We start from the raw sequence: 55,307 nt of genomic DNA, 5'->3' as shown, positions 1-55,307 counted from the left end.
CAGGCCGGAGGATGGCGTGCTGCGCCTTCTCCTCGCCGATGGGACCTCGCTTCTGGCGCGCCGCGTGGTGCTGGCCACCGGGCGCGCGGGGGCGGGCGGGCTGGCCCTGCCGGAGGTGGTGGACCGCTCGCTCTGGCCCAACCTCGCGGCCCATGCCAACGCCCCCATCGATTTCGAGCGCCTGCGCGGCAAGCGTGTGGCGGTGATCGGCGGCGGCGCTTCGGCCTGGGACAATGCGGCGACGGCGCTGGAAGGCGGGGCGAAGGAGGCGACGCTCTATATCCGCCGCCCGCATCTGCCGCAGATCAACAAGGGGCGTGGCTCGGCCGGGCCGGGATTCCAGCTGGGCTGGGGCGATCTGGACGATGCCTCGCGCTGGCTGCTCGTCACCTACATGTACGACAACCAGTCCCCGCCGCCGCACGAGACGGTGCATCGTGCCCTGCGCCTGCCGGGCTTCCGCATCCATCTCGACACGCCGACCCTGGCGACGCGGCGCGAGGGTGGGGAGGTGGTGCTGACCCTCGGCGGCGCGGAGCCGCGCGAGGTGCGTGCCGACTTCCTGATCGCCGGCACCGGCTTCCGCGTGGATCTCGACCACGTGCCCGAACTGGCGGAACTGGCGCCGCACATCGCCCGCTGGGGCGATTGCTACACCCCGCCCGAGGATCTGCGGCGGCCGGAGATGGAGGCCTTTCCCTATCTCGGCCGTGCCTTCGAGCTGACGCCGAAGGGCGGGGCCGCCCCGCCGGACCTCGCGCGCATCCATCTGCTGAGCTACGGCGCCCATGCCAGCCATGGCGGCATTGCCAGCGACATTCCCGGCGTGGTGGCGGCGTCCGAGCGGCTCGCCAACGGCATCGCCGCGCATTTCTTCCGCGAGGAGCAGGAGGCGGTGCGCGCCGAGCTTGCCGCCTTCGACGAGCCGGAACTGGAATCCACGCCCTTCTTCATCCCGCGCGGCTGAGGCATCCTCCGCCCCGCACAGAGCCTAAGGACCGGGAACGCATGCAGGATGTGGTGGACGAGATCGCGGGCATCAGCGAGGGCAGCACGCTCCACGCGCTGAGGGAGATTCGCCCCGATGTGCGTGCCGCGACTTCGGGCAGCGAGGAGGCGATCTTCCGCGGCCCCTCCGGCCTTTCCGAGGGCGAGCGCCATGCGGTCGCCGCCCATGTCGCGCGGCTGCACGGCGATGTGCGGCTGGAGGCGCGCCACGCCGCCCTGGCCGAGGACTCGCCGCGCCTCGGCGCCATGCGCCAATTCGCCGAGCTGCTGACGCTGCGGACCGATCGAGCGAACCCGCAGGCGATCCGTACCCTCCAGGCCGCGGGGCTCCAGCCGCGCGACATCGTCATGCTGGCGCAGCTCATTGCCTTCATTGCCTATGCCACGCGCATGGTGACGGCGCTGGAACTGCTGGACGGCAAGCCGGGCGCCGGCGGGACGGAGGTGCGGCTGGAGCCGCAATCGCCCGGCACGGCGGATTTCGGCTTCACCTCGGAAACGCTGGACTGGAAGAGCTGGGTGCCGGTGCTGGACGTGGCGCAGGCCACGCCGGAGCAGCTGGCGGTCCTCGATGCCAGCCACGCCAGCGCCCGCATCCAGCCCTACTACCTGCTGCTGGTGCAGGAGCCGGCGGTGCTGCGCGAGCGGTCCAAACTGTTCAACACCATCATGTACGGCCCGCGCGGCGCCTCCCGCGCCGAGCGCGAACTGGCGAGCGTGGCGGAAAGCCGGGTGAATGGCTGCCCCTACTGCGCCTCCGTCCATGCCCAGCGCTGGACCCAGCTCAAGGGCGACCCGGAGGTGATGGAGCGCATCCTGAAGGTGGGCGTCTCGACCGACATGCCGCCCCGGATGCGCGCCATCGTGGATTTCGCCGTCCGGCTTTCCGCCACCCCGGCTGCCGCGACGCAGGAGGACATCGCGGCGCTGCGCGAACAGGGCCTGGCCGATGCCGAGATCCTGGACATCGCGGCCGCCGTGGCGATGTTCGCCTGGGCCAACCGGCTGATGCAGACCCTGGGCGAGCCGGCCCGGAAGGCCACGGGAAGCGCCGCCGCTTGACCCGGTGGGCGGTGCCCGTCAGGTTCCGCCCATCGCCATGCTCCTGCTCATCGACAATTACGACAGCTTCACCTGGAACCTCGTGCACTTCCTGGGCGACCTGGGGGCCGAGGTGGAGGTGGTCCGCAACGACGCGCTGACGCCCGCCGAGGCGCTGGCACGCCGCCCCACCGGGGTGATCCTGTCGCCCGGCCCCTGCACGCCGAACGAGGCCGGGATCTGCCTGGACCTCATCGCCGCCTGCGCCGAGGCGCACATGCCGCTGCTGGGGGTCTGCCTGGGCCACCAGGCCATCGGCCAGGCCTTCGGCGGCGAGGTGATCCGCGCCCCCGTGCCGGTGCATGGCAAGGTCTGGGACGTGGTGCATGAAGGGCAGGGGGTCTTTGCCGGCCTGCCCAGCCCATTCCGGGCGACGCGCTATCACTCCCTGGTGGTGCGGCGGGAGACCCTGCCCAATTCCCTCATCGCCACGGCGGAAACCGAGGACGGGCTGGTGATGGGCCTGTCACATGCCGAGTTGCCCATCCACGGCGTGCAGTTCCACCCCGAAAGCATCGCGAGCGAGCACGGGCACCGCATCCTCGGCAATTTCCTGGCTGGAACGAAGGCGCCGGCATGATCGGGCTGAAGCCCGTCCTGGCCCGCCTCGCCGATGGCGAGACGCTGGCGGAGACGGAGGCCGAGGCCGCCTTCTCCGTCATCATGGCGGGCGAGGCGACCCCGGCGCAGATCGCGGGGCTGCTGATGGCCATGCGCGTTCGCGGCGAGACGGTGGCGGAGATGACCGGTGCCGTCCGCGCCATGCGCGCCCGCATGACCGCCGTGGAGGCGCCGGACGGCGCCATCGACATCGTCGGCACCGGGGGCGACTCCTCAGGCAGCCTGAACATCTCGACCGCCGCCGCGCTCGTCGTGGCCGGATGTGGCGTGCCGGTCGCCAAGCACGGCAACCGGGCGCTCTCCTCCAAATCCGGCGCGGCGGACGCGCTCTCGGCGCTGGGCGTCAACCTGGACGTGCCGATGGACCGCCTGCCGGCGGTGATCGCCGAGGCGGGGCTGGCCTTCCTGATGGCGCCGCGCCACCACGCCGCGCTGCGCCATGCCGGCGGCGCCCGCGTGGAACTGGGCACCCGCACCATCTTCAACCTTCTCGGCCCCTTGGCGAACCCGGCCCACGTGGCGCGGCAGCTGACCGGCGCCTTTCATCCGCGCTGGCTCCGCCCCATGGCCGAGACGCTGGCGCGGCTGGGCACGGAGCGTGCCTGGCTGGTGCACGGCCAGGGCCTGGACGAGCTGGCCTTGTCCGGCCCGTCCGAGGTGGTGGAACTGCATGACGGCGCGCTGCGCCACTTCACCGTCTCACCGGAGGAGGCGGGGCTCCACCCCGCCCCACCCGAGGCGGTCCGCGGCGGTGACCCGGCGGAGAATGCCGCCGCCCTGCTGGCCCTGCTGGAGGGTGCCCCTGGCCCCTATCGCGACGTGGTCCGCCTCAATGCCGGGGCGGCCCTGATCGTCGCCGGACGCTGTGCCACTCTTCGCGAGGGTGCGGCGTTGGCGGCGGAGAGCATCGACACCGGTCGCGCGCGCGAGGCGCTGGAGAGGCTCCGCCGCGCCACCCATATCCAAGAACCCGAACATGCCTGACACCACCGTCCCGGACGCCCTCGCGACCATCATCGGCGCCAAGCACATCGAGGTGCGGGAGGGGCTGCGCGCCACCTCTCTCACCGAGATGGAGCGCCTGGCCAAGGCGGCCGCGCCGCCGCGCAACTTCCAGGGCGCGCTCTGCGCCACGGTCGCGCGGGGCCGCACCGGGCTGATCGCCGAGATGAAGCGCCGCTCCCCCTCTGGCGGGGAGATCCGCCCGGGCTTCGACCCGGCGGAGCTGGCGCGCATCTATGAAGCTGCGGGCGCCACCTGCCTTTCCGTGCTGACCGACGAGAAGTGGTTCGGCGGCCATCCGGACGACCTCAAGGCCGCCCGCGCCGCCTGTGCCCTGCCGGCGCTGCGCAAGGATTTCCTTGTGCATCCCTGGCAGGTCTTCGAATCCCGCGCCATGGGCGCCGACGCCGTGCTGCTCATCATGGCGGCGCTCAGCGACGAGCAGGCGGTGGAGCTGGAGGAGGTCGCGCGCTCCCTCGACATGGCGGTGCTGGCCGAAGTGCATGACGAGCGGGAGTTGGAACGTGCCCTGGGGCTGCAGACGCGGCTGATCGGCGTGAACAACCGCAACCTCAAGACGCTCACCACCGACCTCGCCACTTCCGAGACTCTGGTGCCACGCATCCCGGCCGACCGCATCCCGGTGGCGGAGAGCGGCATCCGCACCGCCGCCGATGTCCGCCGCATGGCCCAGGCCGGGGCCTTCTGCATCCTGGTCGGCGAGCATCTGCTGCGCCAGCCCGACCTCGGCGCCGCCACCACCGCCCTGCTGGCCGCATGAGCGGCCTGACCCACTTCGACGGCGAGGGTCGCGCCGTCATGGTGGATGTGGGCGGCAAGGACGTCACGCAGCGCCGCGCCGTGGCCGAGGCCCGCGTGGTGATGCAGCCGGAGACGCTGGCGCTGATCCGCTCGGGCGGCGCGAAGAAGGGCGACGTGCTGGGCGTGGCGCGCCTCGCGGGCATCATGGGGGCGAAGCGCACCGCTGAACTCATTCCCCTCTGCCACCCGCTTGCGCTGGACAAGGTGACGCTGGACCTCGCGCCCGAGGGCGAGGACGCGATCCGCATCGAGGCGACGGTGGCCTGCACCGGCCGCACCGGCGTGGAAATGGAAGCGCTGACCGCCGCCTCCGTCGCCGCGCTCACCGTCTACGACATGTGCAAGGCGGTGGACCGCTCCATGCGGATCGAGGGGCTGCGTCTCCTCGAGAAGGAAGGCGGGCGCTCGGGGCGCTGGACCGCCGCATGATCCCGGTCGAGGAGGCGCGGCGACGCATCCTCGCGGGCTTCGCTCCCACGGGGGCGGAAACGGTCCCGGTTGGGCAGGGCAGGGGACGCGTCCTCCACGCGAAGCTGACCGCCCGCCGCACCCAGCCCCCGGCCGATGTCTCCGCCATGGATGGCTACGCGCTGCGCGCCGCGGAGGCGCCGCTGGGCGCCGTGCTGCGCGTGGCGGGGGAAAGCGCCGCCGGCCATCCCTTCGGCGGCTCCTTCGCGGCGGGCGAGGCGGTCCGCATCTCCACCGGCGCCTTCGTGCCGGAAGGGGCGGACGCGATCCTGCTGCAGGAGGACGCGACGCGCGAGGGCGACCGCATCACGGTGAACGAGGCGCCGCACCCCGGTCGCTGGATCCGGCGCGAGGGCCTCGACTTCGCCGAGGGGCAGGCGCTGCTGGAGGCGGGGCGGCGGCTTTCCGCGCGCGATCTCGGGCTGGCGGCGGCATGCGGCCATGCCTGGCTTTCCGTGCATCGCCGCCCGCGCGTCGCCATCTTGGCGACGGGCGACGAGATCGCCCTGCCGGGCGACCCGGTGCCGCCGGGGGGCATCGTCTCCTCCAATTCCTTCATGCTGGCGGCGCTGCTAGAGGCGAACGGGGCGGAAGCGCTGGTGCTCCCCGTCGCGCCGGACGACCCGGCGGCGATCCTGGCGGTGGCGCAGGGCGCCCGGGGCTGCGACCTGCTGCTGACCACGGGCGGGGCCAGCGTCGGCGACCATGATCAGACCGCCGCAGCTCTGGGGCGCCAGGGCTTCAAGCTGGATTTCTGGAAGATCGCCATGCGGCCGGGCAAGCCGCTGATCTTCGGTGACTGGCGCGGCCTGCCGGTGATCGGCTTCCCGGGCAATCCCGTCTCCACCTTGGTCTGCGCCGTGGTGTTCCTGCTGCCCGCCCTGGCGAAGCTGTCCGGCACCACGGCCCCCGGCCTGCCCGTGGTCAGCGCCCGCTGCACCACCGCCCTTCCGGAGAATGACCGCCGCGCCGACTATCTCCGCGCCACGCTGCACCGTGACGTGGGCGAACTGCGCGTCACCCCTGCCCCGGTGCAGGACAGCTCCATGCTCCGCACCCTGGCGGAGAGCGACGCGCTGATCCTGCGCGCCCCCTTCGCCCCCGCGCTGGAGGCGGGGGCGGTGGTGGAAGTGGTGGACCTCGCCGGCCTCGGCGTCTGACGCCTTCCCCCTGGGCCCGCGGAGAGGTATTCCGGGCGGCCATGAATGACATGCCCGAGGGCGCGTCCGCCCGCTACGACTTCGCCGCCGCCGAGCCCCGCTGGCAGGCGGCCTGGGAGGAGTCGCGCTGCTTCTCCGTCCCCGACGTGCCGCCTTCCGACGCGCGCAAGTACTACGTGCTAGAGATGTTCCCCTACCCCTCGGGCAAGATCCATATGGGGCATGTCCGGAACTACACGCTGGGCGACGTGGTGGCGCGCTACAAGCGCGCCCGCGGACACCTGGTGATGCACCCGATGGGCTGGGACGCCTTCGGCCTGCCTGCGGAGAACGCGGCGCGGGAGCGCGGCATCCATCCGGGCCAGTGGACCTACAACAACATCGCCAACATGCGCGACGAGTTGAAGCGCATGGGCCTGTCCATCGAGTGGGACCGCGAATTCGCCACCTGCGACCCCGAGTATTACGGCCAGCAGCAGCGCCTCTTCCTCGACTTCCTTCGCGCCGGCCTCGTTGAGCGCAAGGAATCCTGGGTCAACTGGGACCCGGTGGACGGCACGGTGCTGGCGAATGAGCAGGTGATCGACGGGCGCGGCTGGCGCTCCGGCGCGCCGGTCGAGAAGAAACTCCTGAGCCAGTGGTTCCTGTCCATTACCAAGTTCGCGCCTGACTTGCTGGAGGCGCTGGGCGGCCTCGACCGCTGGCCCGAGCGGGTGAAGCTGATGCAGGCCAACTGGATCGGCCGCTCCGAGGGCGCACGGGTGCGCTTCGCCATGGCCGAGGCGGTGGACGGCGTGTCCGAGGTCGAGGTCTTCACCACCCGCCCCGACACGCTGTTCGGCATGTCCTTCCTGGCCGTCGCCGCCGAGCATCCGCTCGCCGCCGCGGCCGCCGCACGCGACCCCAAGGCCGCCGAGTTTATCGCCGAGTGCCGCGCGCTGGGCACCAGCGAGGCGGTGATCGAGCAGGCGGAGAAGCGAGGCTTCGACACCGGCTTCCGCGTGAAGCACCCCTTCACCGGCGAGGAATACCCGGTCTGGATAGCCAATTTCGTGCTGATGGAATACGGCACAGGTGCGATCTTCGGCTGCCCCTGCGGCGACCAGCGCGACCTCGACTTCGCGCGGAAATACGGCCTGCCCGTGCCGGTCGTGGTGATGCCCAAGGGCGAGGAGGCGGCCGGCTTCCACGTCGACGACACGGCCTTCACCGGCGACGGCGTCATCATCAACAGCCGCTTCATGGACGGGATGGACGTCCCCGCCGCCAAGCGCCGCGCCATCGAGGAGCTGGAGCGCCTCGGCGCCGGCGAGGGCGTGGTGAATTGGCGGCTGCGCGACTGGGGCGTGAGCCGCCAGCGCTACTGGGGCTGCCCCATCCCCGTCATCCATTGCGACGATTGCGGCGTGGTGCCCGTGCCGCAGGACCAGCTTCCGGTGCGCCTGCCGGAGGACGTGGACTTCTCCCGCCCCGGTAACCCACTCGACCACCATCCGACGTGGAAGCACGTCCGCTGCCCGTCCTGCGGCACGAAGGCGCGGCGGGAGACGGACACCTTCGACACCTTCGTCGACTCGTCCTGGTATTTCGCGCGCTTCTGCTCGCCGCGCGCCGAGCAGCCGGTGACCAAGGCGGCGGTGGATGCCTGGCTGCCGGTGGACCAGTATATCGGTGGCATCGAGCACGCGATCCTGCACCTGCTCTACAGCCGCTTCTTCACCCGCGCGATGAAGGCCGCCGGCCATGTCTCGCTGGACGAGCCCTTCGCCGGGCTCTTCACCCAGGGCATGGTTCAGCACGAGAGCTACAAGGGCTCGGACGGGCGCTGGCTCTACCCGGAGGAGGTGGAGAAGCGCGCCGACGGCACCGCCATCGTGAAGGGCACGAATGAGCCCGTGACGGTCGGCCGCGTCGAGGCGATGTCGAAGAGCAAGCGCAACACGGTGGACCCGGGCGCGATCATCGCGCGCTACGGCGCCGACACGGCGCGCTGGTTCATCCTCTCGGACAACCCGCCCGAGCGCGACATGGAATGGAGCGAGAGCGGCGTGCAGGGCGCCTTCCGCTTCACCCAGCGCGTCTGGCGCCTCGCGCAGAACCTCGTCGAGGCCGACAAGCCGGATGAGGCGGCGGGGCGCAAGCTGCGCCAGGCGACACACCGCGCCATCGCGGCCGTCACCGAGGCGTGGGAGGGCTTCGCCTTCAACGTCGCCGTCGCGCGGCTGCACGAACTGGCCAATGCCATCGCCGAGGCGCCGAGCGCGCCGCTGGCCGCGCGGGAGGAGGCGCTGGAGATGCTGCTGCGCCTCGCCGCCCCCGCCATGCCGCATCTCGCGGAGGAGGTGATGGCGCGGCTGCGTCCCGGTGCCGGACTCGTGGCGCGGATGCCCTGGCCCGAGGCCGACCCGGCGCTGCTGAAGGCCGAGACGGTGACGCTGGCGGTGCAGGTGCTCGGCAAGCTGCGCGCCACGATCGAGGTGCCGGTGGAGGCGACGGACGAGGAGGTCTTCGCCCGCGCCGAGGCGGAGGAGAACGTGCAGCGCGCGCTGGATGGCAAGCCCATCCGCAAGCGGATCCACGTGAAGGGAAGGGTGGTGAACCTTGTTGCCTAGGCGCGCCCTGCTGGCGCTGGGCGGGGCCGGGCTGCTCGCCGGCTGCGGCTTCCGCCCTCTCTACGGCCCGGATGGGGAGCGGCGGCTCCCCACCTCCGATCCAGGCGTTGCGGCGGAACTGGCGACGGTGCGCGTCGCCCTCATGCCCGAGCGCTTCGGGCAGGTGATGCGCCGCCACCTGCAGCGCCGCCTGGAAGGCAGCCGGCCCGGCACGCCCAGCCGCTACATCCTCTACGTCGCCACCACGAGCGAGGTGGAGCCGGAGGGCTTCCGCCAGGACGGCACCGCCACGCGCGTCCGCACCGTGATGACGGCCAACTGGTCCATCACCACCGACGCCATCCCGCCCACCCTGGTGGACCAGGGGCGCGAGCGGACACTGGACGCCTTCAACATCCCCGACCTCCAGTTCTTCGCCGCCGAGGCCTCGCGCGAGGCGATGGACCGCCGCCTCGTGGAGGAGCTGGGCGACCGCGTGGTCGAGGCCGTCGCCCTGTCCCTGCGCCGGCGCCGGCAGGCCACGCCCGGCTGATGGCCGGGAAGCTGGACCCAAGGCGCCTCGCCGCCTTCCTCCAAGCCCCGCCCGAGGATTGCCGCCTCGTCCTCCTCGTCGGCGACGATGAGGGGCTGATCGCGGAGCGCGCCGCCACGCTGGTGCGTGCCGTCGCGGGCGACGACCCGCTCTGCCGTGCCGAGGCGGGCAAGGAGGAGATGCGCGACGCGGGCGCCCTGGCCGCCGCCGCCGCCGCCATGCCGCTCATGGGCGGGCGCGTCGCGGTCCGGGTGCGCGACGCCCGGGACGCCTGGGCCGATGCGGCCCGCCAGGCCCTCGCCGGGCCAGGGCCAGGCCTGGTGGTGATGGAGGGCGCAGGGCTCACTGCGCGTTCCAAGCTCCGCACAATCGTGGCCGACCATCCGCGCGGCATGGTGATCGAGTGCTATGCCGAGCGCGGTCGCGACCTCGCCAACAGCATCGCCCGCATCCTGGGAGAGCTGGGCGCGGCGGCGGAGCCGGAGGCGCTGGACTGGCTGACCGAGCGCGCCGGCGAGGATCGCCTGGCGCTGCGCCGTGCCCTGGAAGTCCTGGCGCTCCATGCCGAGCCGGGCGCCCGCATCACCGTGGAGGATGCGATGGCGGTGCTGGGCGAGGGATCGCTGCTCGACCTCGACGAGGCGCTGCTGGCCGCCACGATGGGCGAGGCAGGAGCAGCGGACCGCGCCATCGCCCGCGCCATGGCGGAGGGCGCGAACCCCATCCAAGTGATCCGCGCCGCGCTGCGCCACGTGCAGCGCCTCCATCAGGCCGCGCTGGCCGTGGCGGGAGGCGCCAGCCCGGGCGACGCCATCGGCGCGCTGCGCCCGCCCGTGTTCTGGAAGGCGAAGCCGGGCATGGAAAGGGCGCTGCGCAAATGGAACGCCGCGCGCCTCGAAGCGCTGGGCGCCGCGCTGCTGCGCGCCGAGCGGCAGTGCAAGACGACGGCGCTGCCGGCGGAGACGGTTGCGCGTCAGGCCGTGCTGGGGATTACGCGCGCGGCGCGATAGTCCTGCGCGCCGGCCAAGTCGCCAGCAGCAGGCTGCTCATCATCAGCGCGAACCCCGCCGCGTGGATCGGGCCGAAGCTCTCGCCCAGGAAGATCACCGCCGTCACCGCCGCGCTCGCAGGCAGGAAGGCGGTGAAGGATCCGGCCACGCCGGCGGGCACGTGCCGCAGCCCGCCGAACCACAGCAAGAGGCACAGGACGGAGGCGGTGACCGAGTGGAAGGCGAGCAGACCCAGCAGCCATGGGTCGCGCAGCGCCGACACCGCGCCCATCCCCGGCAGGGCGAAGGGCAGCAGAACCGCCGCCGAAAAGAACTGCATCCAGAGCGACGCGGTGAGCACCGGCACGCGTCCGGCGACGCGCTTGGCCAGCAGCACGTAGATCGCCTCGCCCGTCACGCCGAGGAACACCAGCAGATTGCCCAGCGCCGAGCCGGCGGAGCCGCCGAAGCCCAGCCGCGCGAGGGTGATGGCGGCCATTCCCAGCCCCGCCAGCCCTGCCGCCAGCCATTGCCGCGGCGCCAGGCTTTCCCTGAGCCACAAAAAGGAACCGATAGCGACTACGGCGGGCAGCGTCGCCAGGACGAGTCCGCCTTCCAGCGCCGTCGTCAGGCGCAGCCCGGCCAGCAGCCCGGCATTGTAGAGGGCGGTGCCGAACACGGCCTGGAAGAACAGGTTGCGCTTCACCTCGCGCGAGACCGGCGCGGGTGGGTCGAGCCAGCACACCAGCGGCAGCAGCAGCGCCACGGCGAGGCAGCAGCGCAGGAAGGCGATCATCGCGATGGGCAACTGCTCGGCCAGCAGCTTGGCCACACCCACATTCGCCCCCACCAGCATCATGGAGAGCGCAAGCTGCGCGTAGGACAGGATCACCGCGGCGTGAAGCGCACCGCGTAGAGCGCCCCTTCCGCCGTGCGCCCCGCGCAGCCCAGATCGGTCCAGGCGCCGGTGCGCGAAAGCCGCGCCTGGCATTCCCCGGTCACGCGCCATTCGCGCGCCACGCCGTCCGTCACCACCCGCACGTAGTCGAGGAGCAGTGCATAGCTGTCGGTGCTGGGATGGCGGTCGCGCGTCCCGACGAAGTTGACCGCGGAGCGCGGGCCGAAGGGGATGAATACGAAGGCTCGCCCGTCCTCCAGCACGGAATACACCGCGCCGGGCGGGGCGCAGGGCACCTCGCGCTCGCCCAGGCGCAGCAGCGTGGCGCAGCGTCCGGGAATTTCCAGGACGAGGCGCGGCGTCACTGCCTGCGCGGCGGCGATGCCGGGCAGGAGCATCAGCAGCGCCGCGAGCCGTCTCATGTCTCGCCCTCGCAGCGATAGGGGGACAAGGTGGCGAGGTCCGCCATGCGCTCGTGAATCGCCGGGCGCTCGGCCTCCAGGAATTGCGCGACGGCGCGGCGCAGCCTGGGATGGGCGATCAGGTGCGCGGAATGCGTCTCCACCGGCAGGTAGCCGCGCTGGATCTTGTGCTCGCCCTGCGCGCCAGCCTCCACGCGCGGAAGGCCGTGCTCGATGGCGAAGTCGATGGCGCGCAAGTAGCAAAGCTCGAAATGCAGGAAGGGCACTTCCTCGACGCAGCCCCAGTTGCGGCCATGCAGCGCGTCCGGCCCCAGCAGGTTCAGCGCCCCGGCGACGGGCGTGCCGTCGCGCTCCGCCCACATCATCACCACCTTGTCGCCCATGCGCTCGCCCAGCAGGCGCCAGAATCGCTCCGTCAGATAGGCACCGCCCCAGCGCCCATCCACGGTGTTGCGGTAGAAGCGGTTGAAGGCGCGCCAGTGCGACGGCGTCATCTCCGTTCCCCGCAGGGTGCGGATCGTCAGCCCGCTTTCCTCCACCGCGCGCCGCTCCCGCCGCAACGCCTTGCGCTTGCGTGACGACAGCGCGCCGAGGAAATCGTCGAAACTCGCATAGCCACGATTGTGCCAGTGGAACTGCGTGCCGAGGCGCGGAAGCCAGCCGCAGGCAGCCAGCGCCTCCGCCTCCTCTGCCGTGCAGAAGGTGACGTGGACAGAGGAGCATTCGAGCGCTTCCATCGCCTGCCGCATCCCCTCGGCCAGCGCCGCGACGGGCACGCCGCCGCGCCGCAGCAGCCGCGGTCCTGGCACCGGCGAGAAGGGGGATGCGACCTGGAGCTTGGGGTAGTAGCGCCCGCCCGCGCGCTCGAAGGCATCGGCCCAGCCATGGTCGAAGACGTATTCGCCATAGGAATGGGCCTTGGCGTAGCAGGGCGCGCAGGCCAGCAACGCCCCCTCGTCGTTGCGCAGGGCGAGGTGCTGCGGCAGCCAGCCCGTGCGCGGTCCGGTGGAGCCGCTCTCCTCCAGGCAGGAGAGGAATGCGTGTGAAACGAAGGGATTACCGTCGTGGCATTCATCCCACTCCTCCGCCGGGATCTCGGCGATGGAGGGGTGGAGGGACAGGCTCAGCGCGGCATCCATGCCACCGGATATGGCGGCTTTCAGCCCAGTTCCAGCATCGCCTCGACCTCGACGGCGACATTGCCCGGCAGGGCGGCCACGCCGACGGCGGAACGCGCGTGGCGTCCCTTCTCACCCAGCACCGCCACGGCGCAGTCCGAGGCGCCGTTCACCACCGCCGGCTGGTCGCCGAAGCCAGGGGCGGAGTTCACGAACCCGACCAGCTTGAGCACCCGCACGCGATCGAGGTCGCCCCCCGCTGCCACCTTGGCATGGGCCAGGATGGCCAGCATGCAGATCTCGGCGGCCTTTTTTCCGTCCTCCAGCGAGACCTCTCCGCCCAGTTGGCCGATGGGCCAGAGCTTGCCGTCCACGCGAGGCACTTGGCCGGAGACGAAGACGATGTTTCCCGTGCGGGCGAAGGGGATGTAGTTCGCGACCGGTGCCGCCGGTTCCGGCAGGGAAAGGCCGAGTTCCTTCAATCGCGCTTCGGCGCCCATGCTTCAGCCCACCAGCTTGAGGTTGCGCCGGCGCTCCGCCACCGGCAGGTCAAGGGGAAGCAGCGGCGCCTGCTCGGCGGGCCGCGCCATGGACCCGGGAGCCACGTCCTCCGCCTCCGGCTGGGGCAGCGCCCCGCCGAGATGGTCGAGGGCAAGGCGCCGGAAGGCCCAGTCCAGCACGGAGGTGGCGCGTGGGATATCGGGATCCCCCTCCACCACTCCGGCGGGGCCGAAGCGGGTATAGGCGAACTGCTCCACATAGTCGGAGAGCGGCACGCCGCGCTGCAGCCCCGTCGAGACGGCCTGGGCGAAATGGTCCATCAGCGAGCGATAGGCCGCGCCTTCCTTTGCCAGGGAGAAGGCGATCTCCCGCAGCTGGCCATTCTCCTCCGTCGTGCGGAGTGCCACGCGATGCCCACCGATCGTGACGTGCAGCACCTGGCCGGATTGCCGGCGCAGCGCCGGGCGCGGCGCTACGGCCGGGCGGGGCGCCGCCGGGGCTGCGACGGGCTGCGGCGGGGCGGCGCAAAGGAAGGGCGTGACCGCATCGGCCATCAACCGCCGCGCGCCGGGGCCGGCGGGGGCGAGAAGGACGGCGACGCGCGACTCGGGTAGGCGGCGGGCGGCGCGGGTCGGCACCTCCACCACGCCCGACTCGGTGGACACGGCGCGGGTGGCGCCCGGCGCGGGGGCGAGCCCGGCCACCTCGGCGCCCAGCAGCGCCTCCACGGCATCGGCGGGGGAAAGGGCCAGCACGCCCCCATGGCGCAGCCCGGGCGAGGCCGCGGCGGCATCCAGCGCCGTGCGGGCGGCGGCGGCGAGGCCGGGAACGGGGGTGACCGCCGGTGGCTCAGGCCAGAGCAGGGCCACGGGTTCGCGTGCGCCCAGATGCGCGGCCATGGCGCCGCTCTCGGCCTCCGCCGCGCCGCGCAGCAGGGCGGCGAGGGCAGCGGCGGTGTCGCGCGCCGCCTCCGAGTCGTAGGGGAGGTTCAGACCGGCAAGGAGGCCCGCGAGATCCGCGAAGCCGAGTCGCAGCTTGGTGGATCGGCCGCCCGACCACGCATCCAGGAAGCGCATCCCGAGTCGCGCCGCCTCGGCGAGGCCTTCGAGGTCGAGTCCGCCTTCAGGCTCCAGGAAGGCGGGCAGGCTGAGGACGAAGCGCGCCTCGGCCTTGGTGTCGCCGCGCCACACCTCGGTGCCGGGCGCGCCGCGGCGCGTCAGCAGCAAGGCGCGCCAGCCTTCCGCGAGTCGCGAAGCCTCTGCCTCGCCCACCACGCCGGCCTTGCGGCCGCGCGCCAGGGCCTTGGCGATCCAGGCCTCGACGAGGCGGGGCAGGGAGACCGGCCCCTCGCCGGGTGCCAGGGCGGCGAGGGCGGTGGCGGCCTCCTCCTCCCAGGCGGCGGGAAGTGCGACGGGGCGAGGTGGGGCATCCGGGTCCGCGCCCAGTCGAAGGCGCCGCAGCGCCAGGCCTTCCCACAAGGTTCCGTTGTATCGCGCCATGACAGGGAGGATAACACGCGAGAGGCCCGAAGGAAGCCGGATGCTGTGGGAAGCATCGCATCTTCCCACAACATCTTGTGGATAACGCGCCTCCCTTCCGGCGCATCGCGCGGCGTGCCATATCCGCGCCCATGTCCGCCCTCGAACTCCTGACCGCCCGCCTCTTCGGCCGCAAGATCGGCACCGACGAGCAGGGCAACGTCTATTACGAGAGCCGTCGCGTGGTGCCGACCTACAACCGCACCCGGCGCTTCGCGGTCTATGCCAAGGGCCTCGACAGCAGCAGCGTGCCGCCCGAGTGGCATGCCTGGCTGCACCACCTGACGGCGGCACCGATCGCGCGCCCGAACTATCCCTGGCTGAAGCCGCATCAGGTGAACCTGACCGGCACGCCGCTCGCCTATCGTCCCAAGGGACACGACTATGCCGGCGGGCAGCGCCGCCCCACCGGCGGCGATTACGAGGCGTGGACGCCGGGAAGCTGACGCCCATGAAGGGCCGTTCCCTGGCCGAGCTTCTCGCCGGCTTTCTGGTGCTCGTCGTGGCGGGGGGCTTCCTGGCCTATGCCATGCTTCATGGCGGCCGGACGCCGCAGACGGGCGGCACCGAGCTGGCGGCGGAGTTCGACCGCGTGGACGGCCTCGCCTCCGGTGCGGATGTCCGCATCGCGGGGGTCCGGGTGGGCAGCATCACCGGTCTGCGCATCAACCCCGAGACCTTCAGGGCCGAGGTGACGTTCCGAGTCGGCAGCGAGATCCGCCTGCCCACCGATTCCTCCGCCGAAATCACCTCCGAGGGCCTCCTCGGCGGCAAGTATCTCTCCATCGTGCCGGGCGGCAGCGAGCGGCTTCTGGCCGACGGGGGGCGCATCACGGAGACGCAGGGCAGCGTGTCGCTGGAAAGCCTCCTGGGCCGCTTCATCTTCTCCGTCACGCAGATGAACTCGGGCGGGCAGAATGGCGGGACGAACGCGCAGTGAGCACGCAGCCCCCCACCACTTGGCCCGGCAAGGACGGTGAGCCCGTTTCCTGTCGGGAGAAGCTGAAGGTGCTGGCGGAAAACCACGCGGAGGCGGCGCAGGTGCTGCAGGACGCCTTCGAGGATGCGTTGCTGATGGGCGTGGACGAGGCCGCAATGCGTCGCATCCTCCATGAGCTCGTGGACGGGCTGCGCACGCCGTGAAGCGGATCCTCTTGCTCCTCGCGTTGCTGCTCGCCCTGCCGGCGGGCGCGCAGGAATGGGTGCAGCGCCGCACCGCCGAGATCCAGGCGCTGGACAAGGTGAATGCCCGCGTCACCGTGCTCACTGCACGTGTGAACGAGCCGGTGCCCTTCGGCACGCTCACCATCCTTGTCCGCTCCTGCCAGGGCCGCCCCGCCGACGAGGTGCCGGACGCGGCGGCCTGGATGGAGATCACGGACAAGCGCTCGGGCAACGAAAGCATCCCGGTGTTTCGCGGCTGGATGTTCGCCGAGAACCCGGCGCTGAACATGCTGGAACACCCGGTCTACGACATCCGCATCCTGTCCTGCCGCTGATCTTCCTGCCTTCCGAATGAGCCTCGCCCGCGTCACCTCCTTCGCGTTCAGCGGGATCGAGGCCGTGCCGGTCGAGGTGCAGGTCCAGCTTTCCGCCGGGCTGCCCGCCTTCCTGGTGGTGGGCCTCGCCGACAAGGCGGTGGGGGAAAGCCGGGAGCGGGTGCGCGCCGCACTCTCCTCCCTCGGCCTCGCCCTGCCGGCGAAGCGCGTCCTGGTGAACCTCGCCCCCGCAGACCTCGCCAAGGAAGGCTCGCATTACGACCTGCCCATCGCCCTGGCGCTGCTGACGGCGATGGAGGTGCTGCCGCCGGAGGAGATGGCGGGCTTCGCGGCGCTGGGCGAGTTGTCGCTGGACGCGGCGCTGCTGCCCGTCCCCGGCGTGCTGCCGGCCGCCCTCGGTGCGGCGTCGCGCGGACTGGGGCTGATCTGCCCCGCGGCCCAGGGCGGGGAAGCCGCCTGGGCGACGCGTGGCCAAGTGCTGGCGCCGGATGGGCTGCCCGCCTTGCTCAATCACTTCAAGGGAACGCAGCTTCTCGGCCCGCCCGCGCCTCCGCCGCTGGTGCCGGAGGAGTCGCGCTTCCCCTGCCTGTCAGAGGTGAAGGGCCAGGAAACGGCGAAGCGTGCGCTGGAGATCGCGGCGGCCGGTGGGCACAATCTCCTGCTCATCGGCCCTCCTGGCGCGGGGAAGTCCATGTTGGCTGCGCGCCTGCCTGGCCTGCTTCCCGAGCTTTCCCCGCGCGAGGCGCTGGAACTCTCCATGGTCCACTCCGTCGCCGGCCTGCTGCGCGACGGGCGGCTTCTCACCCGCCCGCCCTTCCGCGAGCCGCATCATTCGGCGAGCCAAGCAGCGCTGATCGACGGCGGGGCGCGCGGCAAGCCCGGCGAGATCAGCCTCGCCCATCACGGCGTGCTGTTTCTGGACGAATGGCCGGAATTCCCACGCCCGGCGCTGGAGGCGCTGCGCCAGCCGCTGGAAAGCGGCCGCGCGGTGACCGCCCGCGCCAACGCCCACGTCACCTTCCCCGCCCGCTTCCAGCTTGTCGCGGCCATGAACCCCTGCCGCTGCGGCCATCTGGGCGAGCCGGGACGCGAATGCGCCCGCGCCCCGCGCTGGGGCGACGACTATGCGGAGCGGATTTCCGGCCCTCTGCTCGACCGTCTCGACCTCGCGGTGGAGGTGCAGGCCGTCCCGCCTGCCGAGCTGTCCCGCGCCTCGCGCGGCGAGCCGAGCGAAGCGGTGGCGGCGCGCATCCGGGCGGCGCGCGAGCGCCAACGCGACCGCTACGGCGCCGATGGCCCGCGCCACAACGCGGCCGCCGAGGGCGCGGCGCTGGAAGACACGCTGGCAATGGAGCCGGAGGCACGCACGCTGCTGGAACAGGCGGCGGAGCGGCTGGGCCTGTCGGCGCGCGGCTTCACGCGGGGGCAGCGCGTGTCCCGCACCGTCGCCAACCTCGCCGCGAGCGCCACGGTGGGGCGTGCCCATGTGGCGGAGGCCTTGTCCTATCGGCGACGAACGTCTCGCCGCGCGTGACCTTCCTATCATTTCCAGTCTAAGCGCGGGGGATGCGTTTACTCCTCCTCGCCGTGCTGCTCCTGTGTCCGCTCGTCGCGGGCGCGCAGACGAGGCCTGTCATCGCCTCGCCGCACCCGCTGGCGACCGAGGCGGGCATGGCCATGCTGCGTGAGGGCGGATCTGCGGTGGATGCCGCGGTCGCCATCCAGGCCGTGCTGACACTGGTGGAGCCGCAATCCTCGGGCATCGGTGGCGGGCTGTTCCTGCTGCACTGGAACGCAGCGGGGCGCGAGATCTCGGCCTGGAACGGACGCGAGACGGCGCCGGCCGCAGCGCGGGGTGATCTGTTCCTGCGCAACGGGCAGCCCATGCCTTTCCTCGACGCGGTGGCGGGTGGGCGTTCGGTCGGCGTGCCCGGCGCGCTGCGTGCGCTGGAGGCAGCGCATCGCATCCACGGCAAGCTGCCCTGGGCCGCGCTCTTCGCCCCGGCCATCCGCCTCGCCGAGGAGGGGTTCCCGGTCTCCGCGCGCCTTGTGAGCGACATCGCGGCAGCGGCGCCGACCCTGGCGCGCGACCCGGCTGCACGCGCCCTGTTCCTGCCGCGTGACGGACAGCCGCCGGAGGAGGGCGATCTGCTCCGCAATCCCGCCCTGGCCGCGACGCTGCGCCTCATCGCCGAGGGCGGGGCGGATGCGCTGCATGGCGGGCCGGTGGCGGCGGACATCGTGCGCGCCGTGCGCGGCCACAACGCCAATCCCGGGCTGATGACGGCAGACGACCTCGCGGGATACGAGGCGCGCCGCGTCGCGCCGATCTGCCGCCCTTATCGCGTCTGGACGCTCTGCGCCGCACCGCCGCCCTCAGGCGGCGTGGTGGTGCTGCAGATCCTGGCGCTGCTGGAGCATTTCGACCTCGCCTCCCTGGATCCTGCCGGGGTGGATGCCGCGATGCTGCTGGGCGAGGCCGGACGCACGGCCTTCGCCGACCGCAACATGTTCCTGGCCGATCTGGATTTCGTGCCGGTGCCGGTGGCCGGGCTGCTCGACCCTGCCTATGTCACGCCGCGCGCGCAGCCCATCTCGCCGGATCGCGCCCAGCCCGCGCCGCGGGCCGGCAATCCGCGCCGCGGTCCCGGCGCCCTTGCCAGCCAGCCGCCGCAGCCCGAGGGTGGGACGAGCCACATCAGCATCCTCGATGGCGAAGGCAACGCGGTCAGCATCACCACCACGGTAGAGGGGCTGTTCGGCGCGCGGCTCGTGGTGCGCGGCTTCATCCTGAACAATCAGCTGACCGATTTCTCCTTCCAGCCGGAAGTGAATGGTCGCCTTGTGGCGAACCGGGTGGAGGGCGGGAAGCGCCCGCGCTCTTCCATGTCGCCGGTGATGGTGTTCCGCGATGGGCAGCTGGAGGCGGTGGTGGGATCGCCCGGCGGGGCGCGCATCCTGGGCTACGTGGCGCAGGCGCTGGTGGCGCTTCTCGACTGGAACATGGAGCCGCAGGCCGTCGCCAGCCTGCCGCATATCGGCGCGCTGAACGCCACGGTGGAGCTGGAGCAGGGCACCGCCGCCGCCGGCCTCGCCCCCGCGCTGGTGGCGCGCGGCCTGCCGGTGGAGCTGCGCGAGATGAACTCCGGCCTCAACATCATCCGCACGCAGCGCGGCCGCGCCCTCGGCGGCAGCGACCCGCGGCGCGAGGGCAGCGTCGCGAACGGCGACTAGAGCAGAATCCGTTCATTCGGGCTCGTATCCGGTGGCGGTGAAGTAGTCGGCGCACTCGCCTGGCGTGAAGGCGGGCAGTGCGTCGCGGATGGCATCCCAGAGGTCTTCGACCGTGCGGGCAGCGGCCTTGCGCAGCAGCGCCTTGAGCTTGGCGAAGGCGTTCTCGACTGGGTTGAAGTCAGGCGAGTAGGGCGGCAGGAAGCGCAGCACCGCGCCCGCACGCTCGATGGCCTCGCGCACGCCGCGGGGTTTGTGCGCCGGCAGATTGTCCATGATCACGGGGTCCCCGGGCTGCAGCGTCGGCACCAGCACCTGCTCGACATAGGCCAGGAAAGCCCGGCCGTTCTGCCGGGCCGGGTCGTCTCCTCCACCAGCCGGACCTTTTCCTCGGCAGAATAGCGCCGGCGGCGCTCGCGGCCGGTGATGATTTCAACGCGTTCGAGGGGCTTCGACATAGGCGTGCGCCTAGGTCCTCCGGGCTACGCCGGGTGTCCGGTCGATAATGGGGGCCGCTGCAACCCCGAACCGCCTGGCGGCCGCATGGCGAGACAGGCCCCCATCCACCGCGCCGATCACCTGGATCCGCAGATCCTCCGACAAGCTCTTCGCCATGCCTGCCACCTCTGCTCAGCAGAAAGGGTGAATCAGATCACCCCCGCGCCGGGGAAGCACTTTCGCGAATCAGCTCGAGCGGAACGTGCTCTAGGCGCCCGCACCTCGCAGCACCTGCCGCCAGACGCGCAGGAAATTGCCCGACCACAGCAGCGCCAATTCGCGCTCGCCATAGCCGCGCGCGCGCAGCGCAGCAGAGACGTTCTGCATCTCACCCGCATGCATCCAGCCGGAGACGCCGCCGCCGCCATCGAAGTCGGAGGAGATGCCGACATGCTCGATGCCGATGCGCCGCACCGCGTGCTCCACGTGATCGGCCACGTCCTCCACCGTGGAAGGAGAGGTTCCGTCCGGCCCAGTGGGGCGCAGGAAGCTCGCCACCGCCGTCACCTGCGCGATGCCGCACACTTCGCGGATCATGTCCAGCTGCTCGTCATCCACGTTGCGCGGATGCGGGTGGAGCGCGGCGCAGGCCGTGTGTGTCACCGCCACCGGCACGCGCGACAGCTCCGCCGCCTGCATCATCCCGGCCTTGGAGACGTGCGAGCAATCCACCATGAGTCCGACGCGATTCATCTCGCGGATCGCGGCGCGGCCCAGGGCCGAAAGCCCGCCATGCTCGCTCGGCCCATCGCCGAGATGCGGCTTGGGCTTGGCGGCGTCGGCCAGGGCGTTGTGGCCGTCATGGGTGACCGTCAGGTAGATCGCACCCAGGCCCCGCCATTTCGCGATCAAGCCCAGATCGTGCCCCATCGCATGGCCGTTCTCCACCGCGCTGAGCACGGCGGGAATGCCGGCCCGCATCGCCGCCTCGAACTCCGTCGGCGTCGCGCAGAAATGCGTGGTGGCGCCGTCGGCGCGCGCGCGGATGTGCTCCAGCATCGCCACGGCCCGCTCCTGCGCTGCGCGGAGCGAGGCGAAGTCGCGCGGTCCCTGCGGCACGAAGGCGATGAAGACCGTGCCGGCCACGCCGCCGGCGCGCATCCGCGGCAGGTCCACGCACATGCCGGATTCGCAGGTCCAGTCAGGCGGCTCCGGCCACCTTATGTCCACGTGGGTGTCGAGGATCACGCGCCGAAGCCTCCAAGGAAACGGGCCAGAAGCTGGCCGAGAATGTCGGTGTTGTAGCCGCCTTCCTGGCAGATCGCCGTGGGCAAGCGCAGCGACGCCACCGCCTCGCCCGCGCGGGCGAAGCCGTCCTCGGTGACGGCGAGGGCGTTCAGCGGCTCGTCCTTGCTGGCGTCGAAGCCGAGGGAGAGAACCAGCGCGTCGGGACGGAACGTGCGGACTGCCGCCATCCCATCCTCCAGCGCGGCGAGCCAGGTGGCGTCGTCGCTGCCGAAGGCGAGGGGCAGGTTGAGGTTCGCGCCCGCGCCGTCGCCGCCGCCCCGTTCCTCCGCGAAGCCGACATACCAGGGATAGTAGCGGCCCGGATCGCCATGGACGCTGACCGTCAGCACGTCGCCGCGATCCCAGAAGATGCCCTGCGTGCCGTTGCCGTGATGGCTGTCGATGTCCAGCACGGCGACGCGCGCGGCACCCTTGTCGCGCAGGCGCTGCGCGGCGAGGGCGGCGTTGTTGACGTAGCAATGCCCGCCGGCCCGTGTCGCGTAAGCGTGGTGGCCGGGCGGGCGGCACAGCGCATAGGCCGCGCCGCCGGATGCCGCGACGTGGTCCGCCGCCGCCAGAGCGCAGCCCGCCGCGGCGGCGGCGGCCTCGAAGGTGCCGGGGCCGATGGGGCAGGCATTGTCGGCGGTGTGCGCCCCGGCGCGGGCGATGACGTGGCCATTGGAGCGGGAGGATTGCGCCAGCATCTCCGGCGTCGGGTGGATGTTCGGCACCACCTCCGGCCCTGCCTCGGGCAACGCCACCCAGTCGCGCGCCGCATCCTCCAGGAAGTCGAGATAGGCGGCGCCGTGCACGGACCGCATCGCCTCGCGCGAGGCCGGCTCGGGCGCCTCGGCGGAGAGGCGCAGGGCGCGCAGCCCCTCGCGCAGCGCGGCGGCGCGGGCCGGGACCTCGAAATTGGGGCGCAGACGGCCGCGCATCAGGAAGAATTGCGGCGCGTGGCGAGACTCGGCCGGATGGTCGAACACCTTCATGCACCCATCCTGGGGGTGCCACGCCCCCTCGACAACCGGCCCGCCCGATGTTGCCATGCTCGGCGATGATCAAGCTGGACCCTGGCGCGCGGCGCGCCATCCTCGAATCCTGCGACGCGCTGCAAGGGGAGACGCTGGACTGGCTGTTCCGCCTGGTGCGCCACCCCTCCACCCTGGGAAAGGAGCAGGGTGCCCTGGCAGAGATGGAGCGGCTCTACCGCCATCTCGGCCTCGAGCCGCGCCGCATCCCGACCGTGCCTGAGACGCTCTCCTCCCATCCCGGCTGGTCGCCGCCGCTGGTGGATTACGCGGGTCGCGACAACGTGGTAGCGGTTCACACCCCGCGTGAGAAGCGCGGCCGCTCGCTCACCCTCCAGGGCCATGTGGACGTGGTGCCGGAAGGTGCGGCCGACATGTGGGCCACGCCGCCCTATGAGCCGGCGATCCGCGACGGCCGCGTCTATGGCCGCGGCGCGGGCGACATGAAGGCGGGCATCGTCTCCTACTGCATGGCCTTCGAGGCGCTGCGCCGGGCCGGGCTGCAACCCGCGGCCGAGCTGCAGATGCATGCGGTGATCGAGGAGGAATGCACCGGCAACGGCGCGCTGGCCTGCATGGCCGCGATGCCCAAGACCGACGCGGTCATCATCCCCGAGCCCGGACCCGGCCTGGATGGCTACTACACGGCCGAGGTCGGCGTGGTCTGGGCCTGGGTGACGGTGAGCGGGCGCCCAGCCCATGTGCGCGACATGCAGGCCGGCGTGAATGCCATCGAGGCCGCGAACGCCATCGCCTCCGCCTTCAAGTCCTACGAGGCGGAACAGAATCGCGGCGAGCGCATCCACGCCGCATTCCGGGGCCTGAACCACCCGGTCAACGTCAATTTTGGCACTGTGGAAGGCGGCGAGTGGAACAGCAGCGTCGCCACGCGCTGCCGCATCGGCATGCGCGTCGGCGTGATGCTCGGCAACACCGCGCGGCAGGTGAAAGCCGACATCGAGAGGCTGGTGGCGGAGGCTGCCGCGCAGGATTCGCTGCGCGGTGCCAAGGTGGAACTCGCCTTCCGCGGCTTCATGGCGGACCCTTGCGAGTTCCCGAAGGACACGGAGATCGCGCAGCTCGCCTTCCGCTCCTATGCCGAGGCGACGGGCAGCACGCTGCGCGACTACCCGGCGACCGGGCTGACAGACGGGCGACACTTCGTCCTCTACCAGGACACGCCCTGCGCGGTGTTCGGCCCGGATGCGGTGGACATCCACGGCATCGACGAGAACGTGGGCATCGAGAGCATCCACGGCATCACGCGCACCCTGGCTCTTTCCCTCGCGGAGTGGTGCGGTGTCGAGCGGATCTAACCTCCCCCTCTCCGGCGCCCGCCTGTGGGCGGATCTGCACGACATCGCGCGCATCGGCGCCACGCCGCGCGGCGGCTGCAACCGGCAGACCCTGACCGACGCCGATGCCGAGGGCCGCGCTTGGCTGCAGGAACGGGCGGAAGCGCTGGGCTGCCGCCTCCTCCTCGACCGGTTCGGCAACATGGGCTTTCTCCGCCCCGGGCGCGACGCGTCGCGGCGGCCCATCGCCTTCGGCTCCCACCTCGATACGCAGCCCACGGGCGGGAAATACGACGGGGTGCTCGGCGTGCTCGCGGGGCTGGAGATCATGCGCGCCCTGGCCGAGGCGGGAGCCGAGACCGAGGCGCCGCTCCTCCTCGTGAACTGGACCAACGAGGAGGGGGCGCGCTTCTCGCCGCCCATGCAGGGCAGCGGCGCGGCCATGGGCGTCTTCACACCGGAGCAGGTGCTCGACACGACGGATGCCGACGGCAAGCGCTTCGGCGCGGAACTGTCGCGCATCGGCTGGAAGGGCAGGGATACGCTGCCCGAGATGGGCGCCTATCTGGAACTGCACATCGAACAGGGGCCGGAGCTTGAACGCGACGGGCTGATGGTCGGCACCGTCACCCACGCCCTCGCCCAGCGCTGGTACGAGGTGGAGGTGACCGGCGAGGCCGCGCATGGAGGCTCCCGCATGGGAGGGCGGCGCGACGCGCTGATGGCCGCCGCGCCGCTGATGGCGGCGGTGGAGGAGGTCGCGCTGCGCCATGGCGGGCGCGGCACGGTCGGCATCGTCCGCGCCTATCCCGACAGCCGCAACGTCGCCCCCGAGCGCGTCTGGTTCAGCGTGGACACGCGCCATGGCGACGAAGCGGTGCTTGAGGCGATGGGCGCCGAGCTGCGTGCCCGCGCTGCCGAGCTTGCCGCCGCGCGCCGCGTGGGCGTGGAGGTGCGGGATTTCTGGCACTCGCCCGGCCAGGGCTTCGATGCGCGGCTCTGCGGCTTCGTGCGCGAGGCGGCCGCGCGCCGGGGCATCCCGGCCCGCGACATGCCCACCGCTATCGGCCACGACGCCGTCTATGTCGCGCGCCGCGTGCCCACCGCCATGGTCTTCGTGCCGTGCCATGGCGGTCTTTCCCACAACGAGGCCGAGAGCATGACGCCCGAATGGGCGGAAGCAGGCCTGCTCGTCCTCGCCGATGCGGTGCTGGACGCCGCGAACAGCCAGGAGCCCTTCTGAATGCGGATCGCCGTCGCCGGATTCCTTCACGAAAGCCATTCCTTCGCCCCGCGCCCGACGCGCTGGGAGGATTTCCAGCACCCAGGCGGGCTGCCCGCCCTGTGCCGGGGCGAGGCGATGCGGCAGACGCTGCGCGGCACCTCCACCTGCGCCGGCGCGGCGATGGAGGAGGCGAAGGACCACGACACCGTCCCGCTGGCCTGGTGCTTCGCCATGCCTGCCGGCCCGGTGACGCGCGAGGCCTTCGAGCGCATCTCGGCGCTGATCTGCGCCGCCCTCTCCGACGCCATGCCGGTGGACGGTGTGTTCCTCGACCTGCATGGCGCGATGGTGAGCGACGACTTCCCCGACGCGGAGGGCGAGGTCATCCGCCGCGTCCGCGCCATCGTCGGGACCGACGTGCCCATCGCCGTCACGCTGGACCCGCATGGCAACATGACGCGCGCCATGTGCGAGACGGCCGACGTGGTGGTGCCGTACCGCACCTATCCGCACGTGGACATGCGCGCGGTCGGCGCGCGCGCCATGCGCCTGCTGATCGAACGCATCGCGCGCGGCGGTCCTTGGGCCATGGCCTTCCGCGAGATGGATTTCCTCATCCCCATCACCAGCCAGTGCACCATGGTCGCGCCCATGCTCGGCGTGATGGAAGCGCGCGAGAAATTGGCGGGCGGCGTCGCCGAACTCGCCTATTGCTTCGGCTTCCCCTACGCGGATTTCCCCGGCTGCGGCCAGGCCATCGCCGCCTGGGCCGACACGCAAGAGGCGGCGGACCAAGCCGCGGATGCGCTGGTGCGCGAGATCGCCTCGCGCGAGGGCGAATTCTCCGGCGGCGTGATGGAAGCGCCGGAGGCGGTTGCGGAGGCGATGCGCCGCGCTGGCAATGGCCGCCCCATCGTCATCGCCGACACGCAGGACAATCCGGGTGGCGGCGGCCATGGCGACACCACCGGCCTCCTCGCCGAGCTGCTGCGCCAGGGCGCGCAGGGCGTGGCGCTGGCGCCGATGAACGACGCCGAGGCCGCCGCCGCCTGCCACGCGGCCGGGGAGGGGGCGACGGTGACGCTCACCCTCGGCGGCAAGAGCGACGGCGCGCCGCTGACCGTGACCGGCGTGGTGGAGAAGCTGAGCAATGGCCGCTTCATCCTGGAAGGCCCGATGGGCAAGGGGAACCCGGCGGATCTCGGCCCCTCGGCGCTGCTGCGCGTGGATGGGGTGCGGATCGTCGTGGTGTCGCGCAAGATGCAGGCGCACGACCAGGCGATCTTCAAGCAGCTTGGCCTGGATCCGGCGGAGCAGCGCATCCTGGCCCTGAAATCCTCCGTGCATTTCCGCGCGCATTTCCAGCCCATCGCCGAGGCGGTGCTGGTCGCCGCCGCGCCCGGCCCGGTGGTGGCGGATCCGGCGACTCTGCCCTTCACCGCGCTGCGCCCCGGCATCCGGCTGCGGCCCGGCGACAATCGCAGGTTCTGATGTTCAGCCACGCGACGATCGGCGCCAACGACTACGCCAAGGCCAAGGCGTTCTACGATGCCGCCCTGGCGCCACTGGGCATTCGCTGCTTCCAGGAATGGCCGGATGCCGGCTGGGCCGGGTTCAAGGCGAAGGGCGACATGCAGACCTTCTGGCTCTGCCGCCCGCAGAACGGGGAGGCTGCGGCGCCCGGCAATGGGACCATGACGGCCTTCCTCGCCGCCGATACCGATGCCGTCCACGCGGCGCACGCGGCGGCGCTGGCCCATGGCGGAAGCTGCGAGGGACCGCCCGGCCCCCGCCCGCAATACGGCGATTTCTACGCCGCCTATGTGCGCGACCCGGAGGGCAACAAGCTCTGCTTCGTGCACCGCGTCCCGTCGAAGGACGGCGCACCCGCCTGAAACGCGAAGGGCCGCGGCGGGGGATTCCCCGCCGCGGCCCCATCAGACGTTCAGAGGCTGAACGTCAGGCCGACTGGCCGCTCTGCAGCCCGCCCTTCTCCATCAGGCTCTCCACCACATCCCAGGCGACGAGCTTGTTGAGGAAGTTGTCGAGGTAGTTCGGACGCACGTTGCGGAAGTCGAGGTAGTAGGCGTGCTCCCACACATCCACGCCGAGGATGGGCGTGCCCTCGCCGGTGGAGATCGGGTTGGCGCCGTTGGGCGTCTTGGTCACGGCCAGCTTGCCGTCGCCCTTCATGATCAGCCACGCCCAGCCCGAACCGAACTGCGTCACGCCGGCCTGCTTGAAGGCTTCCTTGAACTGCGCGAGGCCGCCGAAGCTGTCATTGATCGCGGAGGACAGCTTGCCCGGCAGCGAGTCGCCGCCGCCATTCGGGCTCATCACCTGCCAGAACAGGATGTGGTTCCAATGCTGGCCGGCCTGGTTCAGCACGGGCAGCCCGTCGGCGCCCTGCTTGCCGGCATCGGCCACGATCTGCTCCAGCGTCTTGCCCTGGAGGTTCTTGCTCTCGACGAGGCCGTTCAGCGCCGTGACATAGGCGTTGTGGTGCTTGCCGTGATGGAGCTCCAGCGTCTCCTGGCACATGCCGCGCTCGGCCAGGGCCGAGGTGGAGTAGGGAAGCGGGGGCAGCGAGAAGGCCATGGGACGTGTCTCCTTTGTGGACCTTCCGGCAGCTAAGCAGGGCAGGCGGCCCCGTCAACCGATTGCATCCCCGCGCCTGAGACGTCACATCGCTATCATGCCCGATCTCAGCGCGGTGGGCGCCATCGCCCGCGCGCACGACCCCGACCGTTTCCTGTGCGCCCTCTGGACCCCGCCGGAGCGGCGCGAGGCCGCCTTCGCGCTGATCGCCTTCAACCACGAGTTGGCTCGGGCGCGGGAGGTGACGGACAAGCCCCTCGTCGCGCTGATGCGCCTGACCTGGTGGCGGGAGGTGCTGGAAGCCGACGCCCCGCGCCGGCACGAGGTGGCGGAGCCCCTGCACGAGGCCATCGCGGAGGGCGCGCTGCGCCGCGACGACCTCCTCGCCATGGTCGAGGCGCGCGAGGCCGAGGCGGAGGAGGAAGGCTTCGCCTCCACCGGCGCCTTCCACGCCTACCTGTCCGGCACGGCGGGCGGCTTTGCGGTCGCGCTGGGCCGCGCCCTGGGCGCGCCACCAGAGCTGCTTCCGGGATTGCAGCGCGCGGGGATGCTCTACGGCCTTGCGGGGGTGCTGCGCGCCTTGTCGGCCCATTCGGCGCAGGGGCGCTGCCTCCTGCCGGCGGACCGGGTGGATGCGGGCTCCGTCATCGCCGACCCCGGGCGCGCGCGCGACGCGGTTCGCGCCCTGGCGGCGGAGGCCCCGCCCGAGCCGGATCTGGCGGCGCTGCCGCGCGGCGCGGTGGCGGCCGCGCTGCCCCTGGTCCTGGCGCGGCGGGACCTGCGCCGCCTCGCACGCGGCATCCTGGTGCGGCGCGGGACGCTCGACCGCCTGGCCGTTACCCTGGCCGGGATGCGGGGGCGGGTCTGAGGGCAGCGCCGGGCGGCTTCTGCCGCAGCGTCAGCCCCGGCAGGATGGCGAGGAGGCAGAGCATCCCCGTCACGATGAAGGCGTCGCGGAAGCCGAGCATCAGCCCCTGCGCCTCCACCATCCGCGTGAGAAAGTCATGCGCCGCGTCGCGGCGGATCACCTCCGGCAGCCCACCCTGGGCGTAGAGGTTCTCCAGCAGCCGTCGCGCATCCAACACCGCCGCGCCGCCCTCCAGCCGCGCGTTCAGCGCCTCGGCGTGATGGGCGGTGCGGCGCTCCAGATGCACGGCGAGGAGATTGGTGCCGAAGGCCCCGCCCAGCATGCGGAAGAAGTTGATCGCCCCCGCCCCCTGCGCCAGCAGCGCGGCGGGCAGGGCACGCATCGCGCCCACATTCATGTTGGGCATGGCGAGGCCGAGCCCGATTCGCCCCAGCAGGATCCAGAAGGCCAGGGTCCAGAACGGCGTATCCGTCCCAACACCTCCCATGAGGGCGGAGGAGGCGGCGAAGATCGCCAGGCCCAGGCAGATCGGGATCCAGGGCGGCAGCCAATCCGCCATCCGCCCCGCGAACAGGAACACGAAGGCAACCACGAGCCCGCCGGGCATGAGGATCATCCCCGAGCGCGTCGGCGTGTATCCCTGCACGAGCTGCACCAGCAGCGGCAGCAGGTAGGTCGAGGCGAACATCGCCGCGCCGTAGATGAAGGCCACCATCGCCGCCGCGACGAAGCCCCCGTGCCGGAACACGGCGAGGTTCATCAGTGGCGCGGGCGTCACCGCCTGCCAGCCGACGAAGCCGACAGTGGCGAGGGCGGCGCCGACGAGTTGCAGCCGCACCGTGTCCGATTCCCAGCCATGGTGCTGGCCATTGGTCAGCCCGGCGAGCAGCAGCCCGATCGCCAGCGCCAGCAGCGCCGCGCCGGGCAGATCGAAGCGGCGGTCGGAAGCGCTTGCCCGCCCGGGCATGAAGACGAGTCCGAGCAGCAGCCCCAGCAAGGCGGTGGGCAGGCAGAGAAAGAACACGGCGTGCCAGGAGAAGGCATCCACCAGCAGACCGCCCGCCGCCGGCCCCATGGCGGGAGCCATCACCACGCCGAAGGAGAAAAGGCCCATCGCCGTTCCGCGCCGCTCCGGCGGAAAGACCAGGAAGATCACCTGCATTGACAGCGGCTGGAGCAGACCGGCCGAGGCGCCCTGCGCCACCCGCGCCAGCACCATCACCGAAGCGCTGTTGGTCACCCCCGCCGCGACCGAGGCGAGCACGAAGATCGAGATGGAGGCGACATAGGTGATGCGGAAGCCGAAGCGCTCCACCGCCCAGGCATTCAGCAGCATGAAGCCGGTATTGGCCGCGAGGAACCCGGTGGCGAGAAGCTGGCCCTCCTCATGCCCCATTCCCAGCGCGCCGACGATGTCTGGCTGCGCGACGACGACGATGGTGGAGGACAGGATGCAGGACACGGTGCCGGTCAGCGCCGCCAGCGTCACCCACCAGCGATAGGCCGGCCCGTAGCGGGCGAAGAGCTCCGCGACGGAAGGCCCGCCGCTATTCACGTGCCTCGGCCTCCACCCGCACCAGCATGCCGGGGCGCAGCATTCCGGGCGGCGGCGGCGGGTCCAGGCGGATGCGGACCGGCAGGCGCTGGGTGATGCGGGTGAAGTTGCCGCTCGGATTCGGGCTGGGCAGCAGGGCGAACTCGCTCGTGGCTGCCTCGATCACGCGATCCACCACGGCGGGGAAGGCTTGGCCCGGCCAGGCATCCACCGTGACCCGTACGGGCTTTCCGGGGCGGAAGAAGCGCACATCCGTCTCCTTCACATTGGCCTCGATGCGGATCTCCTCCGGCGAGTGGACCAGGATGATGCGCTGCCCGGCCAGGACGTATTCACCCGGGTCCACGAAGATGCGGTCCACCACGCCATCGAAGGGCATGCGCAGCGTGCGGTCGCGCTGGTCCAGCGCGGCGCGGTCACGCGATGCCGCCACCTCGCGCGATTGCGGGAGGAGGGCGTCCAACTGGCGCTCGATCACCCGCAGCTCCTCGGCCGCCGCCTCGACCGCGGTCAGTAGCGCCTCGGCATTGCGGATCTCGGCGCCTGCGCCGATGACGCGCTGCCGCGACTGGTCGGCCAGGGCGCGCAGCTGCTCCACGCGCTGCCGCGTCCCGGTGCCCGACGCGATCAGCCTTTCGGCCCGCGCATGCTCGGCTTCGGCGAAGGCGTGTTCCGCCTCGGCGGCGGGAAGGGCAGCGCGGGCGGCATCCAGCCGCGCGGCGGCGGCGGCGCGTTGGCTGACATTCTGCATCCCGACCATGGTGCGCCGCGCCTCCAGCTCCGCGCGCCGCGCCTCCAGCCCCGCGAGCCGCGCCTCCAGCTCCTCCATGGCGAGCGTCGCATCCCGCGCATCCACCTGGACCAGGAGGGCGCCGCGCGGGACGCGGTCGCCCGCCGTCACCGGCACGCGCTCCACCCAGCCCGGCACGCGGCTCGCCAGCGTCACCATGTCCGAGGCGACACGGGCATCGTCCAGCACCACATGGGTCAGCTGCCAATGCAGCCAGTGCCCCCCGGCGCCGAGCAGGGCGAGCACGAGAAGGGCGCCGCCGAGAAGGCGCATCCGTCGCCGTGTCGGGCGCGGCTTCACTTCCAGATTGGGCTTCGCCGGCCCGATATCCATTCAGACGCATCCTCGCCGGCCACGGAGACGTGCCGGCGGGACAGCATAGGCCCGGCCTGCCGCGAGCCGGAAGGGAGGGGGGCTCAGGCGCCCGCGCGCAGCGCCTCCACCATCTGCGCGGCGGGCATCGCCCCGCTCCAGAGGACCTGCCCATCCAGGGCGAAGCTCGGCACGCCCGAGATGCCCAGGCGGCGGAATCCGGCATCCTCGGCGCGGATCTCGGCATCCAGCGCGTCGCCGGCCAGAAACTCCGCCGCGCCCTCGATGCCCTGCGACTCGGCGATGGCGGACAGAACGGCGGGATCGCCGATGTCCTGCCCTTCAGCGAAATAGGCGCGGAACAGCGCCTCCACCAGCGCGTGCTGGCGCGGCCCGGCGGCGAAGCGGATCAGCCGGTGCGCCTTGATCGTGTTGGGGGTGCGGGTCATCAGCTCGTGCCGGAAATCGAGCCCGGCCGCAGCACCCATGGAGGCGACGCGCGCATCCAGCTCCCGCCCCCGCTCCACGCTGCCGAACTTGGCCGCGCGATAGGCGGCCCGGTCCACCCCTTCCTCCGGCATGTCGGGATTCAGCTGGAAGGGGCGCCAATGCACCTCGTATCCCTCCCGCCCCAGCGTCTCCAGCGCCTCGTCCAGGTGGCGCTTGCCGACCCAGCACCAAGGGCAGATGGCGTCCGAGATCACGTCGATGCGGCGCATGATGCTTCTCCTGTTGCCGGAAGCCCCAATCTGCGCCAATGGCGCAAGGGCGGCCAGGGGAGGGACTCGTGCGGACGCAGGTGGGCATCATCGGGGCCGGACCGGCCGGGCTGCTCCTCGCGCATCTCCTCCATCGCGCCGGGATCGACTCCGTGGTCCTCGAGCGCCAGTCCCGCGCCCACATCGAGACCCGCATCCGCGCCGGGCTGCTGGAACAGGGCAGCGTGGACACGCTGACCGAAGCGGGGCTGGGCGAACGCCTGCACCGCGAGGGTCTGAAGCATGACGGGCTGGAGCTTCGCTTTGCGGGCCGCAACCAGCGCATCGACCTGTTCGGCCTGACCGGCAAGCGCGTGACCATCTATGGCCAGCAGGAAGCCGTGAAGGACATGGTGGCGGCGCGGCTCGAAACCGGAAGGCCGCTGCACTTCGAGGTGTCGGATGTCGCGCTGCACGACATCGCCAGCAAGACGCCGCGCATCACCTTCACCCATGAGGGCCAGGCGCAGGAACTGCGTTGCGACGTGATCGCCGGCTGCGACGGGTCCCACGGCCCCGCCCGCGCCGCCATGCCGCCCGAGGTGATGCGCCTCTATGAGCGGGTCTATCCCTTCGCCTGGCTCGGCATCCTCGCCGAGGCGAAGCCGATCTCGCATGAGTTGATCTATGCGCGGCACGAGGAAGGCTTCGCGCTGGCCACCATGCGCTCCGAGCGGCTGTCGCGCCTCTACGTGCAATGCGCCCCGGATGACGACGTCGCCAACTGGCCCGATTCGCGCATCTGGGAGGCGCTGCACACCCGGCTTGGCCGCGTGAACGAGGGCCCGGTGCTCCAGAAGGGCATCACGGCCATGCGTAGCTTCGTGGCGGAGCCGATGCGGCATGGGCGGCTGTTCCTGGCGGGCGATGCCGCGCACATCGTCCCGCCCACCGGGGCGAAGGGCATGAACCTCGCCGTGGCCGATGTGCGCGTGCTGGCCCGCGCGCTGACCGCCTTCTTCCGTGAGGGCGACGAGCGCCTGATGGACAGCTACAGCGCCACTTGCCTGTCGCGCGTCTGGAAGGGGCAGCGCTTCTCCTGGTGGATGACGGCGATGCTGCACCGCTTCAGCGTGGCCGACCCCTTCGAGCACCGTGTGCGGATGGCGGAGCTGGAATATCTGTGCGGAAGCGAGGCGGCGCGCAGGTCGCTGGCTGAACAATACGTGGGACTGCCTTTTGATGAATGACCTCGGGATCATCGGCTTCGGCATCATGGGTGAGCGCTTGGCGCGCGCTGCCGTGGCGCATGAGGATTGGCGCCTCGCCGCCGCCTGGGATCCGGACCCTTCCGCTGCAGCGCGCCTCGCCGCTATCGCGCCGGAAGCGCGGTTCTGCGCCTCAATGGAGGAGGCGATCGCCGCCTCGGACGCGCTGCACGTCGCATCGCCGCCCGGGGCGCACATCCCGCAAGGGCAGGCGGTGCTGGAGGCAGGGCGCGCGCTTCTGCTGGAAAAGCCGCTGAGCCACGATGTCGCGGCCTCGCGGGACTTCGTGCGCTGGGCGGCCAGCTATCCGGCGGCGGTGAACTTCCCCATGGCCTCCTCGCCTGCCGTGGCGCAGCTTCGCGAGTGGCTGCCGGAGGTGGGCGAGGTGCGCTCCGTCTCCATCCTCGTTGCCTTTGCCGCGTGGCCGCGCAGCTGGCAGCGCGGGGCGGCCTCCTGGCTGTCGGGCCGCGCGGAGGGCGGCTTCACGCGGGAGGTGGCATCGCATTTCCTGTTCCTCGCCGGGCGGCTCTTCGGAAAGCTGACCCTCCTCGAAGGGCGCGCGGTGCATCCGGAGGGCGATGCGTCGGAAACGGCGGTGGCCGCGCGGCTTTGTGCTGGCCCGGTTCCGGTGACGCTGCAGGGCAGCGTCGGCACCACCCCGGCCGATGACCATAACCTCTTCGTGGTGCGGGGCGAGAATGGGGAAGTGCGCCTGCGCGACTGGTCCATCGCCGAGCGCCTGGTGGATGGCGAGTGGCGCGAGGCGCCCGATGCGCGCCCCAATGCGGAGATGCGGCCCCTGACCCTGCGCGGCCAGCTCGACAAGCTCGCTTCGCTGCGCCGGGGCGAGGCGACGGAACTCGCGACGCTGGAGGAGGCGCTGGCGGTGCAGGAGGCCGTGGAGGCGATCCTGAAAGGGTAGAGGGCGCTACCGCGCCCAGCTGCGCAGCCGGTCGCCCCAGTGGCGCGACATCGGGTGTCCCGATTGCCCGGTCGCGATCTCGAGGAAGGCGCCGTCTGGAGTGGACAGGTCGGCGACGAAGCGCAACCCTGCGCCATGCATCGAGATGTAGCCGTCGCCGCGCACCGCCTCGCGCCGCACCGTGTCGCCATCGCCGCCAACCGGCGCTTCCAGCCGCGTCCAGCGCGACAGCAGCGGCACGAAGCGCAGCACCGGATGCTCGAAGCGCGCGAGATGGGCTTGGCCCCACCGCCAGGATGCCGGGTCCGGCCCATGCGCCGCCTGGAGCGCGATCACCGCTTCGGCCAGGGTGATGCCGGCCAACGCACGGCAATCGCCGCCGCACCACCAGCTCGCCTCCGGCGCGGTCAGCAGGAAATGGCCGAACTCGGTTCCCGCAGGCGCGTCGGGCACGCCGGTGCGGCGAAGGGCGGCCGCACGGAAGCGGCGGTTGAACTCGGCCCAGATCAAGGGTTCCGGCCGTTCGGCCGCCATGGTGCCGTCCCAATCGGCCAGCAGCGCCTGGGCACGGCCCAGCATTCCGTCACTGCGTGGCAGGGCGTTCAGCATGGAAAGGGCCTCGCGCGCCGGCAGGGAGACGACGTCGCGCTGGATGGCCGCCATGCGCGAAATATCCTGCGGCGCATCTTCCGCCAGCAGCGCGTGGATGCGGCGGAAGCGCCAGTCGCCATACCATTCGCGGCCCAGGAAGACGGGGTGCCCGTCCGGCTGCACCTTGTTGTTCGCATTCACCAACACGCCGCTGGCCGGGTTCTCGCGATGCGGCATGGCATCGAAGTTCACGAACCCCTCCCAGCCCGGCCCGTCCCAGGGCACGGAGCCGTCATGGCCGGAGGTGCGCAGCGGCGTGCGTCCCACGAGGAACATGGCGATGCCGCCGTCGCGCACGGCCACCATCAGGTTCTGCGGCGGCGAGGAGATCAGCGCCGCCGCCGCGCGCGCGCCCGCGAGATCACGCGCGCGGTTCAGCGCGAGCAGGCCGGCGGCGGCGGTGTCGCCCGGCTCCAGATTCGCCATGCGGACGGACATCGGCGGCGCCTCGCCCACGACAGGCCCGTGCTGCGTTTCCCGCACGCGCAGCACCTCCTGCCGCCTGCCGCGGATGCGGATGAGCTCTTCGCGCTCGCGCACCACCGCGCCGCCAAGGAAAACGTCCTGCGTGTCGGAATGGGTGGTGGTGAAGCCCCAGGCGAGGTCGCGGTTGCGGCCGATCACCATGAAAGGCACGCCAGGCGAGGTGGCGCCCAGCCGCGTGTCGTCGGGCAACTCGATCCGCGCGAGATACCAGAGGACCGGCGCGCCGTAGCCGAGATGCGGGTCGCTCGCCAGCAGCGGAGCCCCGCCTGCGCCGCGCGCCACCGCCCAGGCATTGCTGGCACGCTCCGGCAGGGGCGCATCCACGCCGAAGACCGGGATCGCGGCCAGGGCGCGCGCGGCGCCGGGGAGGGTGGCGATGTCCGGACGCCCCGCCGTCCGGTCGGCGGGCCAAAGATCCCAAAGACGCTCCGCCGGCAGGCGCGCAGCGAGCGCGGCGCGCTCCAGCTCCGTCCGCCAGTTCCCCGACAGCCACAGCCCCATCACCTTGGCCCAGAGCAGGGTATGCATGGGCCGCCATGGCTCCGGCGCGCCGAGCAGGAGGAACTCGGGCGCGATCAGGCGGCCTCGCTCGGCGATCCGGGCATTCACCCCATCGGCGTAGCGCTGCAGGACGTCGCGCGTGTCGGCGTCCAGCGCGACGAGATCGGCCTCCGCCCGCTGCGCGAGGCCGAGGGTGCGGCTCATCCGGTCCACGCGCAGCGCGGGCTCGCCCAGGATCTCCGCGAGGCGGCCTTCGGCGCCGCGCCGCATCATCTCCATCTGGAACATGCGGTCGCGGGCGTGCAGCCAGCCCATGGCGAAGGCGGCATCCGCCTCGGTCGCGGCGCGGATGGTGGGCATCCCACCCGCGTCGAACTGGATGGCGATGGGGGCGGAAAGCGCCGGATCCTCCAGCCGTGACATCGAGCCGGGCAGGGTGATCCAGAGCAGCCCGAGGGGAATCGCCGCCAGGATCAGCAGGACCAGGAGCAGGGCGCGGCCCCAGCGCCAGCCGCGTCGCCGCCAGCGGCGGGGCATGTCAGGAGGACGCCCCGCCGTGCCGCGTCACTCCGGCTCGATCCCGGCGCCGCGGATCATCTCGCCCCAGGCGGCAATCTGCTGACGGATGAAGGCCCCGACCTCATCGGGCGTGGAGGTCATGCCGTCGAACCCCACCTCGGCGAGGCGCGAGCGGTATTCCGGCTTGGCGCCGACACGGCGCATGGCCGAGGCGAAGGCGGAAGTGACTTCCGGCGCCATGCGGGCCGGGCCGAGCAGCACAGCGAAGGACAGCAGGTCGAAGCCTGTCAGCCCCTCTTCCGACAAGGTGGGCGCGTCGGGGATCAGGGCCGAACGCTGGGCGCTGGTGACGCCGAGCGCACGCAGCCGCCCATCGCGCACGTGACCCAGGCTGGGCGTCAGATCCACCACGATGGAATGGACGCGTCCGGCGAGGACATCGGTGATGGCGGGCGGCGTTGAGCGATAGGGGACGTGCAGCATGTCCACCCCGCCCATGCGGGCGATGGTGGCACCCGCCACGATGCCGGTGCCATTGCCCGAGGCGTAGGAAATCTGGCCAGGCCGTGCCTTCGCCAGCGCCAGGAACTCGCGCAGGTTGCGAGCCGGGACCTCGGGACCGACGGTTAGCCAGAACACGTAGTTGCCGAGGCGGCTGATCGGCGTGAAATCGTTGATCGGGTCGTAGTCCATGCGGCGCAACAGCCAGGGATTGGCGGCATGCGTCGTGTTGGTGGTGACGAAGAGCGTGTGCCCGTCCGGCGGCGACTGCATCACCGCGCGCGCGGCGATGGTGCCGTTGGCGCCGGCGCGGTTGTCCACGGTGATCGTCGCGCCGCCCATCTCCTGCGACAGCATCTGCGCGAGAATGCGCGCCACGGCATCGGTGCCGGAGCCCGCCGCGAAGGGCACGATCAGCGTGATGGGCCGGTTGGGCCGCCACTCCGACTGCTGCGCCAGGGCGGGGATGGCGAGCGGTGTCGCCAACGGGGCCAGAAGCAGGGCGCGGCGCGGGGTCATGGCGTATTCCTCCTCAGCGGCGGACCACCTTGGCGGGATCCTCTCCATAGGGCGGAGAATAGATCACCAGCACGCGGACCGGCGAGTCCCCGAGGACCTCGAAGGTGTGCTCGCACTCCGCCGGGAAATGGCACGCATCGCCCGGATTCATCTCCTCCACCACGCCGCGGCAGGAGACGCGGGCGCGCCCCTCCAGCAGGTAGCAGACCTGGTCGAGCCCCGGATGCGCGTGCGGCAGGGCCGAGCCGCCGGGTTGCAAATGCCCGTGCAGCAGTTCGATCTTGGTGTCGCCCACCGTCTCGGGTGCGATAAGGCGATGGTTCACCGTGCCGTGATGGTTCGCAGGCGAGTAGGGCGTGACGTCGGACATCCGCACGACAAGCTTCATCGGCTGGTCTCCATTTCCGCGAGGGCGAGGATGGTGGCGAGGCTGGTCCGCATGCCGCGCAGGCTTTCCTCCTCCTCCACGTCGATCCACTCCTCCAGCGAATGCGCCCGCCCGCCCCGCCCGCCCGAGCCGATGCGCAGCGCGGGAATGCCGAAGCTCATCGGCACGTTGGCGTCGGTGGAGGACCATTCGAAGGAGGGTTGGTAGCCCTCCGCCGCCACGGACGCGGAGGCGAGGCGCGCGATGGGCGCGCCATTGGGCGTATGCCCGGCCGGGCGGTCGCCGACGCGTTGCAGCTCGACCTTCAATCCGCCGCTGCGCGCGCCGTTCTCGGCTGCCACGGCGGCATCCACCGCGGCCAGGAAATCCGCCTCCAGCTTGCCCAGCACCTCGGCGGAGGCGGAGCGGAGATCCACCTCCATCACCGCCGTCTCCGGGATGGCGTTGATGGAAGTGCCGCCCGAGATCACGCTGACGCAATGCGTCGTCACCGGCTCGCGCGGGACGGGCATGGCGGCGAGGGCACGCGCGGCATCGGCCATGGCATAGACCGGGTTCACCAGCCCGAAGGCGGCGAAGGAATGCCCGCCCGGGCCGCGGAAGGTGACGCGGAAACGCTTGGAGCCGATGCCGCCGGTGACGATGCGGTCTACCTCCGGGCTGTCCACGGTCAGGAAGCCGCGGATGCGCGACCGCTGCGGATGGGTCTCGAAGAAGTGGCGGACGCCGCGCAGATCGCCCAGCCCTTCCTCGCCCACATCGCCCAGGAACAGGATGTCATGGCGCGTGCGAATGCCGGCGCGGTCCATGGCGCGGAGGAAGGCGAGGTTCACGGCAAGGGAACGCGTGTCGTCGCCCACGCCGGGGGCCATGAGCTTCGTCCCCTCCCGCCGCACGCGCACGTCGGTGTCCGCAGGGAAGACCGTGTCGAGATGCGCCGCGACCACCAGGATGTCGCCATTGCCGAAGCCCCGGCGCAGCCCCATGACGTTGCCCACCTCGTCCTGGCGGCATTCCTCCAGCCCGTGGTCGCGCAGCATCTCCAGATAAGCGGCGGCGCGCGGCCCCTCGCCGAAGGGCGGCGCGGGGATCTCGGTGAGGCGGATGATGTCCTCCACCGTCCGCCCATGCTCCTCCCGCATCACCATGCAGGCGGACTGGAAGCGCGAATCATCCCGGATCGCGCGGATCGCCTCCTCCGTGCCCGACATCAGACGACTGCGTTCACCAGATCCTGGCCGGCCCGGAGGCGGCGCAGGTTCTCCTGCATCAGGTCGAGCACGTTGTCCTCGTACTTGCGCGTTTCGCCCGCCGTGTGCGGCGTCAGGAAGACACGCGGGTGCGACCAGAAGGCGCTGCCGGAGGGCAGCGGCTCCTCTACCGTCACGTCCAGCCCGGCGGCGGAGAGCTTTCCGGATTCCAGCGCCGCCAGCAGCGCCTCCTCCTCAACCACCTTGCCGCGCGCGCAGTTCACCAGGATGGCGCCCTGCTTCATCGCGCCCAGCGTGCGGGGGTTGATCAGCCCGGTCGTCTCGGCGGTCAGCGGGCAGACCAGCAGCACGGCGTCGGCGCGGGGCAGGATCTCCGGCAGGGCGGAGAGGGCGTGCACCTCGTCCGCACCCTCCTTGCCCGCGCTCGGATTGGCGCGGATGCCGATGACCGTCATGTCCAGCGCCTTCAGCAGCCGGATCAGCCGCCCGCCGATGCGGCCCATACCGACCACGATGGCGGTCTTCCCGGCCAATTCGTCCTCGCGCACTGCGAAGTCGCTCTTCATGCCCGACCAGTGCGTGCGGTGCTGGTCGTCGCGCGCTGTGAACAGGTTGCGCGTGATGCCGAGCAGCAGGGAGAGCGCATGCTCACTCACCGCCGCAGCGTTGGCCCCAGCGGCGGAGGCGAGGCGGATCTTGTGCTGGCGGAACACGTCGCGGTCGTACTGGTCCGTCCCGGCCGAGAGCGACTGCACGAAGCGCAGCTTCGGCGCCAGCGCGGGCAAGGTGTTGCGCCACAGGCCGCTGACCACGAGCACGTCGGCCTCGCCGATGCGCGCCTCCAGCTCGGGCAGGGAGCGCACCTCGAAGAAGGGGTGCGGCGCGCCTCGCGCCTCCCAGCGTGCGCCGCACTGATAGGCGACATGGGCGAAGCAGATCGTGGGATTGTCGAGCATCTTAGGCAGCAGCTTCCTCAAGAAAGACCTGGACGGCCTGGAACAGGGCGCCGCGGTTGCGCTCCATCCACATGCCGTGCGTGCCCTCGCCCAGCAGCACGAGGCGCTTGCCGGGGCTGGCGGTGAGCAGGGGGAACAAGGTCTGGGCCATGTAGGGCGGCGTGTCCTGGTCCCATTCGCCGAGGACGAGCAGCGTCGGCGCCGTGATTCTTGCCGGGTCGTAGAAGGGACGGCCCGCGCTCCAGTATTCGCGGCTATCTGCCACGCTGCCATTGGGCGCGCGCAGCGCGGGCGGCGAGCGGCGCAGCCCTTCCGGGTCGGTGGCCCAGGTGACGCCGGCCCAATGCTCGAACCAGCCGGCCGGGACGAGGCTCGCCCGCGCCGCCTCCGGCACGCCGGCAGCAAGCCGTGACCGCGCCGCTTCCTGCGTCACGAAGCGATAGGCACCGAGATTGCCGCCCGGATCGGTGAGCGAGGCGCTCTGCCGCAGCCAGGACGGCGCGTAGAGCACGAGGCGTTCGACCGCCCCCTGGTTCTCTGCGGCAAAGCGGCCCATCAGCGCGGTGCCCCAGGAATATCCAAGATGGACGCAGCGCGGGATGGAGCGGCGCTGTCGCACGAATTCGGACACGGCGGCGATGTCCTGCACCGCTGTCTCGCCGCGCACCAAGGGCGGGTTGGCCTCGGGCGGCTGCGCCATCTCGGGCGGGCGGGTAGAGCGACCATAGCCGCGAATATCCATGCACCACACGTCGAAGCCGCGCCCGGCGATATAGTCCATCCAGGACAGTCCGCCGAGCGGCAGATCGAAGGCAGTGTGCGCGGGATAGGTCGCGCCATGCACCATGATGAGGGTACGGCCGGGGGTGAAGCTGGTCATTGTCTCCGGCCGCTTATTGCGGACGAAGATCTCGATGCCGCTGTCGCGCGCCGGCACCATGAACTCCTCGCTCACGATCCGGGGCGCCTGCGCGGCGGCCGGAAGGCTCGCGAGGGTGGCGCCGCCAGCCGCGAGGGCAGGCGCGGCGAGCATCGCGCGTCGTTGCATGGGCGTCTTCCCTGACTTGTCGTCCGGGACGCTAGCAGGGCGGGGCGGAGCCGGGGAGGGGCCTACCTTTCGCAGCGGATGAACAGGGTGGAGCGATGGGCGATTTCCCCCACATCGGCGGTGGAGCGATCGGGCCCGGAGCTGTCGGCCATGCGCGGCTCCACCCCGGCGCGGCGCAGGAAGTCGCGGGCCGTGTTGCCCTGCACCGCGAAGTTCACGTTCTGCGCGATGTCGCCGGTGCGGCGGCTCACCGCCTGGGCGTTCAGCTTGCTGACCACCACGCCGACCAGATTGCCCTGCATGTCCACCAGGGGGCCGCCACTATTGCCCGGCTGGACCTCGGCGCTGATCTGGTACTGGTTCGGGTTGTCGCCCAGGCCGCGCAGCCCGTTCACCTCGCCGCGCGTCAGCTTCGGGTCGCTCGAGAGCAGCCCCGCCAGCGGGAAGCCATAGGCCACGACGCCCTCGCCGCGCCTCACCGCGGGGCCTGACCGGAAGGCGAGGGCCGGCCCCGTCAGCCCGGGCACGTTCAGCAGCGCCAGGTCCAGCGCGGCGTCACTGCGCGCGGGGGGCGTGGCGGCGAGCCAATGGCCGGTCGGCGTGCGCAGCAGGACGCGGTTGCAGTTGTCGACGACGTGATGATTGGTCAGCACCCGCGCATCGGCGACCAGGAAGCCGGTCCCGCTCGACACCTGCCGTGCCTGCTGGTTCGGCTGGGCTAGCGGCACGTCACGGTTCGCCGGGCCGGCGGCGCGCACGGCTGCCGGGGCCGTCCGGGGCGGGGCCGTGGGACGGGAGGTGGTGGCGAAGTCGAGGTTGCGGTTGGCGCAGATATCCTGGTCCGCCAGTACGGCCTCGCGGCCATCGTTCAGGACAAGGCGCAGGTCGAAGCGGCACCCGGCGCCCGCGGCCGGATTGACGCGGAAGCCCTGCCCCTCGCCCAGGGGTCGGTCGGGCCGGAGCAGATTGCCGCCCCAGTCGCCCTGCGCCCCGCGCGGCGAGCGGACGGCATAAAGCTGGGTGGCGTCGGCCCCGGCGCGGTTCACGACGCGGAAGCCCTGCGCGTCCTGGGCAGGCGCGGGGGCGGCGAAGGCGAGGGAGAGAAGAAGCGGGATCGCGATGCGGCGCATGCCACCCATCTGTCTCCCGCCGGGCTCGGTGTCCAGGCGGCTTGACCGTCGCGCCGCCAGAATCCCCACATGCCTCCCCATGAGCATGACCATTCCCGTCTCCGGCATGACCTGCGCCAGCTGCGCCACGCGTGTCGAGAAGGCGCTCTCGCGCCTGCCGGGCGTCGCCTCGGCCCGCGTCAACCTCGCGGAGGACCGCGTGGCCCTGGAAGGCGCGGCCCCGCTGGAGGAGATTGCCCGTGTCCTGTCCCGCGCCGGCTACGGGCTGCGCGAGGAGGCCTGGGACTGGAGCATCGAGGGGATGAGCTGCGCCACCTGCGCTGCGAGGGTGGAGAAGGCGCTGTCGGCGGTGCCGGGGGTGCTGGAGGCGCGCGCCAACCTCGCCGGGAACCGCGCGGTGATGCGGGTCGTGGCGGGCACCGACCCGGCCGTGGCCGAGGCCGCCTTGCGCCGCGCCGGCTATGCGCGGGCCAGCGAGGAGGCTGGTCCGGCCCGGCGCTTCGGGCGCGCGGAATGGGAGCTGCTGGCGGCGGCGCTTCTCGCCGCGCCCTTCCTGTGGGGCATGGTGGGAATGGCCTTTGGGCGCGACTGGATGCCCGGCGGCTGGTGGCAGCTGGCCCTGGCGGCGCCGCTGCAATTCGGCTTCGGGTTCCGCTTCTACCGCGGCGCCTGGGCGGCGTTGCGCTCGGGCACCGGCAACATGGATCTGTTGGTCGCGCTCGGCACCAGCGCCGCCTTCTTCCTTTCGCTCTGGTTCCTGCTGGTGGAGCCGCACGCGCACCACCTTTATTTCGAGGCGGCGGCGGTGGTGATCTTCTTCGTCCTGCTGGGCAAGTGGCTGGAAGGGCGGGCCAAGGCGGCGACCGGCGCCGCGATCCGTGCCCTGCTGGAGCTCCGCCCACGCACCGCGCTGCGCCTCGACGCGGAGGGACGCGAAGAGGAGATTCCCGCGCCGTTGCTGCGCGTGGGCGACCGCGCGGCCATCCGCCCCGGCGGCCGCATCCCCGCCGACGGGACGGTGGAGGAGGGCGAGGCCGGCGTGGATGAAAGCGCCCTGTCCGGAGAAAGCCGCCCCGTCCACAAGGAGCCGGGCACCAGTCTCTCCGCCGGCACCACCGTGCTGGACGGGCGCCTCGTCATGCGGGTGACGGCCGTGGGGGAGGAAACCACGCTGTCCCGCGTCGCCGCCATGGTGTCCGCCGCGCAGGCCAGCCGGGCGCCGGTGCAGAAGCTGGTGGATCGCGTCTCGGCGGTGTTCGTTCCCTGCGTCGTGCTCCTGGCGGCGCTGACCCTGCTGGGTTGGAAGCTGGCGGGGGCGGATTGGGGCGAGGCGATCCTACCGGCCGTTGCGGTGCTGGTGGTGGCTTGTCCCTGCGCGCTGGGCCTCGCCACGCCGGCCGCGATCATGGCCGGGACAGGCGCGGCGGCGCGGGCGGGCATCCTTCTCCGCGATGCCGAGACGATTGAGCGCGGCGCCCATATCGACTTGGTCGCCTTCGACAAGACCGGGACGCTGACCGAAGGGCGGCCGCGCCTCGCCGCCATCCACTCGGCGGAGGAGGGGGCACTGGCCCTTGCCGCCGCGTTGCAGGCGGGCAGCGAGCATCCCCTGGCGCGCGCCGTGCTGGCTGCATCCCCTGGGACGCCCCCTGCCGTGCAGGATTTCCGCGCCCTGCCGGGGCGGGGCGTGCGCGGAACGGTCGGAGGGCGCGCGCTTCTGCTCGGCTCGGCCCGGGCGCTGCGGGAATCCGGCCTCCCCGATCCCTTCGCTGCCGAGGCGGCGCGGGAGGCGGCGCAGGGCCGAACCCTGTCCTGGCTGCTGGAGGAGGGGAAAGGCGTCATCGCCTTGTTGGCCTTCGAGGATGCCGAGAAGCCCGGCGCGGCTCCGGCCATCGCGGCGCTGCGCGCGCGTGGCCTGCGAGTGGCAGTGCTGACCGGTGACAGCGAAGCGGCGGCACGCGGTCTCGCTGAACGGCTGGGCCTGACCGACATCGCCGCGGCTCTCTTACCGGAGGGTAAACTCGAGCGGATCGCCCAATGGCAGCGTCAAGGATTGAAGGTTGCCATGGTGGGAGACGGTGTGAATGACGCCCCATCGCTGGCGAAGGCAGACCTCGGTATTGCGATGGGAACAGGAACGGAAGCCGCGATTGCCGCCGCGCCGGTGACACTACTTCGTGGCGATCCTTCCCTCGTATCGGAATCTTTGGCGGTGGCCCGCCGGACCTACCAAAAAATTAAAGGTAATTTGCTGTTCGCCTTCGTTTACAATGCAGCAGCTTTGCCGCTTGCGGCGTTTGGGATGCTGAACCCGGCCGTCGCCGGGTCTGTGATGGCAATGTCCTCGGTTTCCGTCCTTGCCAACGCCTTGGTGTTGGCGCGGTGGCGACCGGCAGAGGAGACACCGCGATGAACATCGGCGAGGCCGCCGCGCAGAGCGGCGTGAGCGCGAAGATGATCCGCCACTACGAGACGCTCGGCCTGGTGAAGCCTGTGCGCCGGGCGAACAACTACCGCTCCTACACGCCCCAGAACGTCGCCGTGCTGCGGTTCATCCGCCATGCGCGCGACCTTGCCTTCCCGCTGGCGGAGGTGAAGCAGCTCCTGGCGCTGTGGCAGGATGAGGGTCGCGACAGCGCCGAGGTGCGCCGGATCGCCCTGTCCCACGTGGAAGCGCTGGAGGAGAAGGCCCGCTCGATGCAGGCCGTCGCGGCGTCGCTGCGTCACCTCGCGGACCACGCGGCCGGGGATGGGCGCCCGGAATGCCCGATCCTCGACAACATGGAGGGTGGGCGCGACGACCGGAGGATGGCCGAAGCGGGCGACTGAGCCGCTTCGAGGTTCTGGACATGAAGGTTCTGGACATGAAAATGCCCGGCGGGTTCCCCGCCGGGCTTTTTTGCGTCGGACTTGCCGACCGCCAACTCACTCCTGGTTGCGGCCGCCCATGAAGCTCAGCAGCAGCTGGAACAGGTTGATGAAGTTCAGGTAGAGGCCCAGCGCATCCATCACCGAGCGCTTGGCGGCGATGTCCGTGCCCTCGGCATAGCTGTACTCGATGTAGTCGTTCTTGATGCGCTGCGTGTCGAAGGCCGTCAGGCCGCAGAACACCACCACGCCGATTACCGAGATGGCGAAGGCCAGGGCCGGCGAGCCCAGGAAGATGTTCACCACAGAAGCCAGGATGATGCCGATCAGGCCCATGAGCATGATCGAGCCCATCTTCGACAGGTCGCGGCCCGTCGTGTAGCCGATGAGGCTCATCGAGGCGAACATCGCGGCCGTGATGAAGAAGGTGCTGGCGATCGAGGTCTTCGTGTAGACCACGAAGATGTTCGCCATACTGGCGCCCATCACCGCGCAGAAGGTCCAGAACAGGGCCTGGACTGTCGTGCGGCTCATGCGGTTGATGCCGAAGCTTAGCACCAGCACGAAGACGAGCGGCGCGAAGATGGCGGCATAGCCCAGCAGCGTGGGCGCCGTGGCGAGGCCACGCGGTGTCCGGACCACGCTGTAGAACAGCTCCGAAAGGCCGGTATGCGCGATCAGGTAGGCGACGATGCCCGTCAGGAGCAGGCCCGAGGCCATCCAGTTGTAAACGCGCAGCATGTAGGCGCGCAGCCCGGCGTCAATGGTCGCCGCGTCAACGGCGGCGCCACGGCCCCATCCTTGCTGCGTCGCCCCGAGCGGGTTGGACCACCGCGATTCGGGTTGAAAGGCCATGGGTGTTGGATCCTCCAAAGGAAGAAGAGCGGGCGGATGCCCGCGGAGCTACAATATGGAACGTCTGTAATCCGAATCAACCATCTAATTCGGTTCGACCTCACTCATTCCTGAGCATCGGCGCCGGCCGGACACGCAGGGCGAGAGCTGTCCCGGCGTAGCCAAAGGCCAGGACGAGCGTGACGCATCCCGCCACGGTCGCCACCAATGTTCCCGGCAGGAAGATGAAGGGCTGGCCCATGATGCCGCGTACCACGCCCCAGGCCGCCGCCGTCCCTGCCGCAGCCGCCAGTGCCCCGGCAAACAGGCCCAGCACGCCAAACTCCACGAGGAAGGCGCTTCGGATCTGGCCGCGCGCCGCACCCAGCACCTTCAGCACGATGGCTTCTCGGACGCGCCGCGCCTGCCCAGCGGCCACCGCGCCCGCCAGCACCAGCGCCCCGGCCAGCAACGTGACGGAACCGGTGGCGGTCAGGGCGGTGCCGATGCGCTCCAGCAACTCTCCGACCTTCTCCAGAGCCTCGCGGACGCGGATGCCGGAGACGTTGGGCAGCGCGTCCGTGACCCGGCGCAGCAGCGCGGAATCCTGGGACGGGTCACCCCTCACCGTGGCGATGTGAGTGTGCGGTGCCGCCGAGAGCAGGCCGGGCGAGGCGATCAGGGTGAAGTTCATCGCCAGCGACCGCCACCGCACCTCGCGCAGATTGGCGATCGTCATGTCGATGTCGCGGCCCAGCACATTGAGGGTCAAGGTATCGCCGATCCCGACCCCCCAGCCACGCGCGAGATTCGCGTCGAAGGAAACGAGGACGGGGCCGCGGTAATTCGCATCCCACCACTGCCCGGCCACGACGCTCGTCCCCTCAGGCGGTGTGGCGCTGTAGGTCAGGCCTCGGTCGCCGCGCAGCGCCCAGGCGGTTTCCGGCGTGGTGCGCCATTCCTCTGCCGGGACGCCCTTCACCGCGGTGACGCGGGCGCGCAGCGAGGGGACGCGACGCACCTCCTCCACCCCCGGCACGGAACGGGCGAGGGCGTCGAAATTCTCCACTTGGTCGGGCTGAATATCGATGAAGAAGAAGTTCGGCGCCCGCTCCGGCATCTCCTGGCCGAGAGCGTTGCGCAGATTGCCCTCGATCTGCGCGATGGCGGCGAGGGTAGTGAGGCCGAGGCCGAGTGCCACCAGCATCACCGGCGTGCTTGCCCCCGGGCGGTGAAGATTGGCGAGGCCCATGCGCCATTCGGGGCGGCGCAGACCGCGGATGCGCCGCGCCCCCGCCATCAGCAGCGTGGCCCCCAGGCGGAACAGCGCCAGCGCCGCCACCGCCCCGGCGCAGAAGGCAGCGGCGAAAAAGGGCTGCTCCGCCGTCAGCACCACCAGCGCCACCAGGGCGGTGGCCGCCACGGCATTGGCGGCGACGACACCCCAGCCGGGGAAGCGCGTGGAATCCGCCACCGCATCACGGAACAACGCGGCGCCGGGGATGCGCCCGGCGCGCCCGAGCGGCCACAGCGCGAAGCACAGCGCGGTCAACGCGCCATACAGCGCCGCCAGCGCGAGCGGCGCCGGGTAGAGCCCGAGCCGCGGCGGGACCGGCAGCGCCCCGGCCAGGGCCTGGGCCGCCAGCCAAGTCAGCCCCCACCCAGCCGCAAGGCCGATCACGATGCCCACGGCGCCCAGCACCGCCACCTGCCACAGATAGGCGGCGAGGATGGCGCCCTGCGGCGCCCCCAGGCAGCGCAGCGTGGCGATGGTGCGCGACCGCGCAGCCAACCAGGCGCGCACTCCCGTCGCCACGCCGATGCCGCCCACCAGCAGCGCAGTCAGCCCCGCCAGCGTCAGGAAGGAGGCGGCGCGGTCCAGGAACCGGTTCACCCCCGGCTCCGCCGCTTCGGCGAGGCGGACCCGCCAGGGCGCGTTGGGGAAGGCGGCGCGAAGCTCGTCGGCGAAGCGGCGCGGCTCGGGGCCCGGCGGCAGGCGCAGCCGGTATTCGTGGTTGATGAGGCTGCCTGGCTGGATCAGCCCGGTCTCGGGCAGCAGCGACAGGGGCATCAGCGCGCGCGGGCCGAAGATAGTAGGGGTGGCGACCTTGTCCGGCTCCTCGGTGATGATGCCGCCGAAGCGCAGCGTGGCATCGCCTAGCCGAACTGCATCGCCTGGACGAAGGGCAAGGCGCTCCGCCACGGAGGGCTCGGCGAAGATCGTCTCCACCGGGCCGGGCGGGTCGAGGCCCAGTTCGCCCACCAGCGGATAGGCGCCATCCACTGCCTTCAGTTCGACGAGCATGCGCTCGCCCTCGGGCGCGACCAGCATGGCGCGCAGCAGGCGCACCTCGGAGAGGACGGCGCCGCGCCCCCGCGCCCAATCCAGCACGGCGGGGTCCACCGGCTGGTAGCCGGCGCGGATCTCCAGATCACCACCCAGGATCCGGGCGCCATCCGCCCGCAACCCGGCCTCGACCCCCGCGCGAAGCGTGCCGACCGCCGCGATGGCCGCGACGCCCAGGGCGAGGCAGGCCAGGACCAGCCGCAGCCCCCGCACGCCGCCGCGCAGCTCCCGCCGCGCGAGGCGCCACCCCAGCAGCGCGTTCGTCATTCCGCCGCCACCTTCACGGCAGCGGAATCGGCGGCGATGCGCCCATCCTCGATGCGAAGCTGCCTGGGGCAGCGTGCCGCCAGCGCCGGGTCATGGGTGATCAGGACCAGCGTTGTGCCGTGCCGCTCGCGCAGGCCGAAGAGCAAATCCATCACCTGCGTCCCGGTGGCGCGGTCCAGATTGCCGGTCGGCTCGTCAGCGAGAAGGAGGCTCGGTGCCGCCACGAAGGCGCGGGCCACGGCGACGCGCTGCTGCTCGCCGCCCGAAAGCTGGCCGGGGTAGTGCCCGAGCCGGCGGCCAAGCCCGACGAGGCGCAGCGCCTCCTCTGCCCGGGCGAAGGCATCATTCCGTCCGGCGAACTCCAGCGGGATGGCCACGTTCTCCAGCGCCGTCATGGTCGGGATCAGGTGGAAGGCCTGGAAGACGATGCCGACCTGGTCGCGCCGGAAGCGGGCCAGCGCCTCCTCGTCCATCGCCGAGAGGTCCTGCCCCGCGACGCGCAGCGAGCCACCGGTGGCTCGCTCCAGCCCCGCCAACAGCATGAGCAGCGACGTCTTGCCCGAGCCGCTGGGGCCGACGATCCCCACCGCCTCGCCGCGATCCACGCGCAGCGAGACGCCCTTGAGGATGTTGACCCGCTGTGCGGCCGCCCCCACCTCGAAGGAAAGGTCGCGCGCTGCGATCAGCGGGGTGTCTGGATTGTCCATGGGACGTTCATATGGTCGGCGCGCTGCGCTGCGAAAGACTGGAATCCTGGCCGGAATGGGAATGATGGGTGCGCCGGCCTTGGCGCAAGGGGGCGGGCAGATGACCTTGCTCGCCCTGGGCGACAGCCTGACGGCCGGCTACGGCCTGCCGCAGGGCCAGGGCTTCGTGCCCCGGCTGGAAGCGGCGCTGCGCCAGCGGGGCCGCAACGTGCGGGTCGTCAATGGCGGCGTGTCGGGGGACACCATGGCTGGCGGCGCCTCGCGCCTCGACTGGCTCCTGGCCGAGAATCCGCGCGCGGCGATCGTGGCGCTGGGCGCGAATGATGGGCTGCGCGGCCTGCCGGTGCCTCGCATGGCGGCTGCGCTCGACACCATCCTGGACCGGCTGGAGGCGCGGCGCATCCCGGTGCTGCTCGCCGGCATGTATGCCCCGCCCAACCTCGGCGCCGAGTATGGGCGCGAATTCCAGGCGGTCTTCGCCCGTGCGGCGGAACGGCGGAACGTGATCTTCATGCCCTTCTTCCTGGAGGGCGTGGCCGGCGAGCGCGCCCTGAACCAGGCCGACGGCATCCACCCCAATGCCCAGGGCGTTGACCGCATGGTCCGGACGATTCTGCCGCAGGTTGAGGAACTTCTGGACCGTGCCGCCACGCCGCCCGCAGGATAGGGCAGGGGAATCGGGAAGGGGGTCTCGGTCATGCGTCTCTTTGTCGCCTTGGACCTCCCGGAAGACGTGAGGGACGGGCTTGCGGGGCTTGCTGGCGGCCTGCCGGGGATGCGCTGGGTTCCACCGGCCAATTACCACCTGACGCTGCGCTTCATCGGCGAGACCCCGGCGCACCGGGCCGAAGAGGTGGATGAGGCCCTGGCCGCGATCCGAGCCAAGCCCTTCGAGCTTCGCTTGGCGGGACTGGGCACCTTCGAGAAGGCGGGGCGGGTCCATTCCCTGCACGTCACGGCGGAGCGGACGCCGGGGCTTTCGCACCTCCAGTCCAAGATCGAGACGGCCCTGCAACGCGCCGGCTTCCCGGCCGAGAAGCGCCGCTTCGCGCCGCATGTCACGCTGGGTCGCGCGGAAGCGGTTCCGGTGCCGAAGCTGGTCGATTTCCTCCAGACCCACAGCCTGTTCCGCTGCGAGCCGGTGACGGTGGAGCACTTCACCCTCTTCTCCTCGCAGCTGGGCAAGGAGCAGGCGGTCTACACGCCGGAGGCGGACTACCCCCTGGCCGCCTGAGGACCCATCCGGTAAGGCGGGTTCGTGGCCCGCCTCCGCAAGCCTCTGCTGCGCCTGCTCGCCGCCCTGCTGTTCCTTCAGTCGGGTGTCGCGATGGCGCATTGCCTGCGCTCGATGGCGGGCGATCCGGCGCTTCTGGTCGAGATCTGCACGGCCGAGGGCATGCGGATGCTCGACCTCGGCGATCATGACGAGGCGAAGACCGGGTCCGGGATCTGCGCGGTCTGCGCCGACCTGCCTGCCGTCTCGCTGCCGGCGCCGCCCTCTGTCTGGCGGCCCGTCCTCTACGTCGCGCCGCGTTTCGAGCCGATCTCCTCCTTCGCAGCGCCCATCGCGCGCGCCCGCGCGCCCCCGCTCGGCTCCCGCGCCCCACCCGCCATCACCTGAACGCCGAAGCCGGCCTGCGTCCTCGTGCGCGGGCCGAACTGCGCTCATGTTGATGGACCCTGAAGCTTGCCAACCCTGCGCGCGGCCCTGCCGCTGCTCTTCCTGGCGGTGCCTGCGGCCGCCCAGTACCAGCTGCCCGAAACCATCGTCACCGGCATCGCGCCGCGCCTGACCGTCCCGACGAACGAGGAAGCGGAGATCCGCCTCCGCCTCTCGCCCGGCGCCAACACGGTGGTGCCCGCCTCCGAGTTCCTGGAACGGCCGGGGACGACCACGCTGCGCGACATGACCGAATGGGTGCCCGGGGTCTTCGCGCAGCCGAAATGGGGCGAGGATTCGCGGCTCTCCATCCGAGGCTCCGGCCTCGCGCGGAACTTCCACCTGCGCGGCGTGCGGCTCTACCAGGACGGCGTGCCGGTAAACCAGGCCGACGGCTCCGGTGATTTCGCGGAGCTGGACCCGCTTGTCTTCCAGCGCGTCGAGGTGCTGCGCGGCGGCAACGCCTTCGCTCTGGGCGCCAACACCCTGGGCGGCGCCATCAACTTCGTGACGCCGACGGGCCGCGACCTGCCGGGCGGCCTCCTGCGCTTCGAGGGCGGCTCCTTCGGGATGCTGCGCGGGCAAATCGCCTATGGAGCCTCTTCAGGGCCGGTCGATGGCTGGGTCAGCGGAACGATGCGGCGGGAGGACGGGTTCCGCCAGCACTCGAAGTCCGATAGCGGCCGGATGAACGCGAATGCCGCCTATCGCTGGTCCGACAATGCGGAGACGCGGATCTTCCTCGCCTACAACGCCATCGCGCAGCAGATCCCCGGCACCGTCACCCGTTCCGAGGCCCTGCAAACGCCGCGGCGCGCCAACGCCACCAACCTCGCCCTCAACTACCAGCGCAACATCGAGAGCTATCGCCTCGGCACGCGCACGGCGGTGCGGGTGGCGCCCGGCACGGTGCTGGAGTTCGGCGGATCCTGGGTGACGCGGCAGCTCGACCATCCGATCTTTCAGTACGTCGACAACCGGACCAACGACTTCAACGCTTTCGGTCGCATCACCTGGGACGGGACGTTGGGCGCGTTCCGGAACCGTCTGGTCGCAGGGGTGAATTTCGCCGCCGGGACCAACGACAACCGGCGCTTCGTGAACCTCGCGGGGTTGCGGGGTGCACAGACTTTCTCTGCCCGCGACAGGGCCCAGACGCTGGACGCCTATGCCGAGAACAGCCTCTACATCCTGCCGCACCTTGCGCTCGTCGCCGGGGTCTCCGGTGGGCAGGCGGTGCGGCAATCGGACAACCGGCTGAACCCGGCCCTTGGCGGCTCACTGCGAACCAGTTTCATCAATCCGCGCGCCGGGCTGCTGTGGCAGGCAACGGACACGCTGCAGCTCTTCGGCAACGTGACATGGTCCACCGAGCCGCCGACCTTGTCGGACCTCGTCGCCCTGGTTCCGCTCGGCGGCTTCGCCCTGGTGAAGGACCAGCGCGCTACGACGCTGGAGGTGGGCGCGCGGGGCATCGCCGGTCCCCTCGACTTCGAGGCGACGCTCTACCGCGCCTGGATCCGCAAGGAGATCCAGCTCTTCCAGGGCCCCACCCAAGGCTCCTCCTTCGCGCAGAACGCGGACCGGACCATCCATCAGGGCGTCGAACTGGCCGGACGCTGGACCGCGGCGCGGAACGTGGCGGTGGAGGGCGACGCGGTCTCGCTGCGGGCCGCCTATGCCTTCAGCGATTTCCGATTCGACGGCGACCGGAGCTTCGGCGACAACCAGCTTCCCGGCGCGCCGCGGCACCTGCTGCGGGCCGAACTTCGCTACCGCCATGGCTCCGGCGCCTGGATCGCGCCGAACCTGGAATACGTGCCTGAGGGATTCTTCGTGGACAACGCGAACACCACGCGGACGAACAGCTATGCGCTGATCGGCCTGCGCGCTGGGGCGGATTTCCTCGATGGCCGGCTTTCCGCCTTCCTCGAGGCGCGCAACCTCGCCGACCGCCGCTACATTTCCAGCGCCTCGGTCACAACCCGCGCGACGGGCAACCCCGCACTTTATGAACCCGGGACGGGCCGTGCGGCCTATGCTGGCGTTCGGCTGCGCTTCTGAAGGAATCCCTGCCATGAGGATCCTCACCGCCCTGCTCGGCTTCGCCGCGCTGCCTGCCGCGGCCCATGTCACGGTCCAGCCGCCCGAAGTGCCCGCCCAGTCCTATGCGCGCATCGCCTTCGCGGTTCCGCATGGCTGCGCCGGCCAGCCCACCACCGCCATCGAGGTCACGCTTCCGGAGGACGTGCCCTCCGCGCGTCCCATGCCCAAGCCGGGCTGGGAGACTGCCATTGAGACCCGCCCGCTGGCGCGACCCGTGCCGACCGCCCACGGACTGGTGCGCGAAGCGCCGGCGACGATCGCCTGGCGTGGCGGCCCTCTTTCCGATGCCTATTACGAGGAGTTCGTCATGATGATCCGCACTCCTGACCGGTCCGGCGAAGTGCTGCGCTTCGCCGTCGCCAAGATCTGCACCGGCGGTATCCGTCACGACTGGTCGGGGGAGGCCGGAAGCCGGCAGCCCGCCGCGACCTTGCGGCTGGTGCCCTGGTGATGCGCGCCCTTCTTGCCGCGTGCCTCCTGGCCGCGCCCGTCGCCTTGGCCTGCGACCCGGCGGAGATGGAAGCCGCGATGACGGAGATCTGCCGCGGCGCCACCGCCGGCGCCGCGGAGGCGATCGAGACGGCTAGGCCGCGTGCCAGCGCCGCCGAGGCGCAATCCCTGGCAGCCAGCCTCGCGCGGCTGGAACGGCTTTGCGCCGAGGGCGACCCCGTGGCGGCGGCGCGTGCCGCTGCCCTGCTGGCGCGCGACGCCGGGCGTATTGAGGCCCGTGCCGCCCGCGCCCAGAATACTGCCCAGAAGGATGAATCGTAATGACGCGTCGCTTGTTCCTTGCCCTGCTTGCCGCTGTTCCAATAGAGGGCGCCCTCGCGCAGCCTGCCGTCACGGTGGAGGAGGCCTGGACGCGCGCCGCGGGGCAGGGGGCCACCGGGGCAGGCTATATGACCCTGCGCTCCGGCGCCGGTGACCGTCTGCTCGGCGCTGCTAGCCCCCTGGCGCAGCGCGTGGAGCTTCACAACCATATCCGCGACGGCGACGTCATGCGGATGCGCCCGGTGGAGGCGGTCGAGGTCCAGCCTGGAACAGTGGTCACGCTGCGGCCCGGCGGGCTGCACCTGATGCTCTACGGCCTGGCGCGGCCGCTCTCACCAGGGGAGCAAATTCCCGTCACGCTCCGCTTCGAGCGGGCGGGGGAGATAGAGGCGCGCCTCCAGGTCCAGGCGGCCGGGGCGCGCGGTCCCGGGGGGCACGGACGGCATTGAACATCGTCGTCCTGACGGGGGCGGGGATTTCCGCTGAATCCGGCCTTGCCACCTTCCGGGACCTGGGCGGCATTTGGTCCCAGGTGAATCTGGAGGAGGTCGCAACGCCCGAGGCCTTCGCCGCCGACCCGGAGCGCGTCCAGTCCTTCTACAATGCGCGCCGCGCCCAGCTGCACGAGGTGGAGCCCAATGCCGCGCACCACGCCTTGGTGCGGCTGGAGCGGGAGTGGCGAAAGGGCTCCTTCCTGCTCGTCACGCAGAACGTGGACGACCTGCACGACCGCGCGGGCAGTCAGGCGCTGCTGCACATGCATGGCGAATTGCGGCGGGTGCGCTGTCTCGCCTGCGGGACGGATGATCGCTGGGAGGGCCCTGTCACCTCCGAGAGCGCCTGCCCAAGCTGTCGCACCCAGGGCCGGCTCAGGCCGCACGTGGTCTGGTTTGGCGAGACGCCTCTGCATATGGAGCAGATCGAGGCGGCGTTGGAAGGCTGCGATCTGTTCATCGCCATCGGCACCTCCGCTCAGGTCTGGCCCGCAGCAGGCTTCGTGCGGATGCTCCCGCGGCGCGCCTGGGGGATTGAGATCAATCCGGAGCGAAGCGCCATGGCCAGCAGCTTCGCCGAGGGGCGCCGGGGGCCGGCGACGCGGGAACTTCCGCTCCTTGTCGAGGAATTGCTGGCTTGAGGATCGCGGCAGCGGTGCTGGCTTTGCTTCTGGCCGCGCCCGCCGCTGCGCAATACCCCCCGCCGCGCAAGGACCTGCCTGGCGTCCGGGTGGACGATCCGCGCCGCCCCGTGGATGTGCGCCATGCGCCCTGGAGTGCCATCGGACGGGTGCAGACCGAGGTGGGAGGACGTTGCACCGGCACGCTGGTCGAGCCGCGGCTGGTCCTGACCGCGGCGCATTGCCTCGTCTCGCCTCGAAGTGGCCAGTTGGTCCAACCCGGCTCCGTGCATTTCCTGCAGGCCTATGAGCGCGGCCGGTACACCGCCCATGGCCGCGTCATCGGGTTTCGGACCGGTGAAGGTTATCGCCCTGATGCCAGCGGCCCACCGGATTCCGACTGGGCGCTCCTTCTCCTCGCTGAGCCGCTGACGGGGCCGGTGCTTCCCGCCTGGGCCCATGCGGTGCCGCCCGGGGTGGAGCTCGCGCTGGGCGGATACCAGCAGGATCGGCCGGAACAATTGCTGGCTGATGTGGGCTGCCGGTTCCTCGGTATGGCGAGAGGCATGATCGTCCATGATTGTGCGGGCACGCGCGGCAGCTCGGGGGCGCCCTTGCTCGCGGTGATCAGGGATGCCTGGCAGGTCGTGGGCATCGCAAACCGGGTCCGGCGGGATGTCGCGATCGGCGAGGCGGTGGGACTCCACGGCGTCAGGCGCTTCGTCGAGGGTCAATAGCTAAGCCGCTGACATTTGGATCAATGTCGCATTCCCTCATTGCATATCTTAGCCGTTTGACAGTTCTGCGTGCGAGGCCTAGATACCCCCCACGCCGCTGATGGTTCCTGAGGGTTCTGGAAGCGGGGTGGGGTTGAGGTGGTTGACGGGCGCTGATGGTGCTCTTAGATTGCTTCC

At 71.3% G+C, this 55,307-nt stretch carries 55 protein-coding genes and 1 pseudogene (1 of these 56 running past the window's edge); 34 read left to right on the top strand and 22 right to left on the bottom strand.

Going from position 1 to position 55,307, the window contains the following annotated elements; translation table 11 throughout:
* The 10 genes in view from JTJ31_RS04250 to holA are tightly spaced (at most 41 nt apart) and all read left to right on the top strand, a layout consistent with a single transcriptional unit that may run on beyond the window.
* Nucleotides 1-967: the 3' portion of an FAD/NAD(P)-binding protein gene (locus tag JTJ31_RS04250; protein WP_207537379.1), read on the top strand. It extends 482 nt beyond the left edge of the window; only the last 967 of its 1,449 coding nucleotides appear in the window; its start codon lies beyond the left edge, outside the window; it ends in the stop codon at nt 965-967.
* A 41-nt stretch (nt 968-1,008) separates the two neighbouring features.
* Nucleotides 1,009-2,070 carry a CMD domain-containing protein gene (locus JTJ31_RS04245; protein WP_207537378.1) on the top strand — a complete coding sequence of 354 codons (1,062 nt, stop codon included), beginning with the start codon at nt 1,009-1,011 and terminating at the stop codon, nt 2,068-2,070.
* Between the two features lie 37 nt (nt 2,071-2,107).
* Nucleotides 2,108-2,689, top strand: coding sequence for an anthranilate synthase component II (locus tag JTJ31_RS04240; protein ID WP_207537377.1), 582 nt, complete (start codon nt 2,108-2,110; stop codon nt 2,687-2,689).
* Nucleotides 2,686-3,714 (top strand): anthranilate phosphoribosyltransferase, encoded by a 1,029-nt coding sequence (gene trpD / locus JTJ31_RS04235; RefSeq protein ID WP_207537376.1) that lies wholly within the window; start codon nt 2,686-2,688, stop codon nt 3,712-3,714. Before JTJ31_RS04240 ends, trpD begins: the two co-directional genes overlap by 4 nt.
* Nucleotides 3,707-4,513 (top strand): indole-3-glycerol phosphate synthase TrpC, encoded by an 807-nt coding sequence (gene trpC / locus JTJ31_RS04230; RefSeq protein ID WP_207537375.1) that lies wholly within the window; start codon nt 3,707-3,709, stop codon nt 4,511-4,513. The genes trpD and trpC overlap by 8 nt, the downstream gene beginning before the upstream one ends.
* Complete coding sequence (gene moaC, locus JTJ31_RS04225) at nt 4,510-4,983, top strand: cyclic pyranopterin monophosphate synthase MoaC (RefSeq protein WP_207537374.1); 474 nt, start codon at nt 4,510-4,512, stop codon at nt 4,981-4,983. The genes trpC and moaC overlap by 4 nt, the downstream gene beginning before the upstream one ends.
* Nucleotides 4,980-6,182, top strand: a complete 1,203-nt coding sequence (locus JTJ31_RS04220; protein ID WP_207537373.1) for a molybdopterin molybdotransferase MoeA — start codon at nt 4,980-4,982, stop codon at nt 6,180-6,182. The genes moaC and JTJ31_RS04220 overlap by 4 nt, the downstream gene beginning before the upstream one ends.
* 41 nt (nt 6,183-6,223) lie before the next feature.
* Nucleotides 6,224-8,794, top strand: coding sequence for a leucine--tRNA ligase (leuS, locus tag JTJ31_RS04215; protein WP_408015381.1), 2,571 nt, complete (start codon nt 6,224-6,226; stop codon nt 8,792-8,794).
* The gene (lptE, locus tag JTJ31_RS04210) at nt 8,784-9,326 is read left to right on the top strand and encodes an LPS assembly lipoprotein LptE (RefSeq protein WP_207537372.1); all 543 of its coding nucleotides are present in this window, start codon (nt 8,784-8,786) and stop codon (nt 9,324-9,326) included. The genes leuS and lptE overlap by 11 nt, the downstream gene beginning before the upstream one ends.
* On the top strand, nt 9,326-10,336 hold the full coding sequence (gene holA / locus JTJ31_RS04205; RefSeq protein ID WP_207537371.1) for a DNA polymerase III subunit delta: 1,011 nt from the start codon (nt 9,326-9,328) through the stop codon (nt 10,334-10,336). The genes lptE and holA overlap by 1 nt, the downstream gene beginning before the upstream one ends.
* Here the strand turns inward: holA and JTJ31_RS04200 are convergent.
* The 5 genes from JTJ31_RS04200 to JTJ31_RS04180 are packed head-to-tail and all read right to left on the bottom strand — an operon-like array spanning nt 10,317 to nt 14,753.
* Nucleotides 10,317-11,207 carry a DMT family transporter gene (locus JTJ31_RS04200; protein ID WP_328805666.1) on the bottom strand — a complete coding sequence of 297 codons (891 nt, stop codon included), beginning with the start codon at nt 11,205-11,207 and terminating at the stop codon, nt 10,317-10,319. The genes holA and JTJ31_RS04200 overlap by 20 nt on opposite strands.
* Entirely contained in the window at nt 11,204-11,635 is a 432-nt protein-coding gene (locus JTJ31_RS04195; protein ID WP_207537370.1) for a hypothetical protein, read from the bottom strand. Before JTJ31_RS04195 ends, JTJ31_RS04200 begins: the two co-directional genes overlap by 4 nt.
* On the bottom strand, nt 11,632-12,774 hold the full coding sequence (locus JTJ31_RS04190; protein WP_207537369.1) for a GNAT family N-acetyltransferase: 1,143 nt from the start codon (nt 12,772-12,774) through the stop codon (nt 11,632-11,634). Before JTJ31_RS04190 ends, JTJ31_RS04195 begins: the two co-directional genes overlap by 4 nt.
* Nucleotides 12,775-12,794: 20 nt before the next feature.
* Nucleotides 12,795-13,253 (bottom strand): RidA family protein, encoded by a 459-nt coding sequence (locus JTJ31_RS04185; protein WP_207537368.1) that lies wholly within the window; start codon nt 13,251-13,253, stop codon nt 12,795-12,797.
* A 3-nt stretch (nt 13,254-13,256) separates the two neighbouring features.
* Nucleotides 13,257-14,753: a TSCPD domain-containing protein gene (locus JTJ31_RS04180; protein ID WP_207537367.1), complete on the bottom strand. Its 1,497-nt coding sequence runs from the start codon at nt 14,751-14,753 to the stop codon at nt 13,257-13,259.
* A 131-nt stretch (nt 14,754-14,884) separates the two neighbouring features.
* Between JTJ31_RS04180 and JTJ31_RS04175 the strand changes: the two genes are divergently transcribed.
* From JTJ31_RS04175 to ggt, 6 genes are read left to right on the top strand one after another with little or no spacing between them, the layout of a single operon-like run.
* Entirely contained in the window at nt 14,885-15,238 is a 354-nt protein-coding gene (locus JTJ31_RS04175; RefSeq protein WP_207537366.1) for an NADH-ubiquinone oxidoreductase subunit NDUFA12 family protein, read from the top strand.
* Between the two features lie 5 nt (nt 15,239-15,243).
* Nucleotides 15,244-15,732, top strand: coding sequence for an outer membrane lipid asymmetry maintenance protein MlaD (gene mlaD / locus JTJ31_RS04170; protein WP_207537365.1), 489 nt, complete (start codon nt 15,244-15,246; stop codon nt 15,730-15,732).
* Nucleotides 15,729-15,935: a hypothetical protein gene (locus JTJ31_RS04165; protein ID WP_207537364.1), complete on the top strand. Its 207-nt coding sequence runs from the start codon at nt 15,729-15,731 to the stop codon at nt 15,933-15,935. The genes mlaD and JTJ31_RS04165 overlap by 4 nt, the downstream gene beginning before the upstream one ends.
* Nucleotides 15,932-16,291 carry a DUF2155 domain-containing protein gene (locus JTJ31_RS04160; protein WP_207537363.1) on the top strand — a complete coding sequence of 120 codons (360 nt, stop codon included), beginning with the start codon at nt 15,932-15,934 and terminating at the stop codon, nt 16,289-16,291. Before JTJ31_RS04165 ends, JTJ31_RS04160 begins: the two co-directional genes overlap by 4 nt.
* A gap of 16 nt (nt 16,292-16,307) precedes the next feature.
* Entirely contained in the window at nt 16,308-17,825 is a 1,518-nt protein-coding gene (locus JTJ31_RS04155; RefSeq protein WP_207537362.1) for a YifB family Mg chelatase-like AAA ATPase, read from the top strand.
* 32 nt (nt 17,826-17,857) lie between these two features.
* Nucleotides 17,858-19,525, top strand: a complete 1,668-nt coding sequence (gene ggt / locus JTJ31_RS04150; protein WP_207537361.1) for a gamma-glutamyltransferase — start codon at nt 17,858-17,860, stop codon at nt 19,523-19,525.
* A gap of 12 nt (nt 19,526-19,537) precedes the next feature.
* Here the strand turns inward: ggt and JTJ31_RS04145 are convergent.
* The 3 genes and pseudogenes from JTJ31_RS04145 to JTJ31_RS04135 form a co-directional block, all read right to left on the bottom strand.
* Nucleotides 19,538-19,870: pseudogene (locus tag JTJ31_RS04145) on the bottom strand (transposase); the annotation flags it as partial.
* Between the two features lie 357 nt (nt 19,871-20,227).
* Nucleotides 20,228-21,208 (bottom strand): dipeptidase, encoded by a 981-nt coding sequence (locus JTJ31_RS04140; RefSeq protein WP_328805665.1) that lies wholly within the window; start codon nt 21,206-21,208, stop codon nt 20,228-20,230.
* Nucleotides 21,205-22,239, bottom strand: coding sequence for a histone deacetylase family protein (locus tag JTJ31_RS04135; protein WP_207537360.1), 1,035 nt, complete (start codon nt 22,237-22,239; stop codon nt 21,205-21,207). The genes JTJ31_RS04140 and JTJ31_RS04135 overlap by 4 nt, the downstream gene beginning before the upstream one ends.
* A 65-nt stretch (nt 22,240-22,304) precedes the next feature.
* Here JTJ31_RS04135 and JTJ31_RS04130 point away from each other — a divergent pair, with 65 nt between their 5' ends.
* The 4 genes from JTJ31_RS04130 to JTJ31_RS04115 are packed head-to-tail and all read left to right on the top strand — an operon-like array spanning nt 22,305 to nt 26,693.
* Nucleotides 22,305-23,594, top strand: a complete 1,290-nt coding sequence (locus JTJ31_RS04130; protein WP_207537359.1) for an ArgE/DapE family deacylase — start codon at nt 22,305-22,307, stop codon at nt 23,592-23,594.
* On the top strand, nt 23,578-24,816 hold the full coding sequence (locus JTJ31_RS04125) for a Zn-dependent hydrolase (RefSeq protein ID WP_328805664.1): 1,239 nt from the start codon (nt 23,578-23,580) through the stop codon (nt 24,814-24,816). The genes JTJ31_RS04130 and JTJ31_RS04125 overlap by 17 nt, the downstream gene beginning before the upstream one ends.
* On the top strand, nt 24,817-26,289 hold the full coding sequence (locus JTJ31_RS04120; protein WP_207537357.1) for a M81 family metallopeptidase: 1,473 nt from the start codon (nt 24,817-24,819) through the stop codon (nt 26,287-26,289). It begins immediately after the preceding gene.
* Nucleotides 26,289-26,693 (top strand): VOC family protein, encoded by a 405-nt coding sequence (locus JTJ31_RS04115; protein ID WP_207537356.1) that lies wholly within the window; start codon nt 26,289-26,291, stop codon nt 26,691-26,693. The genes JTJ31_RS04120 and JTJ31_RS04115 overlap by 1 nt, the downstream gene beginning before the upstream one ends.
* A gap of 64 nt (nt 26,694-26,757) precedes the next feature.
* On the opposite strand, the gene JTJ31_RS04110 is transcribed toward JTJ31_RS04115, so the two are convergent.
* Nucleotides 26,758-27,396: a superoxide dismutase gene (locus JTJ31_RS04110; protein WP_207537355.1), complete on the bottom strand. Its 639-nt coding sequence runs from the start codon at nt 27,394-27,396 to the stop codon at nt 26,758-26,760.
* Nucleotides 27,397-27,493: 97 nt separating this feature from the next.
* Between JTJ31_RS04110 and JTJ31_RS04105 the strand changes: the two genes are divergently transcribed.
* Nucleotides 27,494-28,264 carry a squalene/phytoene synthase family protein gene (locus tag JTJ31_RS04105; protein WP_207537354.1) on the top strand — a complete coding sequence of 257 codons (771 nt, stop codon included), beginning with the start codon at nt 27,494-27,496 and terminating at the stop codon, nt 28,262-28,264.
* Here the strand turns inward: JTJ31_RS04105 and JTJ31_RS04100 are convergent.
* The 3 genes from JTJ31_RS04100 to JTJ31_RS04090 all read right to left on the bottom strand — a co-directional run bounded on the left by JTJ31_RS04100 (nt 28,233) and on the right by JTJ31_RS04090 (nt 31,640).
* Nucleotides 28,233-29,819, bottom strand: coding sequence for a DHA2 family efflux MFS transporter permease subunit (locus tag JTJ31_RS04100; RefSeq protein WP_207537353.1), 1,587 nt, complete (start codon nt 29,817-29,819; stop codon nt 28,233-28,235). The genes JTJ31_RS04105 and JTJ31_RS04100 overlap by 32 nt on opposite strands.
* Complete coding sequence (locus tag JTJ31_RS04095) at nt 29,812-30,942, bottom strand: HlyD family secretion protein (protein ID WP_207537352.1); 1,131 nt, start codon at nt 30,940-30,942, stop codon at nt 29,812-29,814. The genes JTJ31_RS04100 and JTJ31_RS04095 overlap by 8 nt, the downstream gene beginning before the upstream one ends.
* Nucleotides 30,943-31,025: 83 nt before the next feature.
* Entirely contained in the window at nt 31,026-31,640 is a 615-nt protein-coding gene (locus tag JTJ31_RS04090; RefSeq protein WP_207537351.1) for a DsbA family oxidoreductase, read from the bottom strand.
* A 68-nt stretch (nt 31,641-31,708) separates the two neighbouring features.
* On the opposite strand from JTJ31_RS04090, the gene pobA reads away from it, so the two are divergent.
* Both pobA and JTJ31_RS04080 read left to right on the top strand, forming a co-directional pair.
* A complete protein-coding gene (pobA, locus tag JTJ31_RS04085) occupies nt 31,709-32,869 on the top strand; it encodes a 4-hydroxybenzoate 3-monooxygenase (protein ID WP_328805663.1) in 1,161 nt (386 codons plus the stop codon).
* Nucleotides 32,862-33,809 (top strand): Gfo/Idh/MocA family protein, encoded by a 948-nt coding sequence (locus tag JTJ31_RS04080; protein WP_207537349.1) that lies wholly within the window; start codon nt 32,862-32,864, stop codon nt 33,807-33,809. The genes pobA and JTJ31_RS04080 overlap by 8 nt, the downstream gene beginning before the upstream one ends.
* Nucleotides 33,810-33,815: 6 nt before the next feature.
* Here JTJ31_RS04080 and JTJ31_RS04075 read toward each other — a convergent pair whose 3' ends face one another.
* The 7 genes from JTJ31_RS04075 to JTJ31_RS04045 form a co-directional block, all read right to left on the bottom strand.
* Nucleotides 33,816-35,984: a penicillin acylase family protein gene (locus JTJ31_RS04075; RefSeq protein WP_207537348.1), complete on the bottom strand. Its 2,169-nt coding sequence runs from the start codon at nt 35,982-35,984 to the stop codon at nt 33,816-33,818.
* 27 nt (nt 35,985-36,011) lie between these two features.
* On the bottom strand, nt 36,012-36,986 hold the full coding sequence (locus tag JTJ31_RS04070) for a Bug family tripartite tricarboxylate transporter substrate binding protein (RefSeq protein ID WP_207537347.1): 975 nt from the start codon (nt 36,984-36,986) through the stop codon (nt 36,012-36,014).
* Between the two features lie 13 nt (nt 36,987-36,999).
* Complete coding sequence (locus JTJ31_RS04065; protein ID WP_207537346.1) at nt 37,000-37,374, bottom strand: cupin domain-containing protein; 375 nt, start codon at nt 37,372-37,374, stop codon at nt 37,000-37,002.
* Nucleotides 37,371-38,585: a M20/M25/M40 family metallo-hydrolase gene (locus JTJ31_RS04060; RefSeq protein ID WP_207537345.1), complete on the bottom strand. Its 1,215-nt coding sequence runs from the start codon at nt 38,583-38,585 to the stop codon at nt 37,371-37,373. The genes JTJ31_RS04065 and JTJ31_RS04060 overlap by 4 nt, the downstream gene beginning before the upstream one ends.
* Entirely contained in the window at nt 38,585-39,541 is a 957-nt protein-coding gene (locus JTJ31_RS04055) for a D-2-hydroxyacid dehydrogenase (protein WP_207537344.1), read from the bottom strand. The genes JTJ31_RS04060 and JTJ31_RS04055 overlap by 1 nt, the downstream gene beginning before the upstream one ends.
* Before the next feature lies 1 nt (nt 39,542).
* Nucleotides 39,543-40,589, bottom strand: a complete 1,047-nt coding sequence (locus JTJ31_RS04050) for an alpha/beta hydrolase (RefSeq protein ID WP_207537343.1) — start codon at nt 40,587-40,589, stop codon at nt 39,543-39,545.
* A gap of 62 nt (nt 40,590-40,651) precedes the next feature.
* Entirely contained in the window at nt 40,652-41,719 is a 1,068-nt protein-coding gene (locus JTJ31_RS04045) for a S1C family serine protease (RefSeq protein WP_207537342.1), read from the bottom strand.
* 79 nt (nt 41,720-41,798) lie between these two features.
* Here JTJ31_RS04045 and JTJ31_RS04040 point away from each other — a divergent pair, with 79 nt between their 5' ends.
* Both JTJ31_RS04040 and JTJ31_RS04035 read left to right on the top strand, forming a co-directional pair.
* A complete protein-coding gene (locus tag JTJ31_RS04040; RefSeq protein WP_207537341.1) occupies nt 41,799-44,132 on the top strand; it encodes a heavy metal translocating P-type ATPase in 2,334 nt (777 codons plus the stop codon).
* Nucleotides 44,129-44,548, top strand: a complete 420-nt coding sequence (locus JTJ31_RS04035) for a MerR family transcriptional regulator (RefSeq protein ID WP_207537340.1) — start codon at nt 44,129-44,131, stop codon at nt 44,546-44,548. The genes JTJ31_RS04040 and JTJ31_RS04035 overlap by 4 nt, the downstream gene beginning before the upstream one ends.
* A 96-nt stretch (nt 44,549-44,644) precedes the next feature.
* On the opposite strand, the gene JTJ31_RS04030 is transcribed toward JTJ31_RS04035, so the two are convergent.
* The 3 genes from JTJ31_RS04030 to JTJ31_RS04020 all read right to left on the bottom strand — a co-directional run bounded on the left by JTJ31_RS04030 (nt 44,645) and on the right by JTJ31_RS04020 (nt 48,742).
* Entirely contained in the window at nt 44,645-45,442 is a 798-nt protein-coding gene (locus JTJ31_RS04030; RefSeq protein WP_207537339.1) for a Bax inhibitor-1/YccA family protein, read from the bottom strand.
* Between the two features lie 100 nt (nt 45,443-45,542).
* On the bottom strand, nt 45,543-48,035 hold the full coding sequence (locus tag JTJ31_RS04025; RefSeq protein WP_207537338.1) for an ABC transporter permease: 2,493 nt from the start codon (nt 48,033-48,035) through the stop codon (nt 45,543-45,545).
* Nucleotides 48,032-48,742 carry an ABC transporter ATP-binding protein gene (locus tag JTJ31_RS04020; protein WP_207537337.1) on the bottom strand — a complete coding sequence of 237 codons (711 nt, stop codon included), beginning with the start codon at nt 48,740-48,742 and terminating at the stop codon, nt 48,032-48,034. The genes JTJ31_RS04025 and JTJ31_RS04020 overlap by 4 nt, the downstream gene beginning before the upstream one ends.
* Nucleotides 48,743-48,842: 100 nt before the next feature.
* Between JTJ31_RS04020 and JTJ31_RS04015 the strand changes: the two genes are divergently transcribed.
* The 9 genes from JTJ31_RS04015 to JTJ31_RS03975 all read left to right on the top strand — a co-directional run bounded on the left by JTJ31_RS04015 (nt 48,843) and on the right by JTJ31_RS03975 (nt 55,130).
* Entirely contained in the window at nt 48,843-49,409 is a 567-nt protein-coding gene (locus JTJ31_RS04015; protein WP_328805662.1) for an arylesterase, read from the top strand.
* A gap of 30 nt (nt 49,410-49,439) precedes the next feature.
* Nucleotides 49,440-49,976: an RNA 2',3'-cyclic phosphodiesterase gene (gene thpR / locus JTJ31_RS04010; protein ID WP_207537335.1), complete on the top strand. Its 537-nt coding sequence runs from the start codon at nt 49,440-49,442 to the stop codon at nt 49,974-49,976.
* A 24-nt stretch (nt 49,977-50,000) separates the two neighbouring features.
* A complete protein-coding gene (locus JTJ31_RS04005; protein WP_207537334.1) occupies nt 50,001-50,363 on the top strand; it encodes a DUF2946 family protein in 363 nt (120 codons plus the stop codon).
* A gap of 66 nt (nt 50,364-50,429) precedes the next feature.
* Entirely contained in the window at nt 50,430-52,466 is a 2,037-nt protein-coding gene (locus tag JTJ31_RS04000; RefSeq protein WP_207537333.1) for a TonB-dependent receptor family protein, read from the top strand.
* 13 nt (nt 52,467-52,479) lie between these two features.
* Nucleotides 52,480-52,959, top strand: coding sequence for a YcnI family copper-binding membrane protein (locus JTJ31_RS03995; RefSeq protein WP_207537332.1), 480 nt, complete (start codon nt 52,480-52,482; stop codon nt 52,957-52,959).
* On the top strand, nt 52,959-53,279 hold the full coding sequence (locus tag JTJ31_RS03990; protein ID WP_207537331.1) for a hypothetical protein: 321 nt from the start codon (nt 52,959-52,961) through the stop codon (nt 53,277-53,279). Before JTJ31_RS03995 ends, JTJ31_RS03990 begins: the two co-directional genes overlap by 1 nt.
* The gene (locus JTJ31_RS03985) at nt 53,279-53,728 is read left to right on the top strand and encodes a copper chaperone PCu(A)C (RefSeq protein WP_207537330.1); all 450 of its coding nucleotides are present in this window, start codon (nt 53,279-53,281) and stop codon (nt 53,726-53,728) included. The genes JTJ31_RS03990 and JTJ31_RS03985 overlap by 1 nt, the downstream gene beginning before the upstream one ends.
* Nucleotides 53,725-54,414, top strand: coding sequence for an NAD-dependent deacylase (locus tag JTJ31_RS03980; protein ID WP_207537329.1), 690 nt, complete (start codon nt 53,725-53,727; stop codon nt 54,412-54,414). Before JTJ31_RS03985 ends, JTJ31_RS03980 begins: the two co-directional genes overlap by 4 nt.
* Nucleotides 54,411-55,130, top strand: coding sequence for a trypsin-like serine peptidase (locus JTJ31_RS03975; RefSeq protein ID WP_207537328.1), 720 nt, complete (start codon nt 54,411-54,413; stop codon nt 55,128-55,130). Before JTJ31_RS03980 ends, JTJ31_RS03975 begins: the two co-directional genes overlap by 4 nt.
* The last annotated feature ends 177 nt before the right edge of the window (nt 55,131-55,307 follow it).

It is taken from the genome of Sabulicella rubraurantiaca (genome assembly GCF_017355885.1).
Taxonomy (GTDB): domain Bacteria; phylum Pseudomonadota; class Alphaproteobacteria; order Acetobacterales; family Acetobacteraceae; genus Roseococcus; species Roseococcus rubraurantiacus.
This window is presented reverse-complemented; position numbering and strand designations above follow the sequence as displayed.

Coding starts and splice junctions, on each gene's coding strand:
- trpC (WP_207537375.1), top strand. CDS start 3,707: ATGCCTGACACCACCGTCCCGGACGCCCTCGCGACCATCATCGGCGCC.
- JTJ31_RS04095 (WP_207537352.1), bottom strand. CDS start 30,942: ATGGATATCGGGCCGGCGAAGCCCAATCTGGAAGTGAAGCCGCGCCCG.
- JTJ31_RS04050 (WP_207537343.1), bottom strand. CDS start 40,589: ATGCAACGACGCGCGATGCTCGCCGCGCCTGCCCTCGCGGCTGGCGGC.
- JTJ31_RS04190 (WP_207537369.1), bottom strand. CDS start 12,774: ATGGATGCCGCGCTGAGCCTGTCCCTCCACCCCTCCATCGCCGAGATC.
- JTJ31_RS04020 (WP_207537337.1), bottom strand. CDS start 48,742: ATGGACAATCCAGACACCCCGCTGATCGCAGCGCGCGACCTTTCCTTC.
- JTJ31_RS03995 (WP_207537332.1), top strand. CDS start 52,480: ATGAGGATCCTCACCGCCCTGCTCGGCTTCGCCGCGCTGCCTGCCGCG.
- JTJ31_RS04090 (WP_207537351.1), bottom strand. CDS start 31,640: ATGCGCCGCATCGACGTGATCTCGGACGCCATCTGCCCTTGGTGCTGG.
- JTJ31_RS04135 (WP_207537360.1), bottom strand. CDS start 22,239: ATGAAGGTGTTCGACCATCCGGCCGAGTCTCGCCACGCGCCGCAATTC.
- JTJ31_RS04120 (WP_207537357.1), top strand. CDS start 24,817: ATGCGGATCGCCGTCGCCGGATTCCTTCACGAAAGCCATTCCTTCGCC.
- JTJ31_RS04110 (WP_207537355.1), bottom strand. CDS start 27,396: ATGGCCTTCTCGCTGCCCCCGCTTCCCTACTCCACCTCGGCCCTGGCC.
- trpD (WP_207537376.1), top strand. CDS start 2,686: ATGATCGGGCTGAAGCCCGTCCTGGCCCGCCTCGCCGATGGCGAGACG.
- JTJ31_RS04040 (WP_207537341.1), top strand. CDS start 41,799: ATGAGCATGACCATTCCCGTCTCCGGCATGACCTGCGCCAGCTGCGCC.
- JTJ31_RS04055 (WP_207537344.1), bottom strand. CDS start 39,541: ATGCTCGACAATCCCACGATCTGCTTCGCCCATGTCGCCTATCAGTGC.
- thpR (WP_207537335.1), top strand. CDS start 49,440: ATGCGTCTCTTTGTCGCCTTGGACCTCCCGGAAGACGTGAGGGACGGG.
- JTJ31_RS04015 (WP_328805662.1), top strand. CDS start 48,843: ATGACCTTGCTCGCCCTGGGCGACAGCCTGACGGCCGGCTACGGCCTG.
- JTJ31_RS04115 (WP_207537356.1), top strand. CDS start 26,289: ATGTTCAGCCACGCGACGATCGGCGCCAACGACTACGCCAAGGCCAAG.
- leuS (WP_408015381.1), top strand. CDS start 6,224: ATGAATGACATGCCCGAGGGCGCGTCCGCCCGCTACGACTTCGCCGCC.
- JTJ31_RS04065 (WP_207537346.1), bottom strand. CDS start 37,374: ATGAAGCTTGTCGTGCGGATGTCCGACGTCACGCCCTACTCGCCTGCG.
- moaC (WP_207537374.1), top strand. CDS start 4,510: ATGAGCGGCCTGACCCACTTCGACGGCGAGGGTCGCGCCGTCATGGTG.
- JTJ31_RS04185 (WP_207537368.1), bottom strand. CDS start 13,253: ATGGGCGCCGAAGCGCGATTGAAGGAACTCGGCCTTTCCCTGCCGGAA.
- JTJ31_RS04060 (WP_207537345.1), bottom strand. CDS start 38,585: ATGTCGGGCACGGAGGAGGCGATCCGCGCGATCCGGGATGATTCGCGC.
- JTJ31_RS04035 (WP_207537340.1), top strand. CDS start 44,129: ATGAACATCGGCGAGGCCGCCGCGCAGAGCGGCGTGAGCGCGAAGATG.
- JTJ31_RS04080 (WP_207537349.1), top strand. CDS start 32,862: ATGAATGACCTCGGGATCATCGGCTTCGGCATCATGGGTGAGCGCTTG.
- JTJ31_RS04030 (WP_207537339.1), bottom strand. CDS start 45,442: ATGGCCTTTCAACCCGAATCGCGGTGGTCCAACCCGCTCGGGGCGACG.
- JTJ31_RS04130 (WP_207537359.1), top strand. CDS start 22,305: ATGATCAAGCTGGACCCTGGCGCGCGGCGCGCCATCCTCGAATCCTGC.
- holA (WP_207537371.1), top strand. CDS start 9,326: ATGGCCGGGAAGCTGGACCCAAGGCGCCTCGCCGCCTTCCTCCAAGCC.
- JTJ31_RS04155 (WP_207537362.1), top strand. CDS start 16,308: ATGAGCCTCGCCCGCGTCACCTCCTTCGCGTTCAGCGGGATCGAGGCC.
- mlaD (WP_207537365.1), top strand. CDS start 15,244: ATGAAGGGCCGTTCCCTGGCCGAGCTTCTCGCCGGCTTTCTGGTGCTC.
- JTJ31_RS04045 (WP_207537342.1), bottom strand. CDS start 41,719: ATGCGCCGCATCGCGATCCCGCTTCTTCTCTCCCTCGCCTTCGCCGCC.
- JTJ31_RS04245 (WP_207537378.1), top strand. CDS start 1,009: ATGCAGGATGTGGTGGACGAGATCGCGGGCATCAGCGAGGGCAGCACG.
- ggt (WP_207537361.1), top strand. CDS start 17,858: ATGCGTTTACTCCTCCTCGCCGTGCTGCTCCTGTGTCCGCTCGTCGCG.
- JTJ31_RS03985 (WP_207537330.1), top strand. CDS start 53,279: ATGACGCGTCGCTTGTTCCTTGCCCTGCTTGCCGCTGTTCCAATAGAG.
- JTJ31_RS03990 (WP_207537331.1), top strand. CDS start 52,959: ATGCGCGCCCTTCTTGCCGCGTGCCTCCTGGCCGCGCCCGTCGCCTTG.
- JTJ31_RS04175 (WP_207537366.1), top strand. CDS start 14,885: ATGTCCGCCCTCGAACTCCTGACCGCCCGCCTCTTCGGCCGCAAGATC.
- JTJ31_RS04240 (WP_207537377.1), top strand. CDS start 2,108: ATGCTCCTGCTCATCGACAATTACGACAGCTTCACCTGGAACCTCGTG.
- JTJ31_RS04220 (WP_207537373.1), top strand. CDS start 4,980: ATGATCCCGGTCGAGGAGGCGCGGCGACGCATCCTCGCGGGCTTCGCT.
- JTJ31_RS04180 (WP_207537367.1), bottom strand. CDS start 14,753: ATGGCGCGATACAACGGAACCTTGTGGGAAGGCCTGGCGCTGCGGCGC.
- JTJ31_RS04195 (WP_207537370.1), bottom strand. CDS start 11,635: ATGAGACGGCTCGCGGCGCTGCTGATGCTCCTGCCCGGCATCGCCGCC.
- JTJ31_RS04075 (WP_207537348.1), bottom strand. CDS start 35,984: ATGCCCCGCCGCTGGCGGCGACGCGGCTGGCGCTGGGGCCGCGCCCTG.
- JTJ31_RS04105 (WP_207537354.1), top strand. CDS start 27,494: ATGCCCGATCTCAGCGCGGTGGGCGCCATCGCCCGCGCGCACGACCCC.
- JTJ31_RS04025 (WP_207537338.1), bottom strand. CDS start 48,035: ATGACGAACGCGCTGCTGGGGTGGCGCCTCGCGCGGCGGGAGCTGCGC.
- JTJ31_RS04070 (WP_207537347.1), bottom strand. CDS start 36,986: ATGACCCCGCGCCGCGCCCTGCTTCTGGCCCCGTTGGCGACACCGCTC.